This is a genomic window from Spirosoma pulveris (genome assembly GCF_054781875.1).
This window is the reverse complement of sequence record NZ_BAAGTO010000021.1, coordinates 1-46320: the sequence shown is the minus strand read 5'-3', so window position 1 is coordinate 46320 and position 46320 is coordinate 1. Positions and strand designations below refer to the sequence as shown.

The following is a 46320-nucleotide window of genomic DNA, read 5'->3' as shown; positions in this document are numbered from 1 at the left end:
GGTGGAAAGAGGTGATGAGTTTTTCGCGGTCGTGTTTTCTGCCTTGCATAGATAGCTGAAGGTACAAAAACTCCATCTATCATGCAGTTTTAGGCACTGGCAGAGTTGTGCAACAGCCACGCTCCTCAATGAGACGAATGAGCTTTCATGGGTTTGCTTATTCATTGGAGCGATTAATGAGAATGTAGATTCTAGAATACTAGGCCATAGTTTATTACTTTACTTCTGTAGAACGAATTGTGTGAAGAGACTAGGAATCTCCTTAGGCTTTCAACTTAGGAGTAATTGTAAATGGGCCTGCCCTACCAGTCGGCATAACATGCTTTGAAGCTACTTTCTGTAATCTTCAACAGTTTCATTATTTTTTACTGACAAATCGGTCCAATTTGATGGGTAACCCGACCCGTAGTCCAATTACTTTTCTATCCCATAAACGCGGTGCTTTGGTTACGTCGCCCTTAGCAAATACGTCTTTGAAGCCCAATGTTAGTACAACATTCAAGCGGGTTACCTTCTCAGCATCCTGCACAACCGGAATAATCAGACCAATCGTTGTTTCGGTCTGTTGCGACTTAAGGGAATTCTTCAAAAACTGCTGTCCTTCTACCAGTGCCCCCCAATGACCTGTTTTGGTAAAAAAGCCTACAGCGTTAAACGTAATCTTTCGAGTCGCTGACAGCTTTGGGTCGCCTACGTATACATCTTCAGTTGTGTACGTGTAGCCGTGCGTAGTATTTGTTGGCCCCGTTCCATAGACTACATTGCGTGTGTATTCAGCTGGATCGTCTTCTAGTAACGACGCGGCCATCTTTTGTTCATAGCCTACGGACAAAAAGTGTGAACCAAATATTCTTGGATTGTCTTTGATAATCAGGTAATTAAAAGTAGCGCCAATTATGTAGCCTGTGATATCCTTCTTATCAAATCGCTTACTGAGGTCGGTTTGCGTGGAGTCATAAAGCGGGACATTCTTATTGACCAAATCAGCCAGCAGCGTTGTATAAAAATACTTTTTCTTAGTGTAAGGCATCAATAATTCTATATCACGTATTCGCGCGGTAGCTGTTTCATTGAACTTGCTCAATGTGTCTTCCAAGGCGTCCAAGATCGGTAGAAGTATAATTTTGTCTTCAGTACTACTCAATCCAGTATTTAGAAGAATTCGGACAGAATCCCGTTTGGCCATTAGTGCCCGCTGCCCTCTATTCAGTAAGACTACTTCTCTATCGCGCTTATGAAGTATGGACCTGTAGGATTTAGCGTTTTGATCAACAAAATATCGGGACCGATTAGTTAGGCGGTTCGAAAACCAATCGATGTACACACGGGGACCAACCGAAATGGAAGAGCCAAAATCTTTACCGTCGAATAAGGTGGCCAGCCCTTTCGATAAGCCGGCTGAAAGTTGACCACCCACCCGGAGCAAACGCCGTTTGTTCTCTTCTTTGCCAAATGCCACAAAATTGGCCTGTAGCTTGGTTTCTTCTTCGCTTACCTTAACTACGAACTGATTCAGCAATGCGTTGTTCGTAATCCCGGCAGCTAACGAAGCGAAGTCCCGGTTGATTAACGTAAACAGCGTTGCGGATGTAGTAGTTGCTATGTCTTCATACAGAATGTTGGTGAACGTCGAACGAGTGTTACCAGCTGGTCCTCCTGATTTATAAATACGAATTGCCGTCTCCACAGATTGTGCTTGATTTGAATTCGATGAGTCGATAAAAACCATAGCTGCTTCTTCACGAATCAACGAGAATCGTGACCGGCTTTTCTCAAAACTCACTTTTTGCTGAGCCATAGTTAAATATGGTGAAAGAAGCAGGCAGAATACGGACGTTGCATAGCTGAAAAAGCGTACTTGTAAAGGTGTGGTCATACTGGTTGGCGGTTTAGAAAATAGACGGAAGCCCAAGCACTGTCTGCGTCAAGTTCCTAACAGAGAAGGCTTAATGGCGATTAAATTAAGCGCACACGCACGTGCAAACAACGGGAGAAACCCCGTGTTTCAGGCTCGAAACGCCCCGTGAAGCAACGTATGCTGCAATTCTGCGGTCGTTTTTAGCTGCCGAGTCACTTTAGCTTGTAACTCGGCCACTTTGCCTAGTCTATTTAGATCAGTGATGGTTATAAATTGAGCATTTTACGAGACACAAACTTTTAATCTCTGTCCAACTCAATCAGTCGCATACGTCCAATAATCAGCGGCTCTGAAGGTAGGGCTGTCTGTTATGCTTAACTCATTTCAACTCTCTGGTTAGTACTTGTAGCTGACCTTTACGTATCTCCAAGCTAAGCCAAAGTTGAGGGTGATAGATAAAGTCGGTATCCTTACTTTGACTCAGACGCTGGATATAGTCTACCACAACGGTTTGGATTAGTTGCTTAGCTTGCTCTTCGAGCGGTAGTGGTAGCAACTCGTCTCGGAAGCCGCTTTGATGAATACCTAGTTGCCAGAATTGATCTCGCTGGTGGCCCGAAAGGCTGACCGGGTGGATGCTACTTTGTAGCGGCTCATCCAGCTTAAAATGGTTCTTATCGAGCAGATGGCTAAAGCTAATGCTGGTAAAGGCAACGTCAGCCAGTTGTTCAATGACCCGGACATCCTTCATGGACAACAAGTGACGGAAGCCCGAGGGGAGTCGTTGGCGAGTGATTTTTTTCATTCCCTATCATTCATGAGTGAAGAATGAAGCCAGCCTTGACTTCATAATTATGTAAATACCCCATACTACATTGTCTATTAGTTCACGTCATAGCTTGATATAGTAGCGTTTATGCAAAAATAAATACCAATAACTTAAGATAAGCTTCAACAGTCAGGTAAAGTCGTCATTGACACAATTGGTTGTACACTTTATTTACAAGGAGCACTTTACCTGACTTTATACTCCCAAACTTTTTGCATAAGTTCAAAAGCGATTGGATCAAATGCCTTCAATTGCTCCCTAGTAAACGGATAGTAATCATTAGTACCAAAATAAGATTCAGTCATTTCTGCAAAATATTCAATTGCATTAGTCGTAGCATAATGTTTTTGTTTACCACCTCGTATATAATCAACAGATTCGTACTTTCCTGTCTTCATAGAATTAGTATAGGCTTCGATTACCATCGTATTATTGAAGCCGTTTGTTAAAACTTTGTCATGATAGCCATGAGCATTTTCATGTAAAACAGCTTCGGCTTGTTCGCCTTTTATCCAATTGACAAAGTTTGTCAAATTATTAATTTCAATTCCTTTTGCCTTTTCTTTCAAATCACCTATCCCAATAAGATAGTCTGCACTTGGATTATAAACTAATGCTGCGTTCTGCTTATTGATATCATCAACCCAAATCACTGTGCTTGTAAACAATTGATAAGCCCAGTCTGGTACTTGTTTCATCATTCGGTTGATTCTCTGATTTAGAAAAAGAAAAGCTGGCTGATTGGCTGGCTTATTAACATCTCGGTTTCTCGTTCTAACGGTGATGCCACTTAGTTTCACATCGTAAAATGACGAGACAGGACCTTTTTCGAAGATTATAAGTGAATCAACTTTACGGGAAGAGCCTGACGAATTACTGGCCAAATACTCGATTGTGTAAAGTCCTGAAGAGGATAATGTAGCTGTTAATTTTTGGGTTGCAGAATTACTGATTTGCCCATTATCAATCCGGTTTATTTTTATACTTACGTTATCTCCGTTATTATCCCCATTAACAGTCAAACTAGCAGGTGCATTGTATCGGTCTATTAACAGTGTATACTTTGCAATGGGAATTGATGGTGCTGCTACGTTCACTTTGATAGTATAACTTTGAGTACTACCATCTTCTGCCATGACCGTATAAGTTACCGGGTTAGTGAGGTTTTGAAGACTGCCTGAAGCAGGTTTAACCGTGGCACTAGTTGGCAAGGTGAAGGAAATTTTAAGAGCAGTAATATCTGTATTAAAAGGTACTATAGCAGTATAGGTTGAAGTATTTGCATCAAAGGAAAATGAAACTCCTGTTATTCCATCAATAATTGGGTTGGTCAATGTTTTAGCTGAGCTCTTAGGCACTACAGGTATATCTGGAGTTTTGCTACATTGTATGAACAGGAAACATAGCGTGAGAAGAGACCAAGATGTACTCTGAAAGATGATCTTCATGTCGTATGGATTAAGAGGGTCATAAATAAGGCCAGTTAGGAAGTGAATATTTAAACGCTGTAAGTGCCTAGCAAACAAGTTGTTAGTTGAATCATGTTAAAAATTAAGTAGTATTTATAAACTTACGTTTAAAGGGTGATTGCCTGAATAGGGGAGTTTTGCCGTTTCATACAAAATCCTTCACCTGGGACGGTCAACCTATCTAAAATACAATTTAGCGGACAGTCTGTAATTTATATATTTTGCAGAGCGGTTTTATAACTAGGGTGACCGTTGCTCTACAGGCTGCTCCTGTTGTCATTCGAACAACCGTATAGCTACTAGCTTTCTGATACGTATTGAGGGGATCGGCAATTTTGGCCGTACGTCCATCGCCAAAATCCCATTGGTAATTAGTGGCGTTTTGGCTTTGTTTGATGAAACTAACACTACACGGAGCTGTGCAGCCCCATTCTGAACCTTGAACACGGCGGTTGGAGCGACCGGTTTACTGACTTCGCCTGTCTTACAAGATCACACAACAGCTAACATGGCCCAAGCGATGAAGCAGACAACCTGTCTTGAAGAATACTGTTTCATGCGTGTGGGAAGGGTGAATTAATCCGGAAATTGATCGCCGGTCATAAAGAGAGCATTGCCTTTGGTCACTATGTCATTTGTCAATTGATAAACACTATTCCAATATGTAGCGTCATCGGAAGGATATGTATTCGTCAAGATAACTACATTATACCCATTCGAATACCTAACCCAAATCGTACTGGTACCCTGTAAGTTTCCCGTGTGCCAGTAATTGCTATGTGTTGCACTTACTTGCCAACCCATTCCGTACGTATAGTTGCTTTGTGGGGTAGGTGTCAACATGTCTTTTAGGGTAGTTGATGCCAATATGTCTTCCTTGCCGGGGTAACCATCTGCCCGTACTAAAATTTGGGCTAATTGACTCGCTGAAGCGAGCCAACCACCAGCCGCGTCGTATCGTCGGGCAGGATACATGTAAGGTTTGAAACCATAACGACCTGGGTATGCCTCATAATACTGAACTTCATCGATGGCCTTCTCATTTGGCAAATCACTGCCGATTTGCATGCCGTTCACATTCGCCTTCGTCAACAAAATCTGTTTGACGGCAGCCTCGTAGGTTTGCCCGGTAACTTTCTCAATAATGCGGCCTAGCAGACAATAGCCAAAATTAGTGTAACTATATTTACTACCTGGTATAGAAACCAATGGTAGTTGATTAAGTGTATTATCGATAATAGAAGACAATGAGGTAGAAATAGGATAAGGCATATTGTACATATCGACATACAAGGGATCATTACCAACATTCGGCCAGTTTCCGCCGGCTGTATGCTGTAGCAGATGCTGAATCGTAACCTGCTCTATGCCAGCCCGATAAGGTTGGTTACCGTAGATCGTTCCGAGCACCCCCTGGGGTCCAAACACGGTCTGGTCAAGCCGCAATCGTCCTTCCTCTACCAATTTAAGGACAGTAATGGCTGTAATTGACTTGGAAAGGCTGGCGATACGAAACAGACTCTGTGGCGTAACAGCCTGCTGCTGTTCCTTATCGGCGAATCCATAGCCTTTAGCATATACCAATCGTTCCCCTTTCGTGATCGCTAGTGACAGACCGGGGAGGTTATAACGGGTCATAAACGCCTGCACATCGGTATCCACTACTGCCAGATTCTGCTGCACACTAATCTCAACCGTATAGGTTTGCTGGCTCCCATCTTCCGCCGTAACCAGGTAATTGACCGGACTACTAAAACCGGGGGCCGTAACCTCACTCTCCTGCCGAAGCCCCCCAACAGTCGCAATGGCGCCTGGCGACGTGGCGAAACTGGGCTTTAGCGTTCTTATATCAGTACCGGTGGGTAGCGTAGCAAGTGCATAACCACTTTTAAATGGTACCAGATAGTCTCTGGTTAATCTTGGATTATTCGCTTTTAAAAAGGCAAAATTCGTTAACTCTTTCTGGGCGGACTTTGTAGGCGTAGGAGTTGATTCGTTAGGGGCACCACAGCCCAGTACGACAAAAGTTAGAAGTAGCCAGATTCGCGACTGTTTCATACAAATGGAAGATTGACCAATTACTTTGACTCAGTACGAAGCGTTTCCCATCCATAAGGTCTGGGTTGATTAAGGGGCATGCTACAGGCAATCGGTTTGACATTGGCGAGCACAGCCGGGCGCTGTACGTAGCCGGGGCCCGCAGCCTGCCGTCCCCCACGGTTGGACCGACCATTAAACGGTGTGGGGAGCCATAGGCCGTAATTGATCACATGCCGGACACGGCTGGCCTGGTCGAGGGTAAAAGAATTGTCGTAACTATAGTAATAATCCATATAGTTTGTGGACGAGAAGGTCTCGCCGTTACAAGCTCTTCGCAATTGGTTTGGAGCCTTACCGCGCTCATAAAGGTTTCGATCGTAGGGTTGAGTATCAGCGCACCAATCGGCATCACCCGCACAAGTATCGACATTAAATGCGTGAGCTAAGGCCAGCATATGACCTATTTCGTGAGTAATTACTGTATTAGGTGAATCGAATACATTTGGTTTTAAGCACATGCAATACAGGTAGGTTGGATTGGTTCCTTTAGGTGCCAAACCCATGCCCGTTAGGGGTTGACTAACGAGTGGATGATACCCTAGGCCTGCCCAGTTAGAACCCACTGGAACCACTTCGTTGAAGAAGTTGGCCACAAAAGCATTCAGGTAGTAATTGGGGTTCCAGTAATATTCCCAACCGGTTGTTTTAATCAACTCCTCCGAGGAATACGAAGGCAATCCCTTCTTAATCAGATCACGGCCTGGTGAACTCATCGGGTTACCGTTGGGGTCGGTGTCTGCCAGAACAAATCGCAGCCGTAGGTCGGCGTGCCGTTCCGCCTTAGGGCCGTTCTGCGGATTCCAGTTGTCCCGAAAGGTATTGTTCAGAATGTCGATCTGCTCCTGTAGTTTAGACGATGGTATATCGACATCGAGGAGGTGAAAAACAATGGGAATCGTAATAATATTCGCTTCAGAAATGGAGATGGCTTTTACAATAATGGTTTCACTCTCTTTACCAAAGGCCCGCGCTTTAATGGCATGATTGCCTGCTACATTAGCCCGCAACGTCGTATCCATATAAATTTGATTATTGACGTAATAGGTCACCCCTCCGCGGTAATCGAAACTTACCGGCTTGCCTGTCTCATCTAGTAAGTCGGTCATTAAAATCACCCGGGATATGTTGTCCGCAATAAATTCACTGTGGCTAAGTTTTACTGTTAATTTCACCGTATGTACATACTTGTGCGGATCAATTGCTTTAATGACAAGTGTATCGCTGACTTTATCCCCTAATTTGGCTACCACCTTATGCTCACCTTCCTGGTTGGGTAAGAAAGCGTTTGTTGGTAAGCGTTTTCCATTGACCCAATAGGTATATACAGCGTTAGGAATGGGTTTTTTATCCTTATCGAAAGCCGCTGCCACAAATTGTAGAGAATCCATGTTAAGCGTCAGGACAACCTCCGGCTTGCGATTTCCGAGCAAGGTCAACGTAATTCCTTCGGTGCGTTGATACAGATAATACCCGCTCAAGGGTTGGATATCGGCTTTCCGTTGGCAGTAGGTTAGAAACAGAGCCATACCCAAAAGTACAGTTAGCTGCCAAGAAAATTGCAGTTTCATGAGAGAGGTATGTGTTGGGAATTCTATAGAGAAAAGTTTATTGACAAAGTCTGGTTACCCACTTTTGCTGGCACTTGGTCTGGTTTAAATAAATTAGCCATTCCAATTTCGTAGCGGATTTCAAGCGGATGACGCCATAAATAACAACCGGTACTTACCGCCCAACCGTAATCGATTTTATTGGTATACTCATAAAAACGGTCACCTATATACGCTTCACGGCCATTTATCAATAACGAATGTTTAGCATTGACCAGGTAGCCTACATATCCCCCTGCCCCAATATAGGGTTGCACCTTGCGGAAACCGGGTTTAAGAATGATGGGTAGCAAAACGAGCTGGGCATAATCGAGTCGAGTAGTGCTTTCCATCTGAGTATTGGTTTCGGCAAACAGTTCCTTTGCCCCCTTTTGCACATACGACATCTCAATCCTAGACCCGTACCAACGCGAATGAGCCATCTCAATGCTCAAACCAGCCTGCCAACGAATAAACGGTTGATTCAGCACAGGCGACCGAACCGCATCTGCCGAGCGCCGGTAGAAATCGGGTATCACTACTCCCCCACGCACGTTGACCCATGAACGTTTGAGTTTGGCGGGTTCGGTAGTATGCACAGTGTCAACGGCCGACAATAGTGTGTCATTTGTGATGGTCTGCGCCGAACAAATGCTTGTAATGAAGTCAACCACTAAAATAGACTTAACTAATGAACTACGTTTCATAGATATTTTCTGATAAAAGCATCACTTATATCTCTTGACCCTAAAATATCCATTAACTCTTATGTCATGGCCAAATTTATAATTGTAAACACCTTCAACGGGTTGCAAATGAAGTCTACAAGTAAATGAGCCGTTGATTTCGGCTTCATTTACAGAAGTTATAGTAATGCTTCCTAAAGACTCATTTGTTGTGTAGGGATAAATCCTGTCACTGTTAATCCCTTGACTATAAAGAACTTGGTTCAAAGGTTTAAATATTAGATTGTTTATTATAATTTTTGGTCCGCCTGTTTGTGGATTAATGGTATGTGTACCAACACTTGGACTATTAAAATTGTAGATAACTACTTCGCCCTCAATATTTTCACCTACTATTCTGTTAAGTTCAAGTCGACGCTGGTCTACGTAGCCAAAAGGTGCCTGAGCTTCATCATTTGTTGATATTATATGATTGAAATTGATTTCTGTTGGTTTGTCATTGTCGATAATTTTACCATAAAGAGAAGTAACTATATAAAATCGCCCTAATTCCACTACTTTAACTGAAGTGATTGAAGACAGACCTGATTGTGTGTCAGTCAGCTTAATCATTCCCTCTCCAAGTTGCAATCCCTTAATAGCTACAGTTTTTCCTAAAGGAGTTATTATAAACGGAACTGCACCGACCGTTTCCCACTTCCAACGCGAGTCTTCAACTGTTACTGGCTTTTGATCTTTGGAAAGGGCGGTTGCCGTAAGTGTGATAGATTCGCCTTTGGCTAAAGTAGCGGGCAATGGATTGATGACTACCGACTTCACTTCATCTGTTGACTTAATGGTAGCGGTAGCTGTTAGTTCTTTTAATAACGTAGCTTCATTATTTATTTGCAGGCTGATGAGAAAGGAACCACTCTTGGTGTAGGTATGCCTGGCTTTATTTGATTGTTTTCCTTTTTGCACAACTAGTGGTGTGCCGTCACCAAAGTTCCAAACAAGCTCGGAGCTGGCAGCAGGCTCCCATATTCCATCGGTTTGGAAGGAGTATTCTTTGCCCGTTTCGCCTTCACCCGTCAGTGGTACTCCTACTTGCGAGACTATTTTTCCATATTCATTTTCGCATAGCCAGGTATCGTCATAAGTTTTGCTGGCCAGCTTCCAGGTAAGGGGAATGTACTTTTTAGAGTATTCACCCAGACTCTTACTAAACAATTTAGCTTTTGTTGTACCCTCTATCTCATACGATCCTTCCACATCAACCACTGGTCCTTTGTCACTGGTTGGCGAACAGGTTCCTTTAGCTGTTAAATAAATTCCGTTCGTCAGCTCGCCAGTAATTGATTTCAATTCATAAAGATACGTTTCTGTGGAGAGCTTGATACCAGATCGGAACCGACCCTCCAAGCCAACATTTACCTCTTTCTTTTCGGGTGAATTTTGGGTTTCTTGGGCGGAGACCCAGCCAGTTTCATTAGTAAATGTATGAGTGTATTTAGCGCCGAAAGTCTGATCGATTAGTTTAGTATTCACTACTATTTTGCCTTCTACTTCAAGCGGAATCTTAAAAGTATTGTTTATTGTTATTATTAGAGGAAAAGGGCCGATTGCTGTGGGGATAAAGCGACGCATACGATAAGCAAATTTTTGTCCAATCTGAAATTCGTTTTTGTAGCTAATCTTGCCTTCGATCGCAACGGTTACCTCCGCACCAACTTTCGGGATAAGGGCTAAAGCAAACTTATTGACTGACCCATCAACAATCGCCAGATCCATCTTACCAGTTAATGAAGCATTGACTTTACCAGTTAGTCCAATGGGTACTTTGCCCTTTATTTGGTCGTTAAGTTTTGAAACGCCGATCGCTTCTACAGATAGGCGCCCGGTATAGTCAATGGGTGTAATAGTAAATTCTGGAGATATGTCTAACTGTTTAAAGGCTTCTTCGAGCGAAGCTGGTACTGTTTTAACCAACCAGTTCGTCCCGTCTTTACTTATACCAAGTACTTTTCGCATTAGTCCTTCAGGAGCTTTGTCAAAAGGCTCCGTCACTATGATGCTGCCTTCTTTGAGCTCATCGGAAAAGGCTGCTCCAATTCGACCGTTCATCAAGCCGCTAATTGTTGAAAAAACGACAACGTTCGAATCAACTCGCACGATAGCAGCTTGCCCACTTTTAGCCACTATCACAACGTTATCTGACAGAACAACCTCACCTTTCGGAATGAGTAATTCTTCCTTGGGTATGGATGAAATATCTGGGTAGTTAGGTTGCTTAGTTGGTAGACCTTTAGGTTCACAACTTACTGTAAGCCAAATAATCGAGGCCAGCAACCAAGCAACTCTATACGTATGCAATACATTGCTCATAATGTATATGGTGTGGATAGGGGCAACGGTTATTCTCTATACGCCCCGACATAAAAAAATAAAATTTTATTGGATGAAGGTATTGATTCACAAACCTGTGTAGTTTCCTGTTTATGTTCCAGCAAAATGGGGTCAATAGCTGGTTTTGGTAGGTTAACAACCGGGTTTTTCTAGTGAACAGCAGAAAAAAGAACAGCGGGCGACTGATTATGATGCACAGTTGCTCGCCTATCTACATGGGTCACTCACCCATTAATTCTGCTCATTGGCGGGTGAGAATTGTATATATTAATTGCCGGTCTTAGATTGAGACTTACACCCTCTGCTATGCCTCTTCAACTAATATGCCTTCTTGCTTTTTATAGCTGGCTACCGGCTATCATCATGGCACAGTCGGTTGAGACATGCCGGGTGAGGCCTAAGCCGGGGTCCTACTTACGCTTCGACAGGTTCACCGTCAACTGCCCCGAATTCAAACAAGCGACTCATAAAAGTCTGCAATTACAGGATAGCCAGGGTTATCTGTGGTTTATTAGTGAGCAGGGTGGTACTCACCAGCTTATTCGCTACGACGGTACCTATTACAAACTACTTGGCCATAGACATTCCCGCTATTGGGGCTCAAATGACAGTGGAGATGGAATGGAAGTTGGCTTGGTGAAAGAGAATCAGGATCATCAAATCTGGGTAGCTACAAACGATGGATTAAGCCGATTCGACCCAAGCACGGAAACGTTCCGAGTTTTCCGGAACCCTTACGTTGGGAGACAAACTATTGACTACTGGGTCATAGATGCCGGAAGCCAGCAATGGTTCACCACTCAAGAAACGCCCGATACTAATTTAATTCGATCGTTCTTTGTCTTCAATTCTCGTACTGGCCGGGTTCGCAAAATTCGCCCTGCCCGACTTGTTAATGGATATACAGACCAAACCGAACCTGTACAATCGATATCTTTTCGACCCAAAGCTGTTGATAAAGCAGGACGTGTTTGGGGCGATGTCAGCGATGGGTCACCAACTTTGGGCTATTATGATCCGCTTGCCAATCAATTGGTTTGGTACCCTCTTGGAGCGCATTTGCTAAAAAAAAGTGTCTCCACTAACGAGAAGCTTTACAACATAAGCTTCGTGCAACCCGAAGGCACATCTATCTGGCTTGGCTCGTTTAGTGGAATAGGTTTGTTGCGATTCGACTTAGCAACTAAACGCTGGAAGCAGTATTCTTTTTCAATGGCCTTGAACCGAGTTTATCAAATTGTGCCGCGAAACAGCCACCAATTTTGGCTACAAACAGATTCAAGCTTAAGCTTTTTTGATAAACGAACGGAAAAAATTTACCTCTGTCCCGGCGAGTCTGGCTATGATCATAATTTCCCCTACGTAGCCGGACAAAACAGGACGCTTTGGCGGGGATTGTACTTAGGGCCAGGCAACGCTACGTTGAAAGTACTCCACGAAACTCAGCAGCCCTTTACGTACAGAGGCGATTCATTGGTCGCTTTTGGTATGCATTATAAGGATAAACCTTGGCTGTATATATCTTATCGTATTCCGGAAAAACAGCTGGTTTTTGCCCAGTTCAATGAATCTAGCCGCACAACAACGCCTATATTTCGATGGCCCTTAACTTCCTATTATGAACAGAACATCTGGTTTACTTTACGCGACAGCACCACGCAAACCCTCTGGCTAGTTGGAAAAACAGCCCAAGGTAACCTGTTTACATTTAACGAGCGAACCCGTCGACTGAAGCCCGTCCAGGCAATGATTCGGGGGCTTCCCCCTGGTGAGAATCAAATTCGTGATTACGATGATATTCGACTGATTGCGCAGGATCGGAACGGTAATATCTGGTTTCCCGCTTATGGTAATCAGCACGGCGGTAATTTGTTTCGGTATGATCGGAAGCTTAGGCAGTTTGTGGGATTCAAGGCGGGTACCCATGGTCTACCCCCTGGCCAGATTCGCTCTATAATGGCCGATTGGCAAGGACATATATGGTTGGGCTATCAGGCAGGTGGTGTCTATCGGTTTAACCCACTAACGAATCAGGCCACTCCTGTCTTGGTATCGACTCAAAGTGAACAAATTGGTGTAACCGGAATTGTTTCCGACCCAATCCGTCAAAAAGTTTGGATCGCCTGCAGTAAAGAAGGCATCTGGGAATATGACCATCGTAAGCAGGTTGTACAACGGATTAGTGGCGAAGAAGTGTACGGTCAAGATTTTTTTGGCTTGACCTTTCACCTCACTAAAACAGGGCGTTTATGGTTTAAAAATGATGCAGGCTTAATTCGATTAGACACCAAAACGGGTCAAATCAATCGGTTTGGTGTTGAGTACGATCTGCGCGATTTTTTCAATTTGCGATTGGATAAGTCTGAAGACGAGGAGTTCTTCTACGGCCGGTTTCGCTTCTATGACCGAGACTTTCAGCCCGTCACTAAACCACCCAAAGTAGCCTTCAGCTTTTTGAAGGTGTTTGACCAAGAACACAAGTCTCCTAAAAGCTTAAATTATGCCAACGAAATTGCGCTTAACTACGACCAGAACTTTTTTACCGTTGGCTTTTCAGCGCTCTCTTACTTTCATTCTGAGAAAAACCAGTATGTTTATCAGTTGGCTGGCTTCAATAAAGATTGGATACAAGCAGGTAGTAATCCGATCGCAACGTTTACCAACGTGCCTCCTGGGCATTACGTGCTTCACATCCGGGGCACTAACCACGAGGGTATATGGAGTCAAATTCGCAGTCTGAACTTAATTGTTCATCCCCCTTTTTGGCATACCGGGTGGTTTCGGACGATGGCATTAGCCTTATTAATCACGATGGTGGTGGTGGTATACCGTTTCCAACTGGAACGTCAAACGCTAAAGAGTAAGCTGGAGGCCGAGGAGGCTCGTCGCCGACAAAGAGAAGCGGAATTGAATGAACAGGAGGCTACTTTCCAAGCCAGATTAGCCAAGACGGAGATGGCAGCCCTGCGTTCGCAGATGAACCCTCATTTCATTTTTAATTGCTTAAATTCAATTCAGTATTTTACCGCTCAGAACGACATAGAGAAAGCTTCGGATTATCTTTCCCAATTTTCGCGACTTATCCGGTTAGTACTAGAGAACTCCAAGTCTGATAAAGTTACGTTAAGCAACGAATTGGAAACCCTACGGCTCTACATTGAGATGGAAGCCATGCGTTTCCCACAAAAACTAACTTATCATATTTCTCTTATCGACAGTATTGATGCGGACTATGTGCAGATTCCCCCCCTGCTTCTACAGCCTTTCGTGGAGAATGCGATTTGGCACGGTCTGATGCACAAGGATGAGGGAGGAACTGTGTGGGTACGCATTGAGCAGCCTTATGAACATCTGCTGCATGTGGAGATTATGGACAACGGGGTCGGGCGGGCTAAAGCCGCAGAATATAAAAGCAAGTCGGCTACCAAACAGAAGTCATTTGGTATGAAAATAACTGCCGAGCGGATTGCTGTCATTAACCAGTTGTATCAAATTCAGACGCAAATTCAAGTAATTGACTTGGTCGATGAGAAGGGGCAGGCTACGGGCACTTCTATAAGTATTGACATTCCGATTTGATATGGCCCACATTTAACTGAGTATCCACTCCTCAAACTATGATTCATGCCATAATTGTTGATGATGAACCCAACGCTATCGGGTTACTGACCCTTCGACTGGCTCAGCATTGCCCCCAGGTAAAGGTGGTTGCCTCTTGCACCAGTAGTCGCCAAAGCATACAGGCCATTCTCGACTACCGCCCGGATTTAGTTTTTCTAGATATCGAAATGCCACAGCTAAATGGCTTTCAGGTGTTGGACGCTGTATCTGAGGTATCTTTTGCGTTAATCTTTGTGACGGCCTACGACCGGTTTGCCCTAAAGGCCTTTCGGTACAGCGCCGTTGACTATCTATTGAAACCGGTTGATACTCAAGAGTTAATTGAAGCGGTCCAAAAAGTGGAAAAAGGCACCAAGGTCGTGCCGGAACAGATGGAACACCTTCGTCAGCAGTTTTATAACCCTGCCAAACCTTTGCCTGACCGTATCGCGTTACCTTTTCAAAATGGGGTAACTTTCGTAGCATTGAAGGAGATCATTTACTGCGAGGCAGACGATAACTACACCAAATTTCATATCTCCGATGGACAGCATTATTTAGTTACTAAGTCGTTGAAAGAGATGCAGGAGGTGTTAGAAGAGCGTGAGTTCCTGCGCATTCATCGGCAGTTTATGATTAATTTGAATCAGATTAGAAAGTTTGTGCGGGGCGAAGGTAGCTACGTAATTATGAACAACGGGCAAAGTATCCCTGTATCTCGAAGCCACCGGGACCGTCTTGTCGAGCGATTTGGTTGGCTTTAAGCTTGCCGTGTTGGAAAAATTTAGTGTATATTTTAACACATCCAATAAATGTCGGAATTATGGCCAAACGTCCACATGGGCGGTCCCACCTAGACCGGTCAGCAGGCGATGGGTATACCGTGCCATACTTGTTTATCTGGTTATGCTGAATAAGTATGCTCAGAATAGCTGTGTCTTGTCATTAGAGGAATTGGACGTTTTTTTGAACGTTTTCCAAGTAGCAGGAGATTGTCGAAAAACTGGCTTTATTGCAGCCACAAAAACCGTTCGATCAAGTAGTGCACGAATTGTCGCTCATAACTGATTTTCTGGCCAGTTAGATAAAAGTTACTGATATAATACGTACTGTTGAATTGTAGTGATTATTTCAGCCCGACCTTCCTGTGTTAAACAACATCATTTGCCTTTTTGATACATGTCGAAATTTGCCGACAGAGTCTAGCCACCTCTTTGTTTAGTTGTACCCAACAGTCTCACAAAAACGCTCCTAGCTGAGATAAGAATGCATCTTCTAAAGTTGAACAATCTAACCACATAAGGTAAACGATCAATTTACTTGATACTAAAATGTTTGTCTATAGCGGTTTGCAAGCTTTTATCGTTGGGCCGTTTACTCTGATTGTTAATAAACTGGATTGTGTCATTTTACCATAATGATTAGCTTTAGCAAACTATTCATTAATAGATTACTATGCTATGCACACCCCTACAAGCAAGCCAGCTAGCTGGGCCACAATCGCTTTTTTAATGTTGTTAATTGGCTGCCAGAAGTCAACCGATCTCCTCAACCCTACTACCCAAGATTGCCAACTACAGTCAGAGATTACGGTTGCCAATGGCAGTCAACAAGCCACTACGTATGCTTATAATGAAGACGGGCTACTCAGTAAGAGCGTATCGACTCCTGCCAGCGGCAAACCCATTACTTATACCTATAATTACGATGCGGCTGGCAATGTGGTTAGCGCCCTGACCCAAGGCACCCTGGCTACTATTGATTTTACCAGCACAGGCACCTATGAGTATACGAATAGTCGACTTATTAAAATAACAGCGCAATCATCCAGCACCCTAGTCTCTTCTGATATCTATAAATACAGCTACGACCAAACAGGACGCATTGCCACTTACAGTGCTATTTTTTCGGGCCCAAATTCTGGTGCAGAAAGCTATATTTTCACGAACGGCATTCTGACTGATGGTGCTATCGTTCGAGGTGGCCAGTCGTCGACCCTAACTATAGCTAATGGCCGGGTAGCCAGCATCACGAATCCTAACGGAAGCCAAACTCGCTTTTCCTATGATGCTAAGGGCTATAATGTTCGCTCCGAGTCTTTTGATAACGCTGGCGTTCTTCAATCTTATGTTATTCACCAGTACAATGCAACCGCCTTTAAACGGACTAGTACCCCTTACCGAGTTGTCCCTATTTTAGAGCATTACGGTAAAAAAGATTTGCCTCCCTCCAGGGACGCTGTATATAACGCTGATGGTAGCCTAAAGGCCGAAACAATCTATCGGTATCAGGTTAATAGTAAAGGGTATATTACCAGCCTAAGCTATATACAAAATCAATCTGGCGTTGGCGGGCAAGGAACTAGCGTGACCACCTACACCTACAGTAACTATCAGTAAGAAAGATTTTTTAGCTTGTAGGCTTTGGGCTCTGAAGCATTGCAAGGGTACTGGCCTACGAGGTGGTTGCTGAATAATGTGACAAATAGAATCTTGATGGGCTAGCCATATGCTACGGATGGTCTTGGACAGTAATTGAAAAACCAGCGTCTCAAAATATGCTCCTGCCAGAGACGATAGTACTTGCATGTGTTAGTTACATTATTAGGGTGTTAAATTGGAGTGCTTGTTTTGATAACTGTCCAATACTATAAATAGTATAGGGATTATTAGTTAGGCCAAAGCATACCTTAGACAAACGCTGTTTTGGGTGTTTCTTAGCAGGACAACATGCTCGTCGGCGAGGGATGGTCATACCCGACTGTTTGTTTTTCTGTTTTGACGGCGGTTAACATTAATTAGCCATTCAGCCTAGGCCCTTTGAGTAGCCAACCACAAACTTTAAGGCATACGTCATTCCCCTTATACCAGTGACAAAAGTTTACCCTAAACAAAAGCCACCAGCAGACAAACTTACTGCGTTGCTTACTACCGGGTAGACACCCGGCACAAGGTGAATCCGGCTTAGGGCTGTAGGCTCACAAAGCAGCGGTGGCAAACTTTGTACTCTGATTGTAGCGGAATACAAAGCGGTAGAAAGTGGTAACAACACCCATCGGGCGCAACTGACAGCAGCCATAACTCGGCCAAATCAGGCGATGCGATTACTCAAGCGATCCGTTTCGGTTACGCTATTATCTCACGGCGCATGATTGCGCTATTACTTACGTACGCTATTACTATTACTTTTTCAGCTTCCAGATTTGAGACATTAAGGTTAAAGGGCATCCAGGTTAGTGATGCCTTTTTTAGGTGTTTGATTGGTTTATTAGAGCCGTAAATTCATTACACCAAATCGGGGCTATAATACAAAAATACAGCCTATTAGGATAGTTCCGTTCGCTATTGGCTACTGTATGGTTCACAACTAATTCTATAATTTGTTGAAGTAGTAAATAAAAACCCCGCTAGCATCGCCAGCAGGGCTTTTACTCCCTTACTTGAGAGTATATATAAATGTAACGTCGAGTATCCGTATCGTATTTAACACTATGTTTTTTAGAAGATATATTTCACTCTTGGTCACTTATGTCCCTTATTTTTGGCTATATCTATGTTGGCCTATCGGTTTGAACGATAGTCTACTGACGAACGCATCAGGATCTTTTACCACTACTATAAACTACCTTCGTTTGCCTTCTAGCGCCTTCGTCAAATCAACTTGGCTGTTTTATGTAATTTATTTATATAGAAAACGTGTGAATCCTCTGAGGCGCTTACTATATTATTCATCTCGTATTTGATTACGCCCCAAATCCTAAAGACACTGGCATTTGTAGGATCAAGCTTTAAGGCTTAACCACAATGGTAAAGCGACGACAGCCAACTTCTTCGTTGCAAGCTATGATAGGTTTCTACAAAGTGTATACTCAAGAGCGAGTTGGGCAGCACCGTTGCGGGTTTAGGCGTCTTGCCTAATCACTAGAGGCCACAGCATCGTTTAAGCAAGTTCATGAGCTACGGCGGTTAAACAAATTCACAATAAAATGGAACGTATGTGACGGATTGAATTGGACAAATGTTAAAAAGTTAGTGTCTCACAATAACGCTTCTACTTGAGACGAAGAGGCTTTCATTTGCCTGCTTCCTAAATGGCCGGGCCGCCGTAGCGGGCGTTTAATTGAATAGACTGTTTTAATAAATGTCTAATGCTATCGGTAGGGTAGCATACGCCTTGACAATAGGTGATAACAAACGCCTATTCTCAAAAGACTACGGGGTGTTTCATGGTTCAGCCATGGTGAAGCTGTGAAGATTTGTGAATCTTTTTGTAGATAAATCCAAGGTAAATCGATAAACCTGTTCGACCGACCGCTTAGTAAAGTTCACTAAGGAGTAAGTCAACTTTTCGGATAAATGAATATATTGCCATTCAATAATAATACTCGCCCGCAATAGCACCAATTGCGAATGTTTAATGAAAATATCTACCGCTTCTGGGCCCTTATTAAAATCTACCGATTCTAGTAAGTTCACAACTTTATACAGGGTAATTAATCAGGTGACCCGTCGGGGAATGCTCTACACATTAAGAACAGGCTTCCGATTCAGACGAATTTTTTGGCATTTTCCGCAACATTATGAACTGACCCAATTACTAAAAACCAATCCACAAGTTGCGGCTTTAGTGCAAGAAAACCCCCGGTTATTGTACAAATATCTAGGTCAGTATTTAGCCCTTAATTTGTCTGTTAAAGATAAACTGGTTATGCTCACTAGCCATTACCGCTATTTCACCAAATGCGTGCATCCCAGCTTTTTTAAGGATATTCTTCACAAAACCTATATCTGGCAGGACTGCCAAGGCAGTGACACATTTAGTATCAGTCTGTTATTTCCATCCGGTTTGGACTGGGAAGGTGAATTAGCCGTCGTATTTGAATTTAATACAATTCCTGCCTATTCCATTCGATTTACAATTGTTGGCCAGCAGTTGGAGAACTCCTTGTTCGGTCAAAGCCTTTTCGTAGGAGGGATCCAAGGGGTTAAAAACCCTGATCTCATTAAACAAGCCACGAAAGCCCTATTCGATATTACTCCGCCTGCTCTCCTGATGGCAGCTTTGCAAGGCATCTCCCTAGCTTGTGGTCTGAAGGGTATCTGGGGTGCGGGCAATGAGAGAAATTTAGCGAATGGGGCGACTCATTTTAATTATGATGCATTTTGGGAGGCATTAGGAGGAGAAAAACAACCGGATCATTTATATACTTTATCGATTCCTTTTCCTGAGAAGCCGCTTACCTTAATCAAGGCTAACCACCGCTGCCGTACCCTACGAAAACGAGCGTATAAGCATAAAGTTACTCAACAGGTTCAGGCCCATTTTGAAGCACTTTACAAATAAATCTTACATTAAGAGAGGGATTTTTCTGGCAGTTATATACTCGTCCTAGACTGGGGTCAGCTCTTGGAATAATTTTTTATTATAAGACGCCCTCCACCACTTGGCTGAGAATAATACAATTTATAGTTTCAGAACCAGTTTGCTCCATGACCTATCTAAACGACATCTCATCCAAAATTGGCCCCTCCTAAGGTCTAACAAAGAGCCAGGAGGAGCCATCACGCCGGCAGGAGCCTATCATTCAATAACCCTATTTGGTAAGTTGGCTACTGCTGGCGTCCTTGAGCTGAACTTTGATTTTAGCACGATGCCCACAGGGAGCATCAAATTTTTCAAGGAGAGTAAAGGCTTCGGCTTTATCAAACCCGACGATGGGGGCGACGATGTGTTTGTGCCCATTTCAGCGACCAGCGAAGAACTCCGAGAGAACGACAACGTAACGTATAATGTCGAGTTGGGAAAGAAGGGCCTGAATGTAGTCAACGTTAAGCAGGCGTAAGGCTCTTGGGTCTATCAGCACCGAGTAAAGGAGGTACAGGCCGCTAAAGTCAATTCTTCTAGTTTAGGGTAAGGTAGCCTGGGTTTACATACGTCAAACGAGCCTCCCTGCCTTGTTACTCCATTCTTATCAATTCTCACCTAATGCTCGAAATTTGTAGTCAACTAAGCAGACCTAGAGTAAGGTTTACCTAGATCAGTTTACGCTACTGGGTTCCCTGTCTGCCACAGATTTTCTTAATACCAATTTGAACCATCGCCCCTAATTCCGTCGTCCATGTTGGCCTAGCAACCCCGGGATAGAGTATCCTGGAGGGCGTTCACCTAAGGGGGGACCGGACAAGACGGTAAGCCATCAGGGCCGGGTGGCCCGTAATATGATTGGCTGTTTTGTTTCGATTGTTGAGCAAACCAACTGACGGCTAACCCGCTTTTTCAATAGCGGGTTAGCCGTCAGTGCCTCTCCAGCCGGTACGCCGGAGCGGGACCGTGCCAACTCAGGTCTGCCCCTCACTGACACTTAAGGCAAGCGGCTTCCCGTTTTCATTCATTGGCCTGGATTGCTCCCCAAAAAAGGCTGCCTGCAGCATCCTGGGGTTACACGCCGTAAGCCGGTCGAGGAGCGGACTCGAGTTGATCCATTTCGGGGGCAAGCTGAATAAGCGGGCCGCTCCCGGCTTAATTAGCTCAGGGTAACCACGGGCCTGGAGCGTCTACCAGCAGGCCCGCCTTGGACGGCGGCTGATGAATGACCGCTGGAACAACTATGTTTTCCGGCAACCGCACCTCCTTGGTCAGGCTATAGCTCGGGTTGTAGCAGGGACTAACGGCGGATACCAACAGGGGTTCCATAACGGCCAGTTTAGTGGCCACTGCCGCGATCCGACGGCGGGAAACCCGGATCAGCACATCATCGGGTAAGGTCAGGATTATGTTCATGGAATTCACCCAGGTTACGGCCCGCACATAAGCGGGGTTGATCAAGGCCCCCCGGTTGGCCCGCAGAAACGTCGGCAGCAGCTTTTCAAAGTCTTTCAGGGTTCGGCAGACCAGTAAGGGCGTCTTATCCCCGCTCAGATGGATACGGGTATAGTTTCTCACGCCTTCCAGCCAGCGGATTTGGGCCACGGGTTGTGGGGTGCGATAGCCGGGCAGGGCTAGCATGCCCTGAGCAGGTTGTTTGAGTTTCATCACGGTCAAAAAGGGCATCCACCCTCAGCACGCGGGGGTGGAGGGGCCAAATCTCGGCCGGGTTAACCCACCGTCCCGAAGTCTTCACGTTTAGGGGTAAAACGCCTGGTCCAGCTGGACCAGGCGTTGTCGAATTCTCCCAATATGGTATAGTGACGGTGTGATCGTCTAGGGTTTAGACGCGGATGAACAAAAAAGAAACGAGGCCAACCCGACATATTATCGAGCGGGCAACTTGGGTAAGCCTTTCGGTCTGTTTCCAGGCTCGTATGCGACTAACTAGAGTTTACAGTTATTAAAAATAATCGTCTCAAAATACGCTCGTGGCTGTTGCACAACTCCATTAGTAGCACAATTGGAGCTGGTTAAGTAGTCAGTCTGTTAGATTTTGTGCTTCTGAGCAGCCAAACTGGCTTGGTTAGCCAATCAAAACTTTAGAATTGCGGTATGTTTCGAGTTGTGCAACAGCCACGCTCCTGCTTGATACAAGAGAAATTCCATGACTGTGTTACTTAAATAAGGCCTTTTCTGGAACAGCGGTCAACGGCTAGCCATCAATTTCTAGCCTTTGTGCAGTTGAGAAAAGATACCTATTCGAGCGTCAAACGTACCGGGGTAGTACTCGAACTTTCTAACGGCGAGCTTTGGGTAAGCTACCCGGATAAGGGTATGCCTGGGTAAGACCAGCGTTAGTCCGATCAGTTATCAGCTTTTCAGGAGAAAGGGTTAGTCTAGTAGCCATCTCCCCGATCCGACGGCGAGCCACCGGGATGAGGTGACCATCGAGCAGGACTATAGTCATCTGCTTTGAATTGAGCTGGCTTACAGCCTTTACATAACTGGGGTTGATCAAGGCTCCCTTGGCAGCCCGCAGAAACGCCGGCAGCTGCTTCTCAAACGCTTTCAGGGTTTGGCAGACCAGTAAGGGCGTCTTGGGCCCGCTCAGATGGATACGAGTATAGTTGCTTTGGCCTTCCAGCCAGCGGATTTGGGCCACGGATTGTGGCGTAGGATAGCCCGGCAGGGCTAAGAGGCCATTCGTAACGGTTAGGGGTTTCATAGGGTTTGTTAAGGAGCCGAGTTGTCGTTTAGGAAGCGGCCGTCACGATACGGCGCTTAGCCGGGTAGTCTAGCAGGCCTCCACGAGCGTAAACCATACCAACTGTACATTCTCGGGTTTGTATCCTGGCAAGGCCCATTCATCGTGACCGTTTCCAGTCATTAAATTAGTCACACTAATTTGCGCTTTAAATTAATCTATTTTATCTTGCCATCGTTATAAAGCTTTGGCTTTTCTGCCCCAGCGGGACTGATTCACGAACGTTTAACAACTTGACGGTATGAAACTGGTTACTAAGAACACGTATGAGCTAGGTCCCTGGACCCTAATTATGCTAACGGGGACCAGTATGGCCCTGGTTTGCCTGCAAACGTTACTCACCTTACTTTAAGTACGGCGAGGTGGGCCTGCCCAGCTCTTTTTAGGGCTATCGCTGAGTAGTAGTCTTACCCCAGAAAATTCCGCTTCAGTAGCCGCTCTTCTAGCCAGGGCAATGTCCCACTAAGGGTGTCGTAGGGGCGATCTGCCAAATGGACCTGCGGCTACCGATCCAATGCACCAAGTGCTGGCGAAAAACTACGTACTGGCTACTCGCTACCCTACCTTAGGTTGGTTCCCAGCGGCTAACACCCCAGCCCGTTGGCGGCTCTCCAGCGGGTACGTTTGAGGGTATCCGCCCTTCTTTTCGAAATCGCCTTATTTTCTTAGTGGCTTTACCGGCTCCTGATGGGCCCCACAGCCTCGCCCTGCCTGGTAGGCAACCTTAGCGGCTGGCAGGCGACTCAGGCAGATCAATCCCCCCCGCTCCGGGCTGGCAACGGCGCAGTCGTTTCAGGGTATAATAAAGCCCTTTCCCAAGTCCGTACTGACGCAGGGCCAGTTCGGCATAGCGTGAACAGGAGGGTTCATAAACGCAGCCCAGCCCTATCCAGGGGGCCAGCTTGATCCGATACCATTTGAGAACCCGTACGCTGAGGCGCAACCACCAGGGGCCGGCTGGAACAGCCAGTGCATCCACCTGGGTATCCGTGGGCGTTGTACCGGTCAGGGATCGCAGTACGATGACCTGCTGCTTTGGGTCTGTAATCAGTTTAACCGCTACACCTTTGCGGGTGATGAAGCGGATGTCTGGTTGACTCACGTTGCGTGTTGTTAGTGACTAATGGGTGAAAAAGGCGATCCGCATGGGTATCTACAAGGGGACCGCCGGTTATTTAGTCAGCGGTAGGTAGCCCTTTCCCTAACCAGTCCCTCCTACCCTGACTAACCAGCGGTTAACGAGGGACAGGGCCGCTTATAAGCGATTCGGCGGGCAGACCCCACTTTTGAGCGGTTCCTCAAGGCACCGGTGCGCGCCAGGGGTAGGCGGCCCTACGCTAGAGTTAGGGCAGCGGTTGGTTCTCTTCCCCCTACTGAATTTGGCTAATTGACCCCCTACAGCAGGTAGCCTGAAATGATGGTGAAGAGGACGGCATGCCCTTTGTCATTGGGATGGATGCCGTCGCTACTCAGCAGTTCGGGTTTGGTTTGCTGCTGCTCGTTGGCCAGCGGGTCGAAAATGTTGATCGCCGATGTGCCATAGTTCTTCAACACCAGGTCCCGCTGGAGCAGTAAGTTGGCTGTCACCTCGGCACTGTAGTTACGCGGCAAGGGCGTGGTAATAAGCACATGGGCCACACCAGCGGCCAGCGCTTTACTTCGAATCACATTGAAGTTGGTGATGATCTCCTCCACGCTGCAGCCAATGATCAGGTCATTGGAGGAGATACTGATAATCAAAGTGGTGGGTTTCTCCTTGAGCGCCGCATTGAGGTTGCGCAGGGTGTCAGCTTCGGGCCGGTTAGCCGGGTGAGGGGCGTTGGTCGGTAGCAGCTGGTAACTGGTGTAGCCGCCCTTGGCCAGGTTCACCACGCGGTCCTTGGACAACTCCTGGGTGAGCCGACCCGCCCAGGCGTACTTGTAGTCCGAAGCGCCCCAGCCGGCAGCGGTCGAGGAGCCGATGATGACGATGGTTTGACTGACAGGGGGCCTGGTCCCTGCCGTAGGTACGTCGATTAAAGTGGGTTGACAACTGGCTAGAAGAGCGACAAAAAGCAGTATTAGTAGTCTAACTTGCATGATTATTTAACTCATTGTATATGTACTAGTAAAATTATAAAAATAAAACCAGTATCCTCACTACTTCTCTTTGCGCCTGTGGCGGGTGTATGCCACTAATGGCGTTTAACAGATCTTAAAAACAAGAGTCACAATAAATGCTCTTTACGTAGTACAAAAGAAGAGTTGGTGGAAGGCTGAACGCTTTAGGTTACCTGAATTTGGATCCGGTACTCTCGAAAGGGATTGGCCTTCGATGCGTCCGCTCTAGTTCGAGCCCGGGAAGGGAGTAACTACTAACGTAGATGGCTAGGCCCTTGCGCTTACCCGCTTCGGGCAGATTACAGGTCCTCCAGAAGGCTCCGTTGTTGGCCGCCAGCTGATCGCCAGTCGCCCCCCGAAGCCTGAACGGTAGCCGCCCCATCAAGTAGGCGCTTCGACCGACGCACCGTTCGGTTCGGATAGCCGCTTGCGGCCCCAGACGATACGTTATCTTGCGAACAGCTTACGAACAGAGCGGTCCTACTAATCGGCGCTAAATTATCGGGTATACTTTCCTGTTTTCTAGTAAGACGCTGAGTGGCGGAAAAGGTCGGAAACTAGGGTGGGCCTAAAACGCCTGTTTTTGCGCCACAGATTGGGCATTTAAGTAGTCGCATTCGTTTAATTCCTGTCAACAACGAGCCGTCGATTTTGAGGATTGATCTAACATGGGGAGGATCACGATACAGTAGCTAGGCTGACCGGATTAGGGCCAGTTGGCTACGGTTGGGTCTTGCTTAACCCACCCCCCTGAGGCTGGATCCGGCTACCGCTGAGGTCAACCCCTTCAAAGCTGGGCTTCGTCTCAACTGTGGCCAGCTTCGTCGTCAGCTCCTTGATGCGACCGCGAGCCACCCGGATCAGCTGTCCGTCGAGTAGGCGTAAGGTCATGGACCTTGAATTGATCCAGGTTACGGTACCCAGAAAGGCCGGGTTGATCAAGGCCCCCCGGTTGGCCCGCAGAAACGTCGGCAGCGGCCCTACAAACTCTTGCAGTGTGCGGCTAACCAGTAAGGGCGTCTTATCCCCGCTCAGATGGATACGGGTATAATTCCCCTGGCCTTCCAGCCAGCGGATTTGAGCCACGGGTTGTGGGGTAGAATAGCCCGGGATGGCTAAAAGCCCCTTAGTAAGCTGTACGGATTTCATCGCGTCTAAAAAGTGCATTAACCACAGGTCTCGGGGGTAACCAGCGGCCCTGAAGTCTTCACGGCTACTCGCAAAAGGCCTGGTCCAGCAGAACCGGGCGTTTTCGAATGCTTCCTCTAGGCTGTGTGACGGTGTGCTTGTCTACTGTTTAGACCCGCCTAACCAGAAAAGAAACAACGACAACCAGACTTATTCGTTACCGGGCAACTTCAGCAAGCCATTCCAGTAGCCCATACCGCTCAGTAGGCGATGAATGAACGGCTTAATGGGTGCCCAACCTAGTTGAGTAAGGGTTTTGTATGTGAGTAGCGACCAGCCGCTGCTTGATGGGTCACACTCGGGAATACCTTTCCTACCATCTGGAGGGGTTTAACGTTGCCCGACTAGCTGGGTTGTTTTAGGAGCCATCGCCGATCAAGCCTTCCCCCAACACCCTTCCCCTAGGAATGCTTACCCGGGCGGGCAACTATAACTGCACGTTCCGCTCCCTGAAAACATTTACCAAAAGCGTCGATACGCTTTCAGACCCGGTTTACTAATTTTATCAGCGGACAAAGTCAGTTTAGCACCTAAAGCGGTTGGACTCTCAATGTGAGGTGAACCGTTACTAGAACGTACCGGTTCACTTTCCGCGGTAACCTCAAGCGCACCACTTACTCATAAAACTCCGACTGACTCCAAATCGGATGGCTTACTCTTGGAAAAAGACTACTTTAGGCCACCACTGACTCCCCACAGCCGAAAATCCGTTTATGGAACCCTTACCCCCTGCTGCCCAACCGCTGGTTTCGGTCATCATTCCCTGCTTCAATCAGGGCCACTTCCTGGCACACGCTATTGAGAGCGTCCTAAACCAAACCTGGTCAACCTGCGAAATTATTGTCGTCGACGACGGCTCAACCGATAACACCCGCCAGGTGGCCCATCAATTCCCCCAGGTGCAGTATGTCTATCAACCCAATCAGGGACTATCGGCCGCCCGCAACACGGGTCTACAGCTCAGCCAGGGCGAGTACCTGGCTTTTCTGGATGCCGACGACTGGTTGTTTGCCGATGGGATCGAGATCAACCTGCGGCAACTTCAGCCCAACCCCCGGGTCGCTTTCATCTCCGGAGCCCATGACAAGGTCGACTCGACCGGACGCCTGCTCGCCCGGGAGCAGATGCCGGTGGAGCAGGATCACTACTGGCGACTGTTGCAAAGTAACTACATCGGGATGCACGCTACGGTGTTGTACCGACGGACGATTGTCGAACAATTCCGCTTTGACACCTCCCTGAAAGCCTGCGAAGATTACGATCTGTATCTGCGGATTGCCCGCCATCATCCGGTGCTGCACCACACCCACCCCATTGCCGCCTACCGCCTTCACGGGGCCAATATGTCGGCCAACGCCCCCTTCATGTTGGACCGGGTGTTGTTTGTGCTGGACCGGCAGGCAAGCGACTTGGTGAGTCGGCAGGAGCGGAAGGCCTATCGACAGGGAAGAACTAATTGGCGGGACTATTACGGGACACTCGTTTATGAGGCCCTGATAGCTCAACCCGCCGGGGCGATTCCCGAAGGAATGAAAAAGTCGGCGCTGGCTATGTTAAGACGGTACAACGTTAAGCGTTATCTCAGTTATTGGATCGTTCAGCGAGTGCCCCGGTCAAAGCGACTGTTCGCCTAAAACCGTTTAAGCCGTTTGCCTGAGCCGATAAGTCCGGATGTCAACTGATTACGCCTGGATTAGACAGCCGAGAGTTCCCGGACAACATACACGACTGCGCGCCTGCGGATCAGGCCAATCTGCGAGTAAGTGCCAGCCGGATTGTGGGCATCCCAAGAGCGACGGGTGACCTGATTGCCTTTCTGGATGCGGATGATGTGTGGTTACCCGAAAAATTGGCCGCTCAGGTGGCTATCCATCAGCAACACCCCAGCGCCGGCTCTGACCTGATTGGGTGGGTGTCAAGTCTGCTCTATTGAATAGGGTACCGTAAACGACCCTCTGAGAAGTCTCATCGCCGCCCTAGATCGGTCACAATAACCCACTACGTGGCCGACTGGGCACCGAAAAAAGCCAAAAACCAACTGTTCATCGAAGTAAGTTGAAAATAAACTATTTTCGTAAACAAATTTGTGTCACGCCATCAACCAAAGCCATTGAACAAGCCGCTCAATGGCTATTGACCCATGAAACTCAACGACGAAGAACTCATCCGCCAGCATTTCACCACCAATCCCGCTGTTTGCTTCGAGGCCCTCTACAACCGCTACGTAGGCAAGGTCTACAACCGGTGTCTGTCGCTGACCAAAGATGCCGAGATAGCTCAGGATTACACCCATGATATCTTCATTCGCACCTTCGATCGGCTGGACCGCTTTGAGGGTAAGTCCACCTTCTCCACCTGGCTTTACTCCATCTCCTTCAACTACTGCCTGGACCAGATCAAAGCTACCAAGCGCCTACCCATGGCGAATGTAGAGGACTATGCGACCCATCAAGTAGCGGACAGCGAGGAGGGAACGCCCCTGGAGGAACGGTTGGAGCTGCTTCAGCAGGTGCTTGGTAAGCTTTCTTCACAGGAGGTTGATCTCCTGCAGATGAAGTACCAGCAGGGCCTGCCGATCCACCAGATTGCCTGCCAATTGGGTCTGCAGGAGAGTGCGGTTAAAATGCGCCTGAGGCGTTCCCGCCAGAAAGCCTATCAGTGTTATAAACAAATAGCCAACCAATAGGCGGCAGGCCCATTCAGTGCCTGACCGAAAAAAAAGCACCCCCAGCCTCGTCAAGTGTTATAAAAAGCCCGTTCTATACACGGTAGTCGATTTTAGTTGGGTAAGCATCCGCTTGACCGACACGGCATGAGCGGTCTTCTCTCCCTCGGTCAGCCGCCAATGGAATCGATCCGCTTTCGCATCAAACACACCAATGACCAATAGCTTCAACGTTTCACTTAAAAACTCAATGCGATGGAAGGTGTATACCCAATCCTGGGTAGCCGTCAGGCAATACTGCCCTTCCCGTAGATGAAGGATAAAGTAAGCGGGTTTAATTAAAGCAGTACTCATTTCATATCCCATAGCGGATGGGTATAAATTACCCAGCAATTTCATCGAGAGGCCACAGACTTCGTGCTGCAGTTAAGAGCGGGCGTATGGGCCACTCGTGCTGGTTTTGACTCCACAAACCCGTCAAAAGTAACCGGTAGCGTAAGTCGGTCAGGAAACCGTTTGAGCAGTAGTAGTTAGCGTTTTATGCTTTGATGGAACACGGGTAGACTGAAAGGAATGGCGCTAAAACGTTAAGCAACTTTCAGGTCTTACCGATAAACTTGTAGGCCACGAAGTGCCTGATTCGGATCACCATTTTTTACTCAGCTCATCAAAAATTAAGGGTCAGGCGTCTCGTGTGCCTACGGGTGCCTGGCTGGCCAGGCACCCGATGAGCCAATCAAAAAGCACCCTTTCTTAACTTAAACTAGAAGTATTTCCCGGAGGAGAAACCCCCTGGCGCCACTCACCTTCAGGCTTTTCCCGGTTGAAGGGCTTTCAGGGCTTGCCGGTAGGTAGTAACTTTGTCGGCTCTATGCTTGCTCGTTTCATCTATCTACACATAACCATACCCATGCGTTTACCTCCCTTACGACAATACGAAAGACCGTCCTGGCCTTCCTTTGGTTTCCTGGATCCCCCTTGAGTCTCTTTCCCTGACGGTCTAACCAGGCTGAGCGAATACGCCTCCCGACTTAGCTAAATGAACTTCTTATTGGCCTACCCACCCTCAGCGACCAGCCGGTGTCCCTGTTGATTAGTGGACCGATCCCCTCCTGGTCAGGCACTGGCCAAATGGTCCTCCCGGCTGCTTGGGGTGGTAGCCGATGGGCTTTCGGTGGTAACTACGGGGCAGAAAAAGGAGCTGGAAGCGGTGTTGGGTAACACAGGGGTCCGTCTTGGGTTGGTGGGGGCCAACATTGTCCCTGTCCGTAAAGAGGTGGGCTTTGAAAGCCAACGGCCAGCGGGCCAGTGGGCATTGTTTGGCCTGGCTCACACCCGGGTATGGGCGCTGCAGGCGCATCTGCCCAGGCTCAAGCGCCTGCACCAGACGGGCTACTTACACCACATTCAGGCGATCGGCCCGGCCGATAACGCCTAGGGCCGTCAGGAAGCGGTCCTCGCCGAAACCCATTTTGGAAAGGGCTTTCGCCGACAACTGGGTGGCTTAAGTCCTGAAGCGGTCTCGACCCACTTGTTTGGCGTTGAAGCGGCCGTGGTCAAGCAGGATGCCGACAGCCTTTACAAATCGGGCAGTTTTGCCGCCCTGGTCGCTCATGGGGTTGCCGTGATTTGCCCTGCCACGCTGGTTAATCCACCGGGCCTTTAGCTAGTTTGAGTTCGTTGACGTATAGGCAAAACGCCACCAACCTGACTCATCTAGGAGCATTTCATCCTTCAGGAGGTGATGGTCTGTTTTTATCAGCCCTTGAATTTGAGTAAGCACTCAAAATTTGGAAAGTTCGCGGATCATCTACCCGCCAAACACTTGGTCAAGGGGAACCAGACTGGGACCAGCGGACAGCCCTCAAAAGTTATCGTTTCAAAAAGGCACCTGGCCGCTGAGCTTAGCGAAAATTTGTCGGGCGGAGACGTTTGTTGATCGGCCTGGCTACCAAGGGCAAGTCGGTACTTACGGGCAGCTTGCCCGTAGAATGATGGGGGCTGTTCCGTCGGGATCAGGGGCCTCAATCTGTAGCAGGGACGCATCGATCACGCCGATCAGCGCCGTCGAGTTTGCCGACTCGTACAAACCAAAAAGGTCCTGGCTGAGGGGCTTACGATAAAGTGTAATGGGGCGATGCATTCCGTTCTGGCCCTTCACGCGGATGGTTAACATGAGCCGGTTGCTTCGCCGAGTAACGGCAACGCTACCCGTCAATCCCTTCACGGGGAAGGAAGTACCCCGCCCACCTGTTTCCAGATAGTTCAATTGGTAGTGGATCGGAGAGGAACGGCTTAGCCGACGATGCAGGCGTGAGCCCAGGGAGGTAAGGCGGCGGAAGAACAACACTAATACAGATTTTATAAAGCGGAAAACGAGCGTATACGCAGCAACACATGGACGTATGTTACTATTTGTAAAGATACGCTAATTAATTGTCTAATCGAATTCAGTCATGGTGCCGTTAGTCTAAACTAAGTAGGGTAGATGACTCAGGATGAGCCGACAAAGCCATAAAAAAAATTAATTAATTAAGCCCGCAGCGGGATGAGGCGGGTAAACATGCAGGCGGCTGAGCAAGCCCACCCGGTCCACTTTCTACCGATTGGATGTGCGCTTTAAGGAAGGGCTTTAGTGTGAAGTTTTCTCCAGGGAGGCGCTTACGTATGCCTTTAGATTTGCTCAGTGATAATATTCTAAGATACCGTTAGTTAAACTCCTATCTTAGATTACCCACAAACGTGAGCGACCGCACTGCCTCGGCAGGCCCCGTCGAGATGCCTTAACTCGTATGCCAGGTAAGACCTATCCGTAGATGTAAGCCTTGGCGGGGTTCCTTTGAGCACCAGATTCAGATAGAAATCGGGGTTAACGACCCATTAGAAAGGTAATGAATTGTGTTCAAAATTGGTTGATTTTCCATCTTTTAACTTCTTATTGCTGTGACATCAACACCCTACCGCTACTTCATTGGCATTGACGTCTCAAAGAATGAATTAGACTTTGCCGTCATTGAGCAGAATCAACTGCTTTTTCACCTAGAAGTGAGCAATGACAAGAAGGGTATTCAAACGTTTTTACAGCAGTTCAAAAGTGTAACGAAGGGAGCTTTTACCAATAGCTTATTCTGTTTAGAGCACACGGGTATCGTGCGACACGAAGTTGCACGTTTTGAGTATGGATAATGATCCATTCGGTTAGTGCTCGAACCGATCTCCAATCCGTAGGGGCGTCACGGGTAACGGTGGGGTCTGTTGCAAGCGGATAAAGCCTAAGATGCGGGTCAATCCTTGACGCAAATCGGGCCAGGAGAAGACCGAAAGGGTGAATGAGAATGAACCTCCGATGAGGTGGCGTCAGTGCTGGTTACCGAAACAAGGATTGATACGGTAATGATGGGACAAAGAGGAACATTCGGCGATGCCTTCGGATGGAGAGCACCCTAGTCCCCGCCATAAAGGAGGCACCCCACCCGGTCGTATCTCAAACGTGTGGAACGTGGTAACCCCAATGAAGTCTGTGCATAGTGTACAGTAGGCCCAACCGCGAGGAAAGGTACAACTCTTTAGTGGGAACAGGAGGACTCAAGAAGCGAAAGCTGGCAAGCCGAAAGGCAACGGGAATTCATAACCGACCAGATAGGGCAATACCCACCTTGAAAGAGGGCTGACGTGAGTCTGGTAGATGGCCCCAAAGACGGAAGAACAGATTTTGAACAAGGAGCTTAGTTCGATGCACCCTAACCCGGAAGCAAACCGACTCGTTGGACCAACCGACTGGCATGCCATTGATTGGCAGAAGGCATTTCGGTTGCTTAAAAATCTACGCTCCCGCATCTTTCGGGCGGCTCAGGAAGGGAACCATAAGAAGGTACGTTCCTTACAAAAGTTATTGTTGCGAAGTTATGCGAACCGAGTGACCAGTGTCCGTCGGATTACCCAACTCAATGCGGGGAAGGACACGCCAGGCGTAGATCAGATTGTTGTTAGAACGGCCAGAGAACGCCAGAAGTTGCTGGAGGAACTAAGGCAGAACCAACTCTGGAAAGCTAAACCTGCCCGTCGGGTTTACATCCCCAAAGCCAACGGCAAACGAAGGCCTTTAGGGATTCCCGTTATCAGAGACCGATGCCTACAGACGATGGTCGTACAGGCTTTAGAACCAGAATGGGAAGCCAAGTTTGAAGCCAGCAGCTACGGATTTCGACCCGGCAGAAGCTGTCACGATGCCATCGAACGCATCTTTCGGTACGCTCGTCCTGATGGTCGGCGAAAATGGGTGGTCGATGCGGACATCAAGGGAGCCTTTGATCACATTGATCATTCGTTTCTACTCGAACGCATCGGTCGTTTTCCTGCCAAAAGACTGCTTGAGCAATGGCTAAAAGCAGGTTATCTGGAAGCGAATGTCTTCTACCCGACTGACTCAGGTACTCCCCAGGGGGGAAGTTGTTCACCGCTATTAGCCAACATTGCCCTGCATGGCTTAGAGCAGGCAATGGGTATGGGCTACTACTATGGGGGTGGTCGTGTACAAACCTGTGGACCGCGCCGGGTAGTAAGGTATGCCGACGATTTTCTGGTCTTTTGCTCGACGCAGGAAGATGCTCAACAAGCCGTATTGCTGCTTAAAGATTGGTTGAAAGAACGGGGACTAGCCCTATCAGAGGAGAAAACACGTATTGTCCATCTGACAGATGGGGTCGACTTCTTAGGTTTCCATGTGCGTCAGTATCCGAGCCGAAACACAGCTACGGGCTGGAAAACGCTCACCAAACCCAGCAAAGCATCGGTTCAGAAAATCCGGGACCGTCTGCGAGCGGAGTGGTTAGGGTTGAAAACCCAGCGTGTGGAAGTGATTGTCAAACGGCTGAATCCGATCATTCGGGGTTGGTCGAACTACTTTCGGATTGGGGTCGCCTATGAAACCTTTACCAAGCTAGACCGCTGGATGTTCGACCGTCAGGTTCGCTATGTTCGTCGGATGCATCCCCGTAAAAACTACGCCTGGAAACAGGCCAAGTATTGGGGACGGCTCAATCTGGATCGGCAGGATAAGTGGGTGTTTGGGGATAAGCAGACGGGCATGGCACTCCAGAAGCTTGTCTGGACGCCCATCCAACGGCATATCCTGATTCAGCATACTGCCTCTCCGGACGATCCTAGTTTGCGGGCGTACTGGCAGAAACGTACCCAACGAAAGTCGGCTGAGTTAATACCCAGCAAGCAACGGATTGCCCGACGTCAGAACCACCAATGTCCGGTCTGCAAAACGAGTCTGTTTACGGATGAAGCCTTGCACGTTCATCATGTCAAACCAAAGCAGGAAGGGGGCAGTGATGCCTATTCCAATCTGCGGTTAGTTCATGTGACGTGTCATCAACAGGCACACTCGAAAGCATTCGCAGCAACAAAAACAAAGCAAGGAACCCTGAGCCGGTTGTCGTCTGCTTGAGCCGGATGTGTTGGAAGGCACAAGTCCGGTTCTGAGGAGGGAAGGGGGCCGCAAGGCTCCTGACCTATCCGACTACAATAACCCACTCTTATCATTCCTTTTCCAAAAGCAAGCAGCTATCTGGGTTGAAAAGGCTACTCAAATCCGGGAAAGTATGGGCGTGAGCCGCACGAAAAATGACGAAGTTGATGCCATTAAAATTGCCCGATATGCCTACAAAAACAGAGAGGATGCACAGTTATGGCATCCTAAACGAGACGTGATTGAACAACTTGATCGCTTAACGGCTATGCGCAAACGGTTAGTCAGTGCTATTCACATGCTTAAAGTACCCCTAAATGAATCGGCTGATTTCGTAACTAAGAGAGAAGCGAAAACTGATGTTAAAGCTTGTACTCATTCCCTCCTGGCCTTACAGAAAGACTTGAAAGGAGTTGATAAGTCGATCAAAGAAGTCATCAAATCTGACCCAGAGTTGCATGATTTGTTTGAGATCGTTACCTCCATTAAGGGAGTCGGGGTCACAGTAGCTACCGAGGTCATCATCACAACAAATGAGTTTAAAGATATAACTGACCCAAAGAAGTTTGCTTGTTATGCGGGGGTAGTCCCCTTCGAACAGAGCTCGGGCCGAAAACGAGGGAAGCCTCAGGTAAGTCGGATTGCTAACAAAAAGGTAAAAGCGCTACTGCATCTGGCGGCCTTATCGGCCAGTCTACACTCGGATGAGTTTAAAACCTACTTCAACCGAAAAGTCGCTGAGGGCAAGAATAAGATGTTAGTGCTCAATAACATCCGTAATAAGATTGTCCTACGCATTTTCGCTTGCGTCCGGCGCGGGCAGAAATATGAAAATATTTATCCTTCCCCGGTTGTATGAATCATAGAAATCTACTGGAATTAGTGGTTTATGCCTTATATGACTAAATACAAGAAGGCATTTATTCTGGAAAGTTCAACCCTTTTTTTCGGGTAATATAGTGCCGAGTAATGATCCAATTGATTGAGCCTGACCACTCATTCGTGTATCAGATGCTGGTCGATGGAAACTTAATTGTGGCTGGAGCGCCTTTGATGTCTGGGTGTCCCGTGCTGAAGTTTTAGGCTGCTTTACCTTATCCATCCCCAGTGATTTAGCTAAATATTTATTGCGGTTCTTCACGTCTGGACGCATGCCATTAAGAAATTCAGAATGAAGTCGGAATAAGGTTTCCAGCAGCTCAGGATCGGTTATGATTAGGTCTTTTTGCCAAGGCTTTAGTTGATACTGTGCCATTACTTCATAACCTTTAATTACTAACTCGTGCGGAGCTAAAGCGCTCAACTTTTCAGCATCTTCCTGTACCCCCTCCACTGCCAGCTGCTGGGCCGTTCGTATTTGAAATTCGAGTTCTACACTTGGCTAACACCCTAAAATAAGTCAATGCCAGAAGCCATAAAACTCGAATTACGTTGCCTCACTCTTAATGTCAGCTGAAGCTACAAGATAGACATTAGGCGGTTGTTTCCCAAGAGAACTAAGTCGACGAGGTAGGTATAAAGGCCTGTTAATCAATTGCATCCCTCCTACTCTAGCGGCGTTAATTTCCCCATTAAACTTCTCGCAGATATAAGGTGGTAATGCCCTGTCGAAGGTGAATGGGAAAGCTTTTGAGTTCTCGATCAATGATTTTGTGGTCATGGGGCATATCCTGGGTAATGTACTCGGGATCAATGAAAATGATGTTGAGCCGCTCATGTACCTCATGTCTTACCCGCTCGGTGTGCTTTAGTAAATGTTCACTGCTGGTCGTCGTTTTCAAGGTGGCTAGGTCATCAAAATAACGGTAGGTGCAATACCAGTAGTAATATTTGTGGTGATAATTGGAAAAACAGGCCTGGTAGGCATCCGGTTGCTCCCGGACGGTACGCAACAGTTCGTCCGTTTCCCTGAGTTCTTTGAGTTGGCCCACGCTAAGCTGCTCCATCAGGGATCGATTGAGCAAGTCATCGCGGTAATTCTTGATGTGCTGCACGACATCGGCGTGGGTAACAGCCCGTTCAATGGAATACTTGTGCTTGTAAAAGAACGAGAGGGAAATAGCGGGCTTGTCATAATTGACGAGTTTCAGGTTCTTCAGAGGTTTGCCAGGCCGGTTGTAGGCCTGATACTGCTTCATAAATTGCATGGGAACGAAGTAATATTCTAGGTGGGGATCGGTTGGGGGCGGATTGCTAATCTGGTTGATTCCGGGAGTTAGCAAAATGGCTTGGGATTTGAGGACGGTACGCAGGCCAGACAGGGGGGCTTCGTCATCACGTTTAGCGGGTTTTCTAGACATGAGTGTAATATGAAAATATAATTGCGTTATTTACTATAAAAGTAAATAAATGACACTATTTTTCCAAAAGCTAATTATTCTTTTATTAATAGGGCGGATTTTTAAGATTCTAAATATCAATGAATTATACTAAGAGAAAGATGAAATTTTGTCCGTTTATATATACTTAAAAAGTGAGGTTTAGTCGGTCCTATGGCAAGTTTTAGTACGTTAAGTACAGAATAGTGAGCTTTAGTCGGTTTAAGTCAGTCAAGTGCAAAAAATGCATTTATAGACTCAGATTTTGGTACTCGCAGTCACATTTTACTATAGATAATTCCAATATTTGGCTTTTCTTGCCCAGAAAAAACGTACTTTCATTCAATTTCATTCTTCATACAGGCCAAAATCATTTCGAATAGTGAGGTTTGGTCGGTGGTAACAACGTCAAGGATGATTTATACACCAAACACTTTAGCAGTATATGCCCCCCAATTTTCAATTGCTTTAGATGAATTTCGTTTTTCAATTTCTAACAGCTTTTTACGAATAATCACCAAGTCAAAATTCGCTAAGACTCGATCGCGCTGGTCAGGTCTTAGCCCAAACCGGGTTATAAGCCTCTCTCCTACCAGCGTTGCATCACTATCGATTCCAGGTAAAAATAACTCCTGTTCAAGCCTGACCCACTTAATGGTAAAGGTTAAGTCTGTGATTTTTCGACCTGTCTTATGCTGACGAAATCGGACCAGTAAGTCACTTCGCTGATTTATTTCGTTTACGGCTGGATCAATAACAAAGCGAAAAAAATTGGAGATATTATACTCTTCCTTGCCAGATTCAGGATCAAATAAATTTAGCCGATGCTTTAAATCAAGTATAGCTATTTTAAAAGTGCCAATATCTTTCCATTGCGAAAACATCTCATACAACCTCTTTGCATATTTTCCCGTCATACGCATAGCCATTTCTTTTCCAAACGTGGTAAAATTTCCAGTTAGGCCCGTAAGTAAGGGACGCATATTAGGATCAACTCGGAGACTTATTGTTCCTCTTCCATAATCATAAACAGCACTTGAGAAGGGATTTACCTGCACGAGTTGACCATTAACATACATTTCAAAAACAACTTGCATCATACCTTTTGTTGCCTCTTGTAGATTCCTGTAGCCATTATCAGGGTCCCTATCAAGGTCGTGCATTATATCTTGAACCTTAAAGGTATACACCGTATCATTTGTATCTTCTGGACGTACAGCAGCTTGGAGCGTATACATTAAGTTCTTTTGCAACTCGCTCATCTCGTAACGAGCTGTTGTGATACTATTCCCTTGATAGAGCAGTGTATGTACGACTTTATCACCCTTGCGTTTATTTTCAGTACGTTTGCTAACTTCTGCCATGACGAATTACCGAGAGTATTTATCAACCATACAATTTCTGAAAAGTATCTGACTATTCCTGAAAGTTAAGCGCTTATAACCATACAATTCCTGAAAGTTGAATCCGACAATTTCTGAAAATAACAATACAATCTCTGAAAGTTAACGTACAATTTCTGAAAGAAACACCCTATAAGCTACTAATAATCAATAGCTTATAGGGTGTTCAAAGAATCAAAGATTTTAATAAAAAAATGATTCACAATATTTGACTGTAGGTAATTAAAGATAAAAAAATGTGGATAAGTCTCAGATTTTAGATAAGAAAAAGCAAAAAAGTCATTAATAGAAATATTTTGATTTAAGCCGGATCATACAATATCTGAAAGTTAAGCTGTATATATCTGATTATCAATTAGTTAAGTATGGTTTTTTATTCGTCTTTCCTATAAATAAATCATACAATATCTGAAAGTTAGCTTATAATTATCTGTATATCAATAAGTTATATTACATATTTAGTTGTCCTAAGATATTTAAATCGCAGAATAACAGAATTATATAATACAATTTCTGAAAGTAAGCTTATAACTTACTAATAATCAAATTGTTAAAGTAGCTAAAAATCTGGATAAATACATTTCTAACAATAATGTTAAGAGATAAGTATATCATATAATTACTGAAACTTAAGCTGTAGAATCTTGATAATCAAATAGTTAATTCGCTATATTGTTTTTACTATTCTGATTAAGAACTCCAATTATCATACAATTACTGAAATTAACCCCATAACTCATTGATAATGAGTTATATAATATTATAATCGGATAAGTATTTTTTAGTAAAATCGATAGTTTTAAGTTTAAAAATCATATAATTACTGAAAGTAAAAGGATAACTATCTTTATATCAACTAGTTATTCCTATAAGTACATGTATATAATATTTCTATAAGGATATGTAAGTCTATTATCATAACATATAAAAGGGTTATAAAGGTTATTGGGTAGAAAATTATACCATAGCCGTATATTGATATTAAAAAAGGTATAAATTTAAGGCAAAAATTTACTCCTCTATTATGCTTACTCATGACGAAGTATGCGCCTTCCTTAAGAAAAAGCCAACGCTTTCTCATTCAGGATTAACTAAGGAAGCTAGCCTACCGACCGGTACCCTAGCAAAAGCAATAAGTGGCCAGCGTAAATTAACTGAGTCTCACTTACGGGCTTTAGAACCGATTTTAGCACAATACGGTATTGAAGAGTTTCGAAATCGCCGGGCAACAGTCATTTCCGTAGTTAACCATAAAGGGGGAGTAGGAAAAACTACTACCACAATCAATTTAGGCAAGGGGTTAGTGAACCGCCATCAATCAGTTCTGTTAATCGATATGGATTCCCAAGGAAATCTTTCCCAAAGTTTAGGTATCCATAATCCAGAGAAACAGTTATTTCAGGCCCTAACAGCAGGAATTGAGATGCCCGTACTTAATTTATCAGATTCCTATCACCTAGTACCGAGTGATTTAGAATTATCTAGGGCAGAAGCTGAGCTTATTAAAACGCCAAGTGGAGTATTACGTTTCCGAAATGTATTAGCACCGCTACTGGCTAAATACGACTATATCCTAATTGACTGCCCACCATCATTGAATATATTTACCTACTCTGCTTTAGTAGCTTCCACGGCTGCCCTAGTTGTTCTTGAACCAGAGGCCTCAGCCGTTAAAGGAATGTATAACTTATTAGAGCTTATAACTGATATTCAAGAATCCTTCAATCCTAGATTGAAAGTTGAAGGTATCGTAATGGCCCAGGTAAATCTTCAATTAGTACTTCACCGCGAACTAATGAGCAAAGTACGCGAGAATTTGAAAGGTCAACCATTTTTCAAAACAGAAATCCGCCAGAACGTTGCTATTGCCGAATCACAGTATATAGGTAAAACTATTTTTGATTATAAGCCAACCTCAACAGGGGCTACCGATTACCAGTCACTAGCTGATGAAGTATTTGCTAACCATTCATTCTAAGCTCACCTCTATCTTATGAAACGATTTGCAACGGCTTCTGGGGAGTCCCCTGTACTACATAGAAATTCTGCTAATTTAATGCAGGGTATACTGGATGAAGTTAAAGCCAGCATTACTATTCTTCCAGAGTTACAGGCACTTATTCCAGAGCTTCAAAAAAGTGAATATGAGCAGTTAGAAGATAACATTCGTAAAGAGGGTTGTCGGGATTCCCTATTAATCTGGCAAACTACTAAAGGAACAATTGAAGGGAGTGCCAACGATTCACCAGTTAATATATTAGTGGATGGACATAATCGATATTCTATATGCAAAAAACACAATATTGATTTTAAAGTTGTGCTCCGTGAATTTTTGAATCTTCAGGCCGTACGTGACTTTATGATTAATAATCAGTTGGGACGCCGTAATCTGACTCCTGAACAAACATCCTATTTAAGAGGACTTAAGTACCGGAACGAACGCCAAACCGCAGGAAGACCTATTCAAGACGAAAACATTGAAGAACAAAGCATAGCCCAGCGGACGCAGGATCGTTTAGCTAAGGAGTTTAATGTATCACCACGAACGATTCACCGAGACCGTGAATATTCGGAAGGAATTGATAAACTGACACCTGATCTCAAACAAGACGTCCTAAGCGGTAAACAAAAAGTAGCTAAGGAACTGATTCGAAGCGTTGGACGAGTCTCTAAAATAGATAGCCCTCTTTCTTTACCTGAATTACTAACATTTGATCAATCAACCTCATCAAAGGAGTCGTCTGAACCAACTTATGATGCTAGTAAAGTTACTAATGTCATAAAACAAATTACTAATACGGTAGCGCAACTGGATCATACTTCTCCAGATTTTGAGGATGTCTGTAATAAAATAATAACCTTAGTTGATAAAGCTAAGAAGCTTAAAAGCTCCTAGTGCCATACAGAATCATAATGTTGACAATCTGACAACATTATGATTCTGTATGGTTTTTACAAATGTTGCCAACTTGGCAACATTTGTAAAAACCATCGAACTCTCTTTAAGCTATACGTGGCGAGTATGCCTTAAGTAAGTTAACTACGCCATAGTTGACATACTTAAGACATACGTATTTTAAAAGGCCTCCAACTTATAATTATATCATATTCGCTATACTAATCTTTGCTCCTGACTTTCGTTCATGTATAACGGGCTTGTTTAGATCGCCCTCCCATCCAACGAATTCAATATCAAGGACATAATCATTTTCAGGAATCCTGTCTTTAACAAAATCTCCTATAATATCCAGATTGTTTTTAACAGCATCTTCGTAATATAAGACCATTTTTAAGTGGTAACTAGCGCCTGTAGCCACTTTTATACCTACGCCACTTGTCGTTACACCACCACCAATCGAATGATAAATTGTGCCGTCAGAAAGTGTCAGCATATAATTTACGCGAGGTCGAAGCTTTTTAATATCACCACTTGCTAAAATTCCATCAGCCATAACAATGTCAGCTTTAAATTTTTCTATGGCTTCTGGGAAGTCACGATGTAATATTTCCATTAGAGCTAAGTCAGTCCAACTATTATGGTCACCAATGGCGAGGAAATACACGTTTTTTTTATCTATAAATGCAAATAAGAGAGCACCAGTTCTGCTTACAAAACCATTTGGTTCGATCGCTGTTCCAAGATGCAGATGATAGATACCCCAATCATTAAGCATTGGATCATTATAATTCAAATCTGTTATCCTAGTGCTTAGGTGAGATCTTAGAGTTTCTCCTTTTTCAATTTTTTGTTCAATAACTTTTAAAGGATCAGCTTGGTCAGATGAGAACGAAAAAGTAGAGGACTTAAAGACATTTCTTTTGTTTGGCTCAGGTAGCCTAGACTTATAATTGGTATACTGAACGACTATATCAAATGGGTCCGTCGCTGTGACAGTGAAGCCATCAGCATTTAATTCTTCGATGCATATAGCTGCATAATCTTTCTTAAAATCTAAATTCGCTGTATAATGAATTTCAATGCTCATGAATCGAAAGTTATGTTTAAAAAATTAAAGATAGAAAGAAGATCAAATGACTAATATAATCGCCTGGCTGTTCAACCCTGACGAAAAGCCGCCAACATAGTGGAAAAACAATAATTATGCTTTTGGCTTGACAGTGTACCTTTCTCTTAACTCGTGAGCAAACATCTCACTGAATTTGTTTGCTGTTTCCTGATCCATCCTATTCAGATAAGATTTTGAAATTTCTTTGAGACGATCTTCTGAAAAAAAAAACGCACTATTAACTAATGCCTCAGCAAAGCCCTCAGAGAACAATAATACTTTGCTTCTTACGCGATTATAAAATTTGATAATGCTGCCACTGTTGAACTCATAATCTTTCTTGAACTCAGGTATCTTTTTGGTATCGTCAGAAATCTCCTTCGAATGTTTTATATTATTATTTACCCTCCTCAGTTCATTGTATTCGGCATACCCATTTATATCAGGCAAAATAATTCCAAAGGTAGTAACCGCGCCAGCTAAGTTGTCGGCTCTGTAAAAATCCTTGATGTTTATGTCTGGGTAGGACTGCTTTATCATCGACTTAATTACCGTTTCAAGGTTTTTAAACAAGTAAATAATCTTCATCTCTGCAAGAGAATTCAATTGCTCACCTTTGGACCATATTTCACTATAGGGCTCGTATAAATAGAGTTCTTGGATATTCGGGTCTTTTGCATCATCTGGATTTTCATCTATATGCTGCTCTAACTCTTTTTGTGCTGATTCTAGAGACTGTTCAGCCTCTTCTATTTCTTCCTCAATTTCAGAAAATAGATGGTCGGTTGCGTCGTCGTATATATCGAAGCCCTGTCCAGCAATAGATTTTATATGAAATATTGTTAGTTCTCTTTCAAAAAACGGGAATATATCTTCGCCTTTCACTTCCATAGTTTCAAAATATTCAATTTATAATTGAACCGCTCGTGCTTTATTTTATTAGAAAAAGGTCAGCTTCTAAGAGCAATACTTGGGGTCATCAATAAAAGCGAACAGTTGAATGACAGCCCTAATCCTATATGTGTCTAGAATCGACGGAATGCCGCTAGGCTGGTGAAATGTAAAGGCTCAATAGACTGACGATTCCGGTTTTTTGGGTAAATTGCGACAACCCATGACTGCAATTTTCTCCATAAATTTCTCTTTTGAAGAGATTTAAACCACAATTTAATGACAAAGGACGAGATCCTAGTAGCCTTGCAAAACGAGGTAAGCGAGTATAACAAAGTAATAGCGACAGAAAAAGGAGACTGGATTGTCAAAGGTTTCATAGACATTTATAAAAACATCTACACTATCACGATTGATACAAAAGTTGTTTCTAAAGTGATGGAAATATTGCTGATACCGGCGTTTTACAAATTTGCCGAAAAAAACAATTTAACCCTTGAATTGCCGCCCCAGCAAAATTTTTACCCTGATCTAAGTTTTACCGATAATGAAACAGGGGAGCGATTTGCTGTTGATATAAAAAGTACATTCAAAGACACAGCCAACAAAATAAAGAGCTTAACGCTCGGTGCTTTTACAGGCTATTTCAGAAACCGAACCAGCACCAAGAACACGTTGTATCCATACGGTTCATACGTTGGGCATTTTGTACTTGGCGTCATATACTCACAGATAGAGAAAAAACCCGAGGAAAAGACTCTATACCATATTGATGAGCTGGAAAACATCGAGTCCGTTATTAAAGACTTTCAGTTCTTCGTGCAGCCAAAATACAAGATCGCTTCGGCTAGTCCAGGCAGTGGTAATACCAAAAATATCGGATCAACCAATTCGATACCAAAATTAGTGAACGGCCAAGGCGTATTCTCTGAATTAGGCGAAGAAGTGTATGACGATTACTGGATGAATTTCCTTACAACGGATATGGCTAAAGCCGCTGAAATACCACGGCCTTACACTAACCTAAAATCATATCTCGATTATAAACAAAAGGGAATTGACGCCTTAGCCGGTAAAAGAGAAATCATAGAAAAATTAAGTGCAGAAGACGACGCGGAAGCTGCTGATACTGAAAAACTTGTAGAAAATGAAGGAGACGAATAAAAAGATCATTGTTCCCCCGATTAAAAGCCAAGGGATCAAAACAAAGCTTGTTCCATGGATAATGGATTTGGCTCCGAAATCGAATGGCAGATGGATTGAACCGTTTTTAGGGACTGGTGTTGTCGCGTTTAATGCTGGCTATAAGAAAGCCATTTTAAACGATACAAACCCACATATTATTAATTTCTATAAACAGGTCCAAGACGGCAGTATTACAGCGCCCTTGATGAAGCAGTATCTTGAGCAGGAAGGCGAGATTTTAAGCAAGGCTGGTGATGATGGATATGATCATTATCGCTTGGTTAAAACTCGCTTTAATAAAGAATTTTCACCTTACGATTTTATTTTTCTGTCGAGGGCTGGTTTCAATGGTATGATGCGTTTTAACAAGAAGGGTTTTTGGAATATTCCATTCTGTAAAAAGCCTGACCGTTTCGCGCAAGCATACGTTACCAAGATCACAAATCAGGTTGATAAAATAAGTCGAATTATACAGCCGGAACCTTCTTGGCAATTTTGTAATAAGTCATTTGCTGACATTATTCCGCTGGCTGAAAAGGGAGATATAATTTATTGTGATCCCCCTTACTATGGCCGATACGTCGATTATTATAATGGATGGAAGGAAGAAGATGAGGAGTTATTATTTAATCTCTTGAGCCAAACAGAAGCCAAGTTCATTGTTTCTACATGGCATCATAACAACTGGCGAGAAAATGAAATGATCACTAAGTTTTGGAACAAATTCAATATCGTTACCAAAGATCATTTTTATCATTCCGGTGCCAAGGTCGAAAATCGCCAAACTGTCGTAGAGGCTCTGATCTGCAATTTTGATGTTGATGCGTTTGATGCACATAACCACGGGCAGGAGAAAAAGCCTCAAGCCGTTCAGTTATCCGTTTTTTAAACAATGAGAAGGTCCCAGCGATGGGGCTTTTTTGTTGGAATCCGAATCGAATAAACTATAACTATAGTTGTATGATATGCTTTATTTCTTCCAGAATCGCCACCATATTGCTGGTATCCGTGGGGGCGATGAAGGTTCTTTGTATCTGTCTAGAATGTGAATATGCTCATTGACAGAGCTCAATGCTTTAGACAACATCTCCCTTAAACCCTTAAATTCTTTTGATATTCTTTCATTGGAATGGATGATGCTGCTATAAGCATTCTGTGCCTCACAGATCTTCATAAATAGTTTGTAGAAATCGTCATCATCTTTAATAAATGGTTTTAATATACCGATGGCAGGCACAAAAAACTGGTCATTTTGTATCGACAGATCATCTTGTTTGCCCGTGACTTTTTCAAGATAGATCTTAGTTAAGAGGTTTAATTCTTTATAAACATCCTTGTTTTTAGGTTCTTTTGAAACCCGCAGTTTAAGGTCGTCAAATGCATTACTGGCAATAGCAGCCAAGTTTTTAAGGGCAAGCCTACTCTCATGATCCCGCTTGCCAGTTGCTTCAGCGTGATCAAGCATCCGTTTTATTTGAGAGTCGAAGAAATCAACACCAGAATATAACTTGTTAAAACTGTTGATCGACTCTGGTGTGTCTTTATTCTGATTATAGAATGAACGGTAATATTCTGAATGATCGATTTTATTGGCCAATCTCTCAATATCATTTAAAGGGTATACTCCGATCTGAGGAATATAAAGCGGGTTTTCATCTATCGCATTTGTGAACTTATCAATTTCCTCGGCCTGATTCGTAACCACCGGAACAACCCTATTAATCATGGCTGTGAAGTATACAAGCCTGTCAATTTCTTGTTGGCCTTTTTTGTATTCATCTTCAAGCTTAGTATGCCTGATTTGGGCGCGGTAAACTGAGACGGTTATAATTCCCCCAAGACTTGTCCCCACTATGGCCACAAATAAATCTGCCCACATACTGCCATCATTAGTGAACTCTCCGAATTGAAAAACAATGTCCATGAACAAAGGTGGTGACTAGTAAAACACAATGTTCGGAAATTTGACGGAAGGTCAGATCGTAACCACTTTAGCTATCATTGTCTTTATGAAGTGTATAGCCGGTCAACTTTGGAAAAGTTGATTTATACGCGTAGTATAGCATTCACACCTAACTAATTACATATGAGTGCTATTGTTGGTCTATTATTCGATGAGGGCGTCTTTATTGGAACCGATACTCTTGCTACAAGGCCTTACCAGAAAGGCGACCTAGATCTGAAGCCGTTTAATTTTGTCCCTAAAGTCTTTCACCTGCCACAGCTAAAATGTGTCTTCGGTTGCATTGGTTATCAAAACATAGGCGCAAAACTCTATGAATTTATCACTCAAAGATTTGTCGGAAGGGATATTAATGTATGTCGTCAAATGAAAGTGGACAGATGCGGGTGAAAAGAGAAGAGATACTTTTAAGCACTTTGAACTCGCTGAAAAATATGACTTTTCCGCCGTTGGGCCATCGTTAGCTGCTTGATTTTTTGC

38 protein-coding genes and 1 pseudogene are annotated in these 46320 nt (G+C 44.9%); 17 read left to right on the top strand and 22 right to left on the bottom strand.

Annotated elements, in window-relative coordinates; all coding sequences use genetic code 11:
• Nucleotides 1-358: 358 nt before the first annotated feature.
• From ACYVJM_RS30700 to ACYVJM_RS30665, 8 genes and pseudogenes are all read right to left on the bottom strand, one after another.
• Nucleotides 359-1798 (bottom strand): hypothetical protein, encoded by a 1440-nt coding sequence (locus ACYVJM_RS30700; protein WP_461151948.1) that lies wholly within the window; start codon nt 1796-1798, stop codon nt 359-361.
• 439 nt (nt 1799-2237) lie between these two features.
• Nucleotides 2238-2663, bottom strand: a complete 426-nt coding sequence (locus tag ACYVJM_RS30695; RefSeq protein WP_461151947.1) for a hypothetical protein — start codon at nt 2661-2663, stop codon at nt 2238-2240.
• A gap of 209 nt (nt 2664-2872) precedes the next feature.
• Nucleotides 2873-4135, bottom strand: coding sequence for a hypothetical protein (locus ACYVJM_RS30690; RefSeq protein WP_461151946.1), 1263 nt, complete (start codon nt 4133-4135; stop codon nt 2873-2875).
• Between the two features lie 214 nt (nt 4136-4349).
• Nucleotides 4350-4571: pseudogene (locus ACYVJM_RS30685) on the bottom strand (PKD domain-containing protein); the annotation flags it as partial.
• A 161-nt stretch (nt 4572-4732) separates the two neighbouring features.
• On the bottom strand, nt 4733-6214 hold the full coding sequence (locus ACYVJM_RS30680) for a serine hydrolase domain-containing protein (RefSeq protein WP_461151945.1): 1482 nt from the start codon (nt 6212-6214) through the stop codon (nt 4733-4735).
• Between the two features lie 20 nt (nt 6215-6234).
• On the bottom strand, nt 6235-7824 hold the full coding sequence (locus ACYVJM_RS30675; protein ID WP_461151944.1) for a M43 family zinc metalloprotease: 1590 nt from the start codon (nt 7822-7824) through the stop codon (nt 6235-6237).
• Between the two features lie 23 nt (nt 7825-7847).
• Nucleotides 7848-8549: a porin family protein gene (locus tag ACYVJM_RS30670; RefSeq protein WP_461151943.1), complete on the bottom strand. Its 702-nt coding sequence runs from the start codon at nt 8547-8549 to the stop codon at nt 7848-7850.
• 21 nt (nt 8550-8570) lie between these two features.
• Nucleotides 8571-10892, bottom strand: a complete 2322-nt coding sequence (locus ACYVJM_RS30665) for a PKD domain-containing protein (RefSeq protein ID WP_461151942.1) — start codon at nt 10890-10892, stop codon at nt 8571-8573.
• Between the two features lie 327 nt (nt 10893-11219).
• On the opposite strand from ACYVJM_RS30665, the gene ACYVJM_RS30660 reads away from it, so the two are divergent.
• The 5 genes from ACYVJM_RS30660 (at nt 11220) to ACYVJM_RS30640 (ending at nt 20355) form a co-directional block, all read left to right on the top strand.
• A complete protein-coding gene (locus ACYVJM_RS30660; protein ID WP_461151941.1) occupies nt 11220-14492 on the top strand; it encodes a sensor histidine kinase in 3273 nt (1090 codons plus the stop codon).
• A gap of 38 nt (nt 14493-14530) precedes the next feature.
• Nucleotides 14531-15277 carry a LytR/AlgR family response regulator transcription factor gene (locus tag ACYVJM_RS30655; RefSeq protein WP_461151940.1) on the top strand — a complete coding sequence of 249 codons (747 nt, stop codon included), beginning with the start codon at nt 14531-14533 and terminating at the stop codon, nt 15275-15277.
• Nucleotides 15278-15973: 696 nt separating this feature from the next.
• Complete coding sequence (locus ACYVJM_RS30650; protein ID WP_461151939.1) at nt 15974-16912, top strand: hypothetical protein; 939 nt, start codon at nt 15974-15976, stop codon at nt 16910-16912.
• A 2116-nt stretch (nt 16913-19028) separates the two neighbouring features.
• Nucleotides 19029-19856, top strand: coding sequence for a DUF535 family protein (locus ACYVJM_RS30645; protein ID WP_461151938.1), 828 nt, complete (start codon nt 19029-19031; stop codon nt 19854-19856).
• Nucleotides 19857-20163: 307 nt separating this feature from the next.
• Nucleotides 20164-20355, top strand: a complete 192-nt coding sequence (locus ACYVJM_RS30640; protein WP_461151937.1) for a cold-shock protein — start codon at nt 20164-20166, stop codon at nt 20353-20355.
• Between the two features lie 686 nt (nt 20356-21041).
• Here ACYVJM_RS30640 and ACYVJM_RS30635 read toward each other — a convergent pair.
• From ACYVJM_RS30635 to ACYVJM_RS30615, 5 genes are all read right to left on the bottom strand, one after another.
• Entirely contained in the window at nt 21042-21545 is a 504-nt protein-coding gene (locus tag ACYVJM_RS30635; protein ID WP_461151936.1) for a LytR/AlgR family response regulator transcription factor, read from the bottom strand.
• Between the two features lie 631 nt (nt 21546-22176).
• Nucleotides 22177-22605: a LytTR family DNA-binding domain-containing protein gene (locus ACYVJM_RS30630; protein ID WP_461151935.1), complete on the bottom strand. Its 429-nt coding sequence runs from the start codon at nt 22603-22605 to the stop codon at nt 22177-22179.
• Between the two features lie 763 nt (nt 22606-23368).
• On the bottom strand, nt 23369-23746 hold the full coding sequence (yidD, locus tag ACYVJM_RS30625) for a membrane protein insertion efficiency factor YidD (protein WP_461151934.1): 378 nt from the start codon (nt 23744-23746) through the stop codon (nt 23369-23371).
• A 293-nt stretch (nt 23747-24039) separates the two neighbouring features.
• Nucleotides 24040-24723: an SGNH/GDSL hydrolase family protein gene (locus ACYVJM_RS30620; protein WP_461151933.1), complete on the bottom strand. Its 684-nt coding sequence runs from the start codon at nt 24721-24723 to the stop codon at nt 24040-24042.
• Between the two features lie 741 nt (nt 24724-25464).
• Nucleotides 25465-25893 carry a LytTR family transcriptional regulator DNA-binding domain-containing protein gene (locus ACYVJM_RS30615; protein WP_461151932.1) on the bottom strand — a complete coding sequence of 143 codons (429 nt, stop codon included), beginning with the start codon at nt 25891-25893 and terminating at the stop codon, nt 25465-25467.
• Between the two features lie 752 nt (nt 25894-26645).
• On the opposite strand from ACYVJM_RS30615, the gene ACYVJM_RS30610 reads away from it, so the two are divergent.
• From ACYVJM_RS30610 to ACYVJM_RS30600, 3 genes are all read left to right on the top strand, one after another.
• On the top strand, nt 26646-27566 hold the full coding sequence (locus ACYVJM_RS30610; RefSeq protein ID WP_461151931.1) for a glycosyltransferase: 921 nt from the start codon (nt 26646-26648) through the stop codon (nt 27564-27566).
• Nucleotides 27567-27610: 44 nt separating this feature from the next.
• Nucleotides 27611-27865, top strand: coding sequence for a glycosyltransferase family A protein (locus tag ACYVJM_RS30605; protein WP_461151949.1), 255 nt, complete (start codon nt 27611-27613; stop codon nt 27863-27865).
• 207 nt (nt 27866-28072) lie between these two features.
• A complete protein-coding gene (locus tag ACYVJM_RS30600; RefSeq protein WP_461151930.1) occupies nt 28073-28618 on the top strand; it encodes an RNA polymerase sigma factor in 546 nt (181 codons plus the stop codon).
• Nucleotides 28619-28675: 57 nt separating this feature from the next.
• Here ACYVJM_RS30600 and ACYVJM_RS30595 read toward each other — a convergent pair whose 3' ends face one another.
• Entirely contained in the window at nt 28676-28951 is a 276-nt protein-coding gene (locus tag ACYVJM_RS30595) for a hypothetical protein (protein WP_461151929.1), read from the bottom strand.
• A 742-nt stretch (nt 28952-29693) separates the two neighbouring features.
• On the opposite strand from ACYVJM_RS30595, the gene ACYVJM_RS30590 reads away from it, so the two are divergent.
• On the top strand, nt 29694-30035 hold the full coding sequence (locus ACYVJM_RS30590; RefSeq protein ID WP_461151928.1) for a hypothetical protein: 342 nt from the start codon (nt 29694-29696) through the stop codon (nt 30033-30035).
• 93 nt (nt 30036-30128) lie between these two features.
• The gene (locus tag ACYVJM_RS30585; protein ID WP_461151927.1) at nt 30129-30263 is read left to right on the top strand and encodes a hypothetical protein; all 135 of its coding nucleotides are present in this window, start codon (nt 30129-30131) and stop codon (nt 30261-30263) included.
• A gap of 303 nt (nt 30264-30566) precedes the next feature.
• Here ACYVJM_RS30585 and ACYVJM_RS30580 read toward each other — a convergent pair whose 3' ends face one another.
• Nucleotides 30567-30947, bottom strand: coding sequence for a hypothetical protein (locus ACYVJM_RS30580; protein ID WP_461151926.1), 381 nt, complete (start codon nt 30945-30947; stop codon nt 30567-30569).
• A gap of 593 nt (nt 30948-31540) precedes the next feature.
• Between ACYVJM_RS30580 and ACYVJM_RS30575 the strand changes: the two genes are divergently transcribed.
• The 3 genes from ACYVJM_RS30575 (at nt 31541) to ACYVJM_RS30565 (ending at nt 34932) form a co-directional block, all read left to right on the top strand.
• Nucleotides 31541-31783: an IS110 family transposase gene (locus ACYVJM_RS30575; RefSeq protein ID WP_461151925.1), complete on the top strand. Its 243-nt coding sequence runs from the start codon at nt 31541-31543 to the stop codon at nt 31781-31783.
• A gap of 499 nt (nt 31784-32282) precedes the next feature.
• Nucleotides 32283-34052: a group II intron reverse transcriptase/maturase gene (ltrA, locus tag ACYVJM_RS30570; RefSeq protein ID WP_461151924.1), complete on the top strand. Its 1770-nt coding sequence runs from the start codon at nt 32283-32285 to the stop codon at nt 34050-34052.
• Nucleotides 34053-34062: 10 nt separating this feature from the next.
• Nucleotides 34063-34932 (top strand): transposase, encoded by an 870-nt coding sequence (locus tag ACYVJM_RS30565; protein WP_461151923.1) that lies wholly within the window; start codon nt 34063-34065, stop codon nt 34930-34932.
• 75 nt (nt 34933-35007) lie between these two features.
• Here ACYVJM_RS30565 and ACYVJM_RS30560 read toward each other — a convergent pair whose 3' ends face one another.
• From ACYVJM_RS30560 to ACYVJM_RS30550, 3 genes are all read right to left on the bottom strand, one after another.
• On the bottom strand, nt 35008-35406 hold the full coding sequence (locus ACYVJM_RS30560; RefSeq protein ID WP_461151922.1) for a hypothetical protein: 399 nt from the start codon (nt 35404-35406) through the stop codon (nt 35008-35010).
• A 238-nt stretch (nt 35407-35644) separates the two neighbouring features.
• The gene (locus ACYVJM_RS30555; protein WP_461151921.1) at nt 35645-36373 is read right to left on the bottom strand and encodes a hypothetical protein; all 729 of its coding nucleotides are present in this window, start codon (nt 36371-36373) and stop codon (nt 35645-35647) included.
• A 437-nt stretch (nt 36374-36810) separates the two neighbouring features.
• A complete protein-coding gene (locus ACYVJM_RS30550) occupies nt 36811-37755 on the bottom strand; it encodes a replication initiation protein (RefSeq protein ID WP_461151920.1) in 945 nt (314 codons plus the stop codon).
• 1063 nt (nt 37756-38818) lie between these two features.
• Between ACYVJM_RS30550 and ACYVJM_RS30545 the strand changes: the two genes are divergently transcribed.
• Both ACYVJM_RS30545 and ACYVJM_RS30540 read left to right on the top strand, forming a co-directional pair.
• Nucleotides 38819-39772, top strand: coding sequence for a ParA family protein (locus tag ACYVJM_RS30545; protein ID WP_461151919.1), 954 nt, complete (start codon nt 38819-38821; stop codon nt 39770-39772).
• A 15-nt stretch (nt 39773-39787) separates the two neighbouring features.
• A complete protein-coding gene (locus tag ACYVJM_RS30540; protein ID WP_461151918.1) occupies nt 39788-40690 on the top strand; it encodes a ParB N-terminal domain-containing protein in 903 nt (300 codons plus the stop codon).
• 202 nt (nt 40691-40892) lie between these two features.
• Here the strand turns inward: ACYVJM_RS30540 and ACYVJM_RS30535 are convergent, their stop codons facing one another.
• Both ACYVJM_RS30535 and ACYVJM_RS30530 read right to left on the bottom strand, forming a co-directional pair.
• A complete protein-coding gene (locus ACYVJM_RS30535; protein WP_461151917.1) occupies nt 40893-41780 on the bottom strand; it encodes a hypothetical protein in 888 nt (295 codons plus the stop codon).
• Between the two features lie 114 nt (nt 41781-41894).
• Complete coding sequence (locus ACYVJM_RS30530; RefSeq protein ID WP_461151916.1) at nt 41895-42692, bottom strand: hypothetical protein; 798 nt, start codon at nt 42690-42692, stop codon at nt 41895-41897.
• A 279-nt stretch (nt 42693-42971) separates the two neighbouring features.
• Between ACYVJM_RS30530 and ACYVJM_RS30525 the strand changes: the two genes are divergently transcribed.
• The gene (locus ACYVJM_RS30525; RefSeq protein WP_461151915.1) at nt 42972-43856 is read left to right on the top strand and encodes a type II restriction endonuclease; all 885 of its coding nucleotides are present in this window, start codon (nt 42972-42974) and stop codon (nt 43854-43856) included.
• Complete coding sequence (locus tag ACYVJM_RS30520) at nt 43840-44766, top strand: DNA adenine methylase (protein WP_461151914.1); 927 nt, start codon at nt 43840-43842, stop codon at nt 44764-44766. The genes ACYVJM_RS30525 and ACYVJM_RS30520 overlap by 17 nt, the downstream gene beginning before the upstream one ends.
• 81 nt (nt 44767-44847) lie before the next feature.
• On the opposite strand, the gene ACYVJM_RS30515 is transcribed toward ACYVJM_RS30520, so the two are convergent.
• Nucleotides 44848-45801: a hypothetical protein gene (locus ACYVJM_RS30515; protein WP_461151913.1), complete on the bottom strand. Its 954-nt coding sequence runs from the start codon at nt 45799-45801 to the stop codon at nt 44848-44850.
• A gap of 300 nt (nt 45802-46101) precedes the next feature.
• Nucleotides 46102-46320 (bottom strand): hypothetical protein (locus ACYVJM_RS30510; RefSeq protein ID WP_461151912.1); only part of this gene is annotated, 219 nt, incomplete at its 5' end.

Bases quoted from the DNA above. Each gene is read 5' to 3' on its own strand.
- ACYVJM_RS30515 (WP_461151913.1), bottom strand. From the start codon at position 45,801: ATGGACATTGTTTTTCAATTCGGAGAGTTCACTAATGATGGCAGTATG.
- ACYVJM_RS30700 (WP_461151948.1), bottom strand. From the start codon at position 1,798: ATGGCTCAGCAAAAAGTGAGTTTTGAGAAAAGCCGGTCACGATTCTCG.
- ACYVJM_RS30695 (WP_461151947.1), bottom strand. From the start codon at position 2,663: ATGAAAAAAATCACTCGCCAACGACTCCCCTCGGGCTTCCGTCACTTG.
- ACYVJM_RS30680 (WP_461151945.1), bottom strand. From the start codon at position 6,214: ATGAAACAGTCGCGAATCTGGCTACTTCTAACTTTTGTCGTACTGGGC.
- ACYVJM_RS30620 (WP_461151933.1), bottom strand. From the start codon at position 24,723: ATGCAAGTTAGACTACTAATACTGCTTTTTGTCGCTCTTCTAGCCAGT.
- ACYVJM_RS30655 (WP_461151940.1), top strand. From the start codon at position 14,531: ATGATTCATGCCATAATTGTTGATGATGAACCCAACGCTATCGGGTTA.
- ACYVJM_RS30600 (WP_461151930.1), top strand. From the start codon at position 28,073: ATGAAACTCAACGACGAAGAACTCATCCGCCAGCATTTCACCACCAAT.
- ACYVJM_RS30545 (WP_461151919.1), top strand. From the start codon at position 38,819: ATGCTTACTCATGACGAAGTATGCGCCTTCCTTAAGAAAAAGCCAACG.
- ACYVJM_RS30670 (WP_461151943.1), bottom strand. From the start codon at position 8,549: ATGAAACGTAGTTCATTAGTTAAGTCTATTTTAGTGGTTGACTTCATT.
- ACYVJM_RS30675 (WP_461151944.1), bottom strand. From the start codon at position 7,824: ATGAAACTGCAATTTTCTTGGCAGCTAACTGTACTTTTGGGTATGGCT.
- ACYVJM_RS30530 (WP_461151916.1), bottom strand. From the start codon at position 42,692: ATGGAAGTGAAAGGCGAAGATATATTCCCGTTTTTTGAAAGAGAACTA.
- ACYVJM_RS30535 (WP_461151917.1), bottom strand. From the start codon at position 41,780: ATGAGCATTGAAATTCATTATACAGCGAATTTAGATTTTAAGAAAGAT.
- ACYVJM_RS30640 (WP_461151937.1), top strand. From the start codon at position 20,164: ATGCCCACAGGGAGCATCAAATTTTTCAAGGAGAGTAAAGGCTTCGGC.
- ACYVJM_RS30550 (WP_461151920.1), bottom strand. From the start codon at position 37,755: ATGGCAGAAGTTAGCAAACGTACTGAAAATAAACGCAAGGGTGATAAA.
- ACYVJM_RS30595 (WP_461151929.1), bottom strand. From the start codon at position 28,951: ATGAGTACTGCTTTAATTAAACCCGCTTACTTTATCCTTCATCTACGG.
- ACYVJM_RS30615 (WP_461151932.1), bottom strand. From the start codon at position 25,893: ATGAAATCCGTACAGCTTACTAAGGGGCTTTTAGCCATCCCGGGCTAT.
- ACYVJM_RS30635 (WP_461151936.1), bottom strand. From the start codon at position 21,545: ATGAAACTCAAACAACCTGCTCAGGGCATGCTAGCCCTGCCCGGCTAT.
- ACYVJM_RS30610 (WP_461151931.1), top strand. From the start codon at position 26,646: ATGGAACCCTTACCCCCTGCTGCCCAACCGCTGGTTTCGGTCATCATT.
- ACYVJM_RS30540 (WP_461151918.1), top strand. From the start codon at position 39,788: ATGAAACGATTTGCAACGGCTTCTGGGGAGTCCCCTGTACTACATAGA.
- ACYVJM_RS30660 (WP_461151941.1), top strand. From the start codon at position 11,220: ATGCCTCTTCAACTAATATGCCTTCTTGCTTTTTATAGCTGGCTACCG.
- ACYVJM_RS30650 (WP_461151939.1), top strand. From the start codon at position 15,974: ATGCACACCCCTACAAGCAAGCCAGCTAGCTGGGCCACAATCGCTTTT.
- ACYVJM_RS30630 (WP_461151935.1), bottom strand. From the start codon at position 22,605: ATGAAACCCCTAACCGTTACGAATGGCCTCTTAGCCCTGCCGGGCTAT.
- ACYVJM_RS30520 (WP_461151914.1), top strand. From the start codon at position 43,840: ATGAAGGAGACGAATAAAAAGATCATTGTTCCCCCGATTAAAAGCCAA.
- ACYVJM_RS30690 (WP_461151946.1), bottom strand. From the start codon at position 4,135: ATGAAGATCATCTTTCAGAGTACATCTTGGTCTCTTCTCACGCTATGT.
- ltrA (WP_461151924.1), top strand. From the start codon at position 32,283: ATGGCCCCAAAGACGGAAGAACAGATTTTGAACAAGGAGCTTAGTTCG.
- ACYVJM_RS30665 (WP_461151942.1), bottom strand. From the start codon at position 10,892: ATGAGCAATGTATTGCATACGTATAGAGTTGCTTGGTTGCTGGCCTCG.
- ACYVJM_RS30645 (WP_461151938.1), top strand. From the start codon at position 19,029: ATGCTCTACACATTAAGAACAGGCTTCCGATTCAGACGAATTTTTTGG.
- ACYVJM_RS30555 (WP_461151921.1), bottom strand. From the start codon at position 36,373: ATGTCTAGAAAACCCGCTAAACGTGATGACGAAGCCCCCCTGTCTGGC.
- ACYVJM_RS30525 (WP_461151915.1), top strand. From the start codon at position 42,972: ATGACAAAGGACGAGATCCTAGTAGCCTTGCAAAACGAGGTAAGCGAG.